We start from the raw sequence: 55,784 nt of genomic DNA, 5'->3' as shown, positions 1-55,784 counted from the left end.
CATTCGGTGGCCTCCTTCGCCGCGGACCCGCGGGACGACTGGGACAGCGATGCTGCCCTGGCCGAGATGGATGCGCCGCCGCAGGAGGTGCAGTCCTCCGGCGCGGCGCAGCTCTGGGAGCCGCCGCAGGACGGCGGCGAGCCCACGCTGCCCATGCCGCCTCCGTCGCCGGCAGCCGTGCCGGCTTCCGCCTCGCCGCCGCGGGCGCAGCAGACGGTGCATCCCGAGGCTCTTTTCGACGTGCTGCAGCAGGCGGAGTTCTTCATTTCCGTCGGCGAACACGAGCAGGCCATCGATACGCTGCAGCAGCACGTGGCCGAGCATGGCGAGGCCTCGCCCGTGGCGTATCTGGAACTGCTGCGCCTGCACCACATGCTGGGCCGCGCGGAGGGCTTCGAGCGACTGCGCGAGCGCTTCCATGCGCACTTCAATGCCCGCGTGCCGCCGTTCTCGCAGTTCCACCAGCACGGCCGTGCCCTGGAAAACTATCCCGAGGCGCTGGCGCACATCGAAAGGGTGTGGGCCTCGCCCGAGGTGATGGCGGTGCTCGATGGCTTCCTGTTCCGCCGCGAGGGGCGGACCCCGTGGAACCCTTCGACCTGGCGGCCTACGACGACCTGCTGCTGCTCCTGTCCATCGTGCAGACCGTGCCCGCCCACCTGCGCGGCGCGTCTTCGCCGCGCCAGCGCACCACGCCGTGGGAGGCGCCCACCCTGCCGCCTGGGGCCGCGCCGCGTTCGCTCGATTCGCTGGCGGGAGATCTGTCGCTGCAGGAGTCGGGGTATGCGCCGCTGGCGCAGCGGCCGATCTCGGAAGCCATGCTGGACGTGGACCTGACCGACCCGCCACCCATCACCATCAGCGACCTGCCGCCCGTGCCCGCCACGGCCGCGCCCGCGCCGGGCCAGCCCGTGGGCTTCGGCATGGAGGACGACAAGATGGAGATCCGCTTCGAGCTGGAACGCAAGGACCTGCGGGGCTAGGGCGTGTCATCCATCAAATCCCCCACGCGAGGGGCATGCGGGCGGTGCAGTGCTATGGCAGCGGTGAGTGCCGTGTACCTTTGCTACACAAGCGAGCCGCAACGACGCAATGCGCCGCCCGCATGCCCCTCCTTCGGGCTGGCCCCGCAATGGGGCGTCTGCTTTGTCGCACGGCTTGCCAATAGCTGCGGCTATTGGCTGCGCCGCGCTTCGCGCATCCATCCCCATTGCGGGGCCAGCGCGTAGGGGATTTGATGGATGACACGCCCTAGGCCCTGTCCATCGCCGCCATCAGCTGCGCGGCGGCGGCCTCGGGCTGTTCGGCGTTGACGATGGCGCGCACCACGGCGATCGAGCCCACGCCGGTGGCCAGCAGCTCGGGGAACTGCGCCAGGCCGATGCCGCCGATGGCCACCTGCGGGTAGCCGCGCATCAGCCGTGCATAGCCCTGCAGGCGCGCCACGCCCTGGGGCACCGTGGCCATTTTCTTCAGCGTGGTGGGGAACACGGCGCCCATGGCGACGTAGCTGGGGCAGGCGGCATCGGCGCGCACCATCTCGGCGTAGCCGTGGGTGCTGACGCCCAGGCGCAGGCCGGCATCGCGCAGGGTGCGCAGGTCGTCGGGGTGCAGCGCGTCCAGGTCTTCCTGGCCCAGGTGCACGCCATAGGCGCCGGCGGCGATGGCCTCGCGCCAGTGGTCGTTGATGAACAGCAGGGCGCCGGTGCCCTGTACGGCCTGCACGGCCGCGCGCACCTCGCGCGCAATGGCGTCGGCATCCGTGCTCTTGAAGCGCAGTTGCACCGTGGGCACGCCGGCGCGCGCCATGCGGCCCACCCAGGCGGCATCGGGCAGCACTGCGTACAGGCTCAGCCGCTGCGGGCAGGAGGCGAAGGGCAGGGCGTGCGGGCGCGGCTGCAGGCCGAAATCCTGCGGCGCATCGGGCCAGAGGGCCGCGTCGAAATGGCCCAGGCGCAGCGCCTGGGCGCTCCAGGCACGGGCCAGGCAGTCGGCGTCGTGCGCGATGAAGCCGAGCTGGCTGCACGCGGCCAGTGCGGCGCGGTAGACCGGGTCGCCGGACGTGGACTCCGGCATGGGCTGCGCGGGAAAGCCCGCGAAGCGTGGCGCGTGGTGGCGCAGGATGGCCTGCTGCAGGTCGTCGCTCATGGGTCAGCCCTGCGTGTGGTGCCAGAACGGCGTGCCCAGCACGGGGGTGCTGGGCTGGGCCGCCTCCTGCGGCGCCATCGCGCCCGCCTGGCGCGCGGCGCGGCCGGCGGACACGGCGTCGGCGAAGGCACCGGCCATGGCCACGGGGTCGGTCGCCAGCGCCACGGCGGTGTTGAGCAGCACGCCGTCGTAGCCCCATTCCATGACCTGGCAGGCATGCGAGGGCAGGCCCAGGCCCGCGTCCACCAGCATGGGCACGGCCAGGCGCTCGCGCAGCAGTTGCAGCGCATAGGGGTTGACCGGGCCGCGCCCGGTGCCGATGGGCGCGGCCCAGGGCATGACGGCCTGGCAGCCCACGTCCACGAGACGCTGGCAGAGCACGAGGTCTTCGGTGCAATAAGGCAGCACGTGGAAGCCGTCCTTCACCAGCCGCTCGGCCGCCTGCACGAGGTTCAGCGTGTCGGGCTGCAGCGTGTAGTCGTCGCCGATCAGCTCCAGCTTGATCCAGGGCGTGTCGAACACCTCGCGCGCCATGTGGGCGGTGGTGATGGCTTCCTGCAGGCTGTGGCAGCCGGCGGTGTTGGGCAGCACGGGCACGTCCAGTTGCCTGAGCAGTTCCCAGAAGCTGCTGCCGGTCTCGGCCGCGTTGCTGCCCTGGCGGCGCAGCGACGCGGTGACCATGGCCGGGCGGGCGCGCCGCACGGCGGCCTCCAGCACGGCGGGAGAGGGGTAGCGCGCCGTGCCCAGCAGCAGGCGGCTCTGGAAGCGCTGGCCGTAGAGCACGAGCGCGTCGTCGGTGGTGTGGGTCATGGTGTTCTCAGCCTCCGGTGACGGGAGCGATGATTTCGATGCTGTCGCCCGCCTGCAGCGCGTGCGCGGCATAGCCGGCGCGGGGCACGAACTGCAGGTTCACGGCCACGGCGAAAGGGGGCTTGGGATTCAGGTGGGCCACGGCGTCGGCCACGGTGGCGCCGACGGGCAACTCGGTGGCGGTCTGGTTGATGAGGACGTTCATGAGGGCAGTGAAAGCGAAAGCGCGAAATCGGAGGCCAGCGCGGATTGTCCCGTGTTCAGCACCTGCAGCACCACGTCGAGCAGCGCGGGGGCGATCATGAAGCCGTGGCGGTACAGCCCGTTGACCTCCAGCACGCGCTGCCGCACCACGCGCACGGCGGGCAGGTTGTCGGGCAGGGTGGGGCGGCACTGGGTGGCGATCTCCAGGATGCGCGCCTCGGCGAAGCCCGGGTGCACCGCATAGGCGGCACTGAGCAGCTCCAGCGCGCTGCGCACGCTGGCGGGCGAGAGGTCGTCGGACTCGATCTCCGTCGCGCCGATCACGAACACGTGCTCCTGCTTGGGCGCGATGTAGATCGGGTAGCGCGGGTGCACCACGCGCGTGGGGCGCTGCAGCGTGACGTCCGGCGCGTGCAGGCGCACCACCTCGCCGCGCACGCCGCGCAGCGCCTGCCACTGGGTGCGTGCGCCCAGGCCGCGGCAGTCGATGACCCAGTCCGGCTGCCCCGCGCCGCCGGGCTGGAAGTCGCCCGGCGCGCGTGTGCTGTGCCAGTGCGTGCGCACGCCCAGCTGTTCCATGGTGGCGGCCAGCGCGGCCAGCAGCTGGCGGTTGTCGAGCTGGCCTTCGCCGGGCAGGTACAGCCCCTGGTGGAATCGGCCCGCCACGGCGCCCTCGCGCTGCGCCACGCCGGCCGCGTCCAGCACCTGCAGCGCGGGCAGGCCGGGCACGGTGGCCTGCGTCTGCTCCAGCTTGTGGCGCAGGCGTGCGGCCTCGGGCGCGTCCTGCCGGTGCCAGAGAATGAGGGTGCCCTCCTGCTGGAAGAAGACGGGCCCGGCCAGTTGCGCCAGCAGCGCGGGCCAGCGTCCCAGCGCATGCTGGCCCATGCGCACCACGCCGGGCTCGGTCACGGCCGATTCGGCGAGTGGCGCCAGCATGGCGGCTGCCACGCGCGCCGCGGAGCCTTCGGCGCTGGGGCCGCCGGCCTCGTGCACCTCGACCCTGTGGCCCTGGCGCGCGAGCTCCACGGCCAGCAGCCGGCCCATGAGACCGGCGCCGAGGAGGGTGATGGAAGCGGGGGAGCGAAGAAGAGGGTGCGCAGGCATCGTTGTTCCAAGGACGGGACAAGACAGAGCGTGGCACCGAGGCCTGAAACTTCCCACGCCAGCATGATCTGGATCGGGTGTGAGGGTCTTTCTCAGCCGCCTGCCCCAATGGCAGGGACACCCCTGTTTCGTCCGTGCTGGGAATTACAGCACAGGGGCAGTGTCCTTACGGTTGATAATTTTTGTCATGACGCAAGAAACACCGACTCCGGCCCGGCGCTATGCGCGCGTGCTGTCCATCGCCGGCTCCGACAGCGGCGGCGGCGCGGGCATCCAGGCCGACCTCAAGACCTTCAGCGCCCTGGGCTGCTACGGCATGACGGCCATCACCGCGCTGACTGCGCAGAACACGCAGGGCGTGTGCGGCATCCATGGCGTGCCGCCCGCGTTCCTGGCCGCGCAGATCGATGCAGTGGTGGAGGACATCGGCGTGGATGCGGTGAAGATCGGCATGCTGCATGCGCCCGAGGTGGTGCGCGTGGTGGCCGACGCCATCCGCCGCCACCGCCTGCCCCACGTAGTGCTCGACCCCGTGATGGTCGCCACCAGCGGAGACCGCCTGATCGCCCAGGAGACGGTGGGCGTGCTGGTGCGCGAGCTGTTCCCGCTGGCTTCCGTGGTCACGCCCAACCTGGACGAGGCGGGCCTGCTGCTGGGCCGCACGCTCGCCGCCGAGGACCAGCTGGACGCTGCCGCCACCGGCCTGCTGGACCTGGGCGCGCGCGCCGCGCTGCTCAAGGGCGGCCACCTGCCGGGCGAGCGCGTGGTGGACGTGCTGGCGTTGCCCGGCGGCGGGCTCCACCGCCTGGCCTCCCCGCGCATCGCCACGCACAACGGCCATGGCACGGGCTGCACGCTGTCGTCGGCCATCACCGCGCACCTGGCGCTGGGCCATGCGCTGCCGCAAGCCGTGGAGCTCGCGCGCGTCTACATCCTGGGCGCCATCGCCGCGGGGGCCGACGTGCGCACGGGCCATGGCCATGGCCCGCTCAACCACGGCTATGCGCCCGTGGCGCAGCGCATCGTCACCAGCCCCAGGTGAGCCGCTGGGCCACCCAGCCCTTCTGGCCGCTGGCGCGCTGCACCTGCGCCCAGGTGCCCGAGCGGCCCAGCGTGCGCATCACCTCGTGCTGCTCCAGCTGGCCCACGCGCTTGTGCTGGGTGCCCGGGCCGGCGCGCAGGTTGGCGGTGCGCGCGGTCACCACGCGGTGGGGCGTCTTGGCCGTGAGCGGTGCGAAGACCCAGCCCAGCGTCTCCTCATGGTCGCGTACCTTGAGCCACTGGCCCTTGCGCTGCTCGACCTGCAGCGGGTAGCCGCGCCCCAGCTCCCACGCCGTGGCGGAGCGCGTCGTGGGCTGCGTGCGGACATTGACCGTATTGCCGTGGATGCTGACGAACTCGCGCGCCTGTGCGATGGCGGGCAGGCACAGCGCGGCGGCGAAAGCGGCGCAGGAGAGGGTGCGGGCGAGGCGGGCCGGTGTGGAAGACACGGGGCGGTTACTCCTTGTGAAAATGGGTTGCAACACAAGGTGGAGGGGGCCACGCGATCGAAGTTCCGCGGTCGCTATATTTAAATGAGCGGCTCGCGCTTGCCGTTCGCCATGTTCAGCCGAAAAACAGGTGAAAGTCCTTGATCGACAAGCGCAAGCAGCTATCTATTCCGTAGCGTTGCGCGGGCGCGTGGCAAAGGCCAGTACGAAGCACACCGCCAGCGTGGGCAGCGCTGCGCCCATGCCCGGCAGCACGCGCGGCAGCAGGTGGTAGCAGGCGATGCCCGCCAGCCAGAGCACCACGGGCAGCCCGTGCACGCCGCGTGCGTTGCGCAGCAGCGCGCCGGCATGCGCGCCGAATGCCAGGCGCCCCAGGATTACGCCGAACAGCGGCACGAACACCGAACTGAGCAGCAGCAGAAACGGCTCCAGGCTGTGCATGGGCAGCACCAGCGCGAACGCCGTGCAGGCCAGCGCGACCATGAAGCCCCAGCGCCGCACGCTCCAGCGCGGCCACAGGCTGTGCGCCGACACCGAGCCTGAGTAGGTATCGCCATAGGCGTTGTCCACCTCGTCGATCAGGATCAGCGACAGCGCGATCAGCCCGCCCTGCGCCAGCAGCAGCGCCGTTACCAGGTCCTGGCTGGGCAGCACCAGCGCCACCAGCACGCCCAGCGCATAGCACCACATGTTGGCCACGGCATAGCCCAGCCAGGTGCCGCGCAGCGCGGCGCGCCCCTCGTGGCCGTGGCGCGCGTAGTCGGCCACCAGCGGCAGCCACGAGATCGGCATGGCGATCACCAGGTCCAGCGCGGGCAGCACGCCCATGCCGCCCGCGCCCTGGCGCGTCCACAGGGCCTCGATGCCTTGCGCATGCGCCAGCGCCAGGAACTGCCACGACAGCCACAGCAGCGACAGCACCACCAGCGGCAGCGCCACGCGCGCGATCAGCCGGCGCACCAGCCGCACCATGGAGCCGCCGATCAGCAGCATCACCACGCCGCCCCACAGCAGCGTGGCCAGCACCGGCCAGTAGCCCGCCGCCATCGCGCCCGCCTGGCGGCCGATGGCCACCGTGGCGTCGCGCATCACCACCAGCTCGAACGCGCCCCAGCCCAGCAGCTGCACGATGTTCAGCACGATGGGCAGTCCCGCGAAGCGCCGCCCGTAGACCGCGTGCATCAGCCCCGCGCTGGCCAAGCCGCTGTCGCAGCCGATTTTGGCCACCCAGCCCAGCAGCCCCGCGCCCACGAGGGAGCCTGCGACGATGGCGATGAGCGCTTCCTGCGTGCCCAGCGCGGGCATCAGGTAGGCGCCCACCTGCATCACCAGCAGGCCCACGCCCAGGCTGAACCACAGCGAGGCATGGTCGCTCCAGCGGAAGGCGCGCTGCTGCGGCGGCAGCGGGGTCAGGGATTCGTTGGCGGCGGTGGACATGCGTGCTCCGTTCGTAGGCAGAGCAGGGGCCGGGGCATGGCGGCCCGGCAAGGGGCGCGGCAAGACAGCTTCCCTGCGCGAGGATTAACTCAACAGGTTCACAGGGTGTGATCTCAGCCCCGGCGGCTTGCGCCGGAGCACCCCTAGCGAGGCGCGCAGTATACGGGCGCAGGCCGGCTCAGCCGGCGGCCACGCCTTGGCCGGCCGCGCCCAGCCGCTCGTGCAGCCGTGTGCTGGTGGTGGTGTATTGCAGCGCCACGGGCGCGCCGGTGAGCAGCTCGGCCGCGCCGAAGGCGGCGAGCGTGGCTTCGTGGAAGCCGCAGAGGATGAGCTTGCGCTTGCCAGGGTAGGTGTTGATGTCGCCCACGGCGTAGATGCCGCGTTCGCTGGTCTGGAACTGCGCGGTGTCCACCGCGAGCTGCTTGCGGTCGAGCGCGAGGCCCCAGTCGGCGATGGGGCCCAGGCGCGGGGAGATGCCCAGGCAGACGATCAGCTGGTCCAGCGGCAGGCGCTGTGGCTGGCCTTCAGGGTCCAGCAGTTGCAGGGCCACCAGGCGCTGGGACGCGGTTTCCTGGCCGGTGATCTGCGCGGCCACCACGCGGATGCTGCCTGCGTCGCGCCGGGCCTGCAGGCGCTCCAGCAGCGCGGGCTCGGCCTGGAAGGCGTCGCGCCGGTGCAGCAGCACCACGCTGGCGGCGCCGGCATCGGCGCAGGCCAGCGCGGCGGCCACGGCGGGCTCGTCGCCGCCGTGCACGACGACGTGCTGTCCTTCGGCGTGCGCGGGCAGCGTTGCCGGATCGGGGTGGTAGTGCAGTTGCCGGCCCAGGTGCGCTTCCAGCCCTTCGAGCTTGAGCGCGCGCGGCACGAAGGCGCCTACGCCCGCGGCGATGAAGACGCTGCGCGCGTGCAGCGCCAGGCCCGCGGAGGTGCCCACGGCGAAGCCACCCTCGGGCATGCGCTGCAGCGTGGCGACCTGCTGGCCCAGGTGCAGCGCGGGGGCGAACGGGGCGATCTGCTGGCGCAACTGCTGCACCAGCGAGCGGCCCGTGCAGTGCGGCACGCCGGGGATGTCGTAGATGGGCTTGTCGGGGTACAGCTCGGCGCACTGGCCGCCCACGTGGGGCAGGGCGTCGATCACATGGGCCGCGATGCCGTGCAGCCCGAGCTGGAAGACCTGGAACAGGCCGACCGGGCCGGCGCCGATGACGACGGCATCCACGCTCTGGGGCGGCAGGCTGGCCATGGAAGGATCAACGCTCCAGGTACTGGAGCTTGTCGGGCTTGCCGTTCCAGTCGTCGGCGTCGGGCAGTGCGGCCTTGCGCTTGGTGATGCTCTTGAACTGCGGGGTGAGTTCGGCGTTGAGCTTGATGTAGGCAAGCTGGTCGGCCGGCAGGTCTTCCTCGGCGAAGATGGCATTGGCCGGGCATTCGGGGACGCACACGGCGCAGTCGATGCACTCGTCGGGATCGATCACGAGGAAGTTCGGGCCTTCGCGGAAGCAGTCCACGGGGCACACGTCCACGCAATCGGTGTATTTGCACTTGATGCAGTTCTCAGAGACGACGTGAGTCATGGGGGAAGAAGTGATGGGATGGTATGTAAGGCCAACCCGGGATTTTAGGACGGCGGCCGGCGTCCGCAGGCCGCCGACCCTGGCTGCCTCGCGGACACTTAACGCAGGTCAAGCGCCGTGGACCAGCGCGGCGCCCGCCGTGCGGTGGCTGGCGGTGTCCACCAGGATGACGGAGCCGAGCACCCGCGCCTGCGCGAAGGGCGCGGCGGGCAGGGGCTCCTGCAGCAGCAGTTCCACGTGGCCGATGGCATTGGGTTCGAGCTGGGCGGCGTCTTCCTCGGCCAGCGTGTGGATGTCGAGGCGGTGCACCACGCGGCGCGCCTTGGCCTTGACCCAGCGGTGGCCGTGCAGCGCCCAGTAGACGCGGCCGGCGACGAGCGGCTCTTCGTCCATCCAGGCGACGGTGGCGCGCAGCTCGCGCTGGCCGGGCCAGGCGGGGGCGGGTGCGTCGAAGCCGTCGCCGCCGTCGTCGGCTGGCGCGGCCAGCAGCCAGTCGCCGCGCGAGACGTCCACCTCGCGGTCGAGCACGATGCCGGCGCTGGTGCCGGCGGGCACGCCGGTGGGGCGGCGCGCGTGGTCCAGCACCTGGGCCACGGTGGCGCGCTGGCCGCTGGGGAACACCTGCACCTCGGTGCCCGGCGCCACGTGGCCCGCGGCCACGCGGCCCCAGAACACGCGGCGGCCCTGGCGGGTGTCGGACGAGGCGGAGAATTTCTCCACCCACTGCACGGGAAAGGCCAGCGGCAGGTGCGTGTCGGCGGGTGTGTGCGGCAGCCGCTCCAGGATCTGCAGCAGGCTGGGGCCTTCGTAGCCGCACCAGCCGGCGTGGGGCTGGGCCACGTTCCAGCCCTTGAGGGCGGACACGGGCACGGTGGCGGCCACCTGGATGCCGGCGGCCTGGGCGAAGGCGGCGAGCTGCTGGCGGATGTGGGCGAAGGCGTGCTGCGGGTCTTCCACCGCGTCGAGCTTGTTCACCGCGAACACGAGCGAAGGCACGCGCAGCAGGTTTACCAGCAGCGCGTGGCGGCGCGTCTGCGGCAGCAGGGCGAGTTGCGGGTTGCGCCAGTCGAGCTTGGTGGCGTCCACCAGCACCACGGCGGCGTCGGCCTGCGAGGCGGCGGTGACCATGTTGCGCGTGTACTGCTCGTGGCCCGGCGCGTCGCCGATGATGAACTTGCGCGCTTCGGTGGCGAAGTAGCGGTAGGCCACGTCGATGGTGATGCCCTGCTCGCGCTCGGCGGACAGGCCGTCGGTCAGCAGCGCCAGGTCGGTCTCGCCGCTCCTGGTCACGCCCGCCAGGTGGTCCTGCAGCACCGCGCGGCTGTCCACCAGCAGGCGGCCGATCAGCGTGCTCTTGCCGTCGTCCACGCTGCCGCAGGTGATGAAGCGCAGCGCGGGCGCCTGGGCCGATTGCAGGTCATTTTGGCCTTCAGCGCTTGCTGGGTAAGCGCTGCCAGCTATGGTATCGATAGTGCTCATCAGAAATACCCGTCTTTCTTGCGCTTTTCCATGGAGGCTTCGGAGGTCTGGTCGTCCATGCGCGTGGCGCCGCGCTCGCTGACCTCGGCGGCCAGCGTCTCGATCACGATGTCGGAGGCCGTGGCGGCCGTGCTTTCCACGGGGCAGGTGCAGGTGATGTCGCCCACGGTGCGAAAGCGTACGTCGCGCGTGACCACCGTCTCGCCTTCGCGCGGCGGGGTGAGTTCGGTCACCGGCACCAGCAGGCCCCGGCGCTCGACCACCTGGCGCGGGTGGGTGTAGTAGAGGGCAGGCAGCTGCACGGCCTCGCGGTCGATGTACTGCCACACGTCCAGCTCGGTCCAGTTGCTGATGGGGAACACGCGGAAGTGCTCGCCGGGCGCCAGGCGTGTGTTGAACAGCGTCCACAGCTCGGGGCGCTGGGCCTTCGGTGCCCATTGGCCGAAGCTGTCGCGGTGGGAGAAGATGCGCTCCTTGGCGCGGGCCTTCTCCTCGTCGCGGCGCGCGCCGCCGATCAGCGCGTCGAAGCGGAATTCCTCGATGGCCTCCAGCAGCGTGACCGACTGGTGCGCGTTGCGCGATTCGTCCGGGTGCGCCAGGCGCACGGTGCCGCGCGCCATGGAGTCTTCCACGCTGCGCACGATCAGCTCGGCACCCAGTTCCTTCGCGCGCTGGTCGCGGAAGGCCGTCACCTCGGGGAAGTTGTGGCCGGTGTCGATCATCAGCAGCGGGTAGGGGATGCGGCCTGCGCCGAAAGCCTTCTCGGCGCACCGGAGCATGACCAGCGAGTCCTTGCCGCCCGAGAACAGCAGCGCGGGGCGCTCGAAGGTGGCGGCCACCTCGCGCAGGATGAAGATGGTCTCTTCCTCCAGCGCGTCGAGGTGGCGGTTGCTGAGCTGGTGGGCCAGCACGGAGGTGTCCACGCGGGCGTTCATGCGGCCTCCCGTGCGAAGTGAGGGCGCGGCTCCAGCACGTCGCCCTGGTAGAAGCCCTGGAAGCGGGCGAACTGGCGCTCGGCCGCGGCAGGGTCCACGCCCTCGGCCAGCACGGCGCTGCTGAAACCGCTGCGGTGCATGTGCACGAGCTGGTCGATCAGCACGTCGCCCGTGGCGCGGATGTCGCCGGCGAATTGGTAGCGCCGGCGCAGCAGCAGCGCCTGGCTGTAGGCGCGTCCGTCGGTGAACTTGGGGAACTGCAGCTCGATGCGCTGCACGCCTTGCAGCGCGCCGCTGGCAGCCAGCGCGGCCAGGTCGGCGTCGTTGGCGATCTGCAGGGTGTTTTCGGTCTCAGCGCTCGCGGGGGCAGCGCTGGCAGCTATTATTTTCATAGTCCTTATTCCTGGGCAACGGCTTCTTCGGCCTTGGGGTGGCGTGCGGCGTTGGCGGCGGCCTTGAACGGGTCGTGGCCCACGCGGCGCAGGGTGTCGATGAAGAACTCGCCGCTCTTGCGCTCGGCGCGGTAGGTGTTCAGCACGGCCTCGATCACGTCGGGCACCTCGGCCGCGGAGAACGAGGGGCCGACCACCTTGCCGCCGATGGCGGGGCCGGAAAGCGTGGTGCCGTCGGCACCGCCCAGCGTGATCTGGTACCACTCCTTGCCGTCCTTGTCGACGCCCAGGATGCCGATGTGCCCGCTGTGGTGGTGGCCGCAGGAGTTGATGCAGCCGCTCATGTGCAGGTCGATGGGGCCCAGGTCGAACAGCTCGTCCAGGTCCTGGTAGCGCTCGGTGATGGCCGCCGCGATGGGCAGCGAGCGCGCGTTGGCCAGCGAGCAGTAGTCGCCGCCGGGGCAGGCGATCATGTCCGTCAGCAGGCCGATGTTGGGCTGCGCCAGGCCCAGGGCCCGGGCGGCCTCGTAGAGCGCGGGCAGGTCGCCCTCGTGCACCCAGGGCAGCAGCAGGTTCTGCTCGTGCGTGAGGCGCGCCTCGCCGGCGGAGAACTGGTCGGCCAGCTGCGCGAGGGCCTCCATGGTGTCGGCGTCGGCGTCGCCGGGCGCGAAGCCCACGCGCTTGAACGACAGGGTGACGGCGCGCAGGCCCTGCAGGCGGTGGCCGCGCACGTTCTGCTGCAGCCAGCGCTGGTAGAGCTGGCCGTCGGCCTTGACGCTGGAGGGCAGGTTGGCGGGCCGCAGCGGCGGCACGACAAAGTGGGCGGTCACGCGGTCGAGCTCGGCCTGGGTAATGGTGTGCGGCGCGCCGTCCTGCTCCAGGATGGCCTTGTATTCCGCCTCCACCGCGTCGATGAACTTCTGGCCTTCGGACTTCACCAGGATCTTGATGCGCGCCTTCCACTTGTTGTCGCGCCGGCCGTAGCCGTTGTAGACCCGGATCACGGCCTCGATGTAGTTCAGCAACTGGTCCCAGGGCAGGAACTCACGCACCACGGTGCCGATCACGGGCGTGCGGCCCATGCCGCCGCCCACCTTGACGGTGAAGCCCACTTCGCCCGCGTCGTTGCGCAGCGCCTGCAGGCCGATGTCGTACCAGCCGGTGGCGGCGCGGTCTTCCTCGGCGCCGTTGAAGGCGATCTTGAACTTGCGCGGCAGGAAGGTGAACTCGGGGTGCAGCGAACTCCACTGGCGCGCGATCTCGGCGAACGGGCGCGTGTCCACGATCTCGTCCTCGGCGATGCCCGCATAGGCCTCGCAGGTGATGTTGCGGATGTCGTTGCCGCTGGTCTGGATGCCGTGCATGCACACGCTGGCCAGCAGCTCCATCACCTCGGCGGCCTGGGTGATGGGGATCCAGTTGAACTGCACGTTGGTGCGCGTGGTGAAGTGGCCGTAGCCGTATTGGAGCGGCGGTGCCGCCAGCGTCAGGCCCGGCTGGGCGGCCTGCAGCTGGTCCTGCGTGGCCTGTGCGTGGGCCAGCAGCTCAGGCGCGGGCTTGTCGTAGTCGCGCGCGATGCGGGCCAGCATGCGCAGCTGCGTGCTGCTGATCTCGCCGTAGGGCACGGCGATGCGGGCCATGGGCGCGTAGCGCTGGATGTACCAGCCGTTTTGCAGGCGCAGGGGCAGCAGTTGCTCGTCGGTCAACTCGCCGCGCTGCCAGCGTTCGAGCTGGTCGCGGAACTGCTCGGCGCGCAGCTGGACGAATTGGCGGTCGAAATCGGTGTATTGGTACATGAGGGGCTAGTCAACGGTTCATCGCGAGGTGTCTTGCCACGCGGGCAGGCACGCATGGGACGTGACTGTAGAAGGGTGTCTTATAAAAACAAACTAATCTTTAATGCTTCATATATATCGTCATTGGCATATAAAAAGGTGTTGGCCTGCGCTTGATGCGCGTCAACACCCATGGCGGCGCAGCGCGCCACCATGGCAAGGTCTCAACCATGGTCGAACAGGAGCTCTTATGCGATTGAAAGGCAAGAACATGGTCGTCACCGGCGGCGCCAGCGGCATCGGGCTGGCCACGGTGGTGCGCAGCCTGGAAGAAGGCGCCCACGTGGTGATCGCCGACGTGGCGGGCAGCGACGGCGCGGCCCAGGCGGCGCGGCTGGACGGGCGGCACGGCGGGCGCTGCCTGTTCGTGGCCACCGACGTGACCGACACCGCGCAGGTGGACGCGCTGATGCAGCGCACGGCGCAGGAGCTGGGCGGCGTGCACGCCGTCTTCAACAACGCGGGCATCGGCGGCCTGTGCCCCGCGCAGGACTACACGGACGAGGCCTTCCTGCGCATCATCGACATCAACCTGAACGGCGTGTTCCGCGTGGCGCGCGCAGCGCTGCGCCACATGCTGGGGCAGGGCGGCGGGGGCAGCATCGTCAACTGCGCGTCCATCCTCGGTGTGATGGGGCAGACGCAGACGGCGGCGTATTCGGCCGCCAAGGGCGGCGTGGTCAACCTCACGCGCACCCTGGCGCTGGAAGGCGCATCCCATGGCGTGCGCGTGAACGCGGTGGGGCCGGGCTACATCGACACGCCGCTGCTCAAGGACCTGCCGCCCGAGATGCGCCAGGCGCTCATCCGCCTGCACCCGCTGGGCCGCTTGGGCGCCGACACCGAGGTGGCCAACGCGGTGGTGTTCCTGGCGAGCGACGAGGCCAGCTTCATCACCGGCGCGCACTTGATGGTGGACGGCGGATACACCGCAGGAAAAAGCTGAGCCTTTTCAGGCTATAGCCTAGGCCCACCAAGCGCAGGCAGCTATCGATTCGATAGTCTTTCGGTGCTGAGCGCCTGGGCCAGCTTCGCCTCCAGGGGCAGCGGCTCGGCATGCAGGCGCGCGGCCAGCAGCTCGGCGCAGAGCAGGGACAGGGTGAGGCCGCGCGCGCCCATGCCTGTGCAGACCCACAGGCTCGGCTGGCCGACCGCGTCTTGGCCGACCGCGTCTTGGCTGACCGCATCCACCGGGCCGGTGATGGGCAGGCGGCCGGGGGCCGTGCAGCGCACCGCCGCCCAGGTGCGTGCCCCGTCGAACACGGGTGCCAGCGCCTGGCCCAGCGCGGGGGTGAGGGCCTGCATCTTGGCGAGGTTGGCGGCATGACCCGCGGCGGCCTCGTGCGGGGCGGGCGGCAGGTCGGCGCGGTCGCGCTCGAAGGTGGAGCCGGCCACCCAGCCCAGGCCCTGGTCCAGCGGCACCCGCGACACGAGGTTGCCGTGGCCGTTGAGCGGCTGGGGCGGCCAGGGCAGGCCGGCGTCTTCCGGCGCATGCACCCCCAGGCGACCTGGCCGCGCAACGGCTGCAGCGGCCAGGGGCTGCCGATCAGCGGCGCGCTGTGGAAGCCGGCACAGACCACGGCCAGCTCGGCCTCGGCCAGCACGGTGCCGTGCGCGTCGAGCGCCTGCCATGCGGTGGCCGTGCGCTGCAGGCGCGTGACGGTGCGGCCGCCGTGCCAGTGGATGCCGGGCTGCTCCAGCAGGCGCTGCACCAGCCGGGGCGGGCGCACCCAGCCGCCGCGCGCGTGCCAGCAGGCTGCCGCGTCGGGCGGCAGGTGGCTGGCGGCCAGCTGGCCGGGCGTGGCGGGGCGGCTCCAGTCCAGGCCCGGCCCCTGCGACCAGGCGAGGGGCAGGGCACCGTCCACGCCGTGTTCGAGCACGCCGCAGTCGCTCCAGTCCACCCCCTGCGCATCGCCCAGGGCGGCGGCCAGTGTCTGCAGCGTGGTGCGCACGCCGGCGCGCGACAGGCGCGAAAGCACGCTGTCGTCCGGCGAGACGTGCGGCGCGAACACACCCGCGGGCAGGCCCGAGGCGCCCGCCGCGGGCGTCTGGCCCTCTTCGAGCACGTGCACCTGCCAGCCGCGCCGTGCCAGGCTGGCGGCCACGGCGCTGCCAGCCAGGCCGGCGCCGACCACGAGGCAGCGGGCCGCGCGGGGCGCGGCCACATCCGGCAGCACGGGCTGGCTGGCGCGCGGCTCCCAGTGCGGCTCGAAGGTGGCCTGCAGGTTGTCGCGCTTGGGCGGGAGGCCGGGCACCTTGCGCACCGCGAAGCCGCCTTGCGCCAGCGCGTCGCGCACCGCGCGGGCGATGGTCCAGGTGGCCAGGCGCGTGCCGCGGCGGCAGCAGCGGGCCACGGCCCTGAGGGTGTGCGGACTCCACAGATCGGGGTTGCGCTCGGGGCTGAAGCCGTCCAGGTAGACGGAGTCGGCCACGGGCTGCTGCTGGCGCAGCATCGCCTGCGCGTCGCCGATGTAGAGCGTGAGCAGCACGCGTCCGTCCTCGAAGGCCAGGCGGTGCACGCCGGGCAGCAGGCCCCAGAACTGTGCGGCGAGCTGTGTGGCCAGCGGTAGCAGATCCGGGTCTTGCGGCGCGGCGCGCAGCAGGTCGTCCGCACTTACGGGCCAAGCCTCGCAGGCGGTGAAATGCAGGATGCGCGGGCGCGCAGGATCGGCGCGCCAGGCGGCCCAGGTGACAAGGAAGTTCAGCCCCAGGCCGAAGCCCGTCTCCAGCACGCGCCACTGCGGCTGCCCGGCCCAGGCGGCGGGCAGGCCGCAGCCGTGCAGGAACACGTTGCGGGCCTGGGCTGGGCCGCTTTCGCTGTGGTAGCGGTCGGAGAAGCGGGGGCTGTAGGGCGTGCCGTCGGGGAGCCAGTCGACAGGCTCGGACACGGCGCCTTAGCTGCTGGTGGGAGGCACGTAGCCTGCGGCGGCCTCGGCGCCGCCGCCGAAGAAATGGTTCTCCATCTGCCGGGCGAGGTACTGGCGGGCGCGGGCGTCGGCCAGGTTCAGGCGGTTCTCGTTGACCAGCATGGTCTGGTGCTTGAGCCAGTCGGCCCAGGCCTGCTTGCTGACGTTTTCGTAGATGCGCTTACCGAGTTCGCCGGGGTAGGGGGAAAGTCGAGGCCCTCGGCGTCCTGGCCGAGCTTGATGCAATGGACGGTGCGTGCCATGGTGGGATTCCTGTTTCAGATGTTTTTGCTATAACAAACTGAAATCTTATTTGTTCCAGTTTTGAAGAGCGACTTCCAGAATGCGTTGCATCGACATTCAACGCAACGGAAGCACCCATGAAAAATCGCCGCCACTTTATCAAGTTTCCCCTCGCGGCCGCCCTTGCCGCCACCCTCGGGTGGGGACTTTCCCTGCCCGCATCCGCGCAGCAACCGGTGCAGTTCCTGAACGTCTCCTACGACCCGACGCGCGAACTGTACGCCGAATACAACCAGGCATTCGCCAAATACTGGAAGGCCAAGACGGGGCAGGACGTGCAGCTCAAGCAGTCGCACGGCGGTTCGGGCAAGCAGGCGCGCTCGATCATCGACGGCATCGACGCCGACGTGGCCACGCTGGCCCTGGGCGGCGACGTGGACGCGCTGGCCAAGCACGGCCTGCTGGCCGCCGACTGGCAAAAGCGCCTGCCGCACAACTCGGCGCCCTACAGCTCGACCATCGTGTTCCTGGTGAAGAAGGGCAACCCCAAGGGCTTGAAGGACTGGGACGACCTGGTCAAGCCCGGCGTGCAGGTCATCACCCCCAACCCCAAGACCAGCGGCGGCGCGCGCTGGAACTACCTGGCGGCTTGGGAGTTCGCCAAGCGCAAGTACGGCGGCCAAAACGGTGGTGATAGCCAGGCCAAGGACTTCGTGGGCAAGCTCTTCAAGAACGTGCCCGTGCTCGACACCGGCGCGCGCGGCTCCACCATCACCTTCGTGCAGCGCGGCGTGGGCGATGTGCTGCTGGCCTGGGAGAACGAGGCCTTCCTGGCACTGAAGGAATTCGGCAAGGACAAGTTCGAGATCGTCGTGCCCTCGCTGTCCATCCTGGCCGAGCCCACGGTGGCCGTGGTGGACAAGGTGGTGGACAAGAAGGGCACGCGCGCCCTGGCCGAGGAATACCTCAAGCACCTGTATTCCGACGAGGGCCAGGAGATCGCGGGCAAGAACTACTACCGCCCCACGAGCGAGAAGGCCAAGGCCAAGTTCGACGCGCAGTTCCCCAAGCTCACGCTGGTGACCATCGATCAGGCGTTCGGCGGCTGGGCCAAGGCGGACAAAGAGCACTTCGCCGATGGCGCGAGCTTCGACCAGATCTACACCAAGAAGTAAGAGCCAAATCGGCCTGCAGCGCTTGTCCGAGAAGCGCTGGAAGCTATGAAAAGGAAAGCACTACCATGACCGCCTTGCTGATTGCCGGCAGCCCCTCGCAGCGTTCGCGCTCTGCCGCGCTGCTCGACGCCGTGGGCCTGCGCCTGGCGCGGCGCGGCGCGCCGCCCGAGCACCTGCACATCCGCGATCTGAACCCGCAGGCGCTGCTGCTGGCCGACACCGGCCACCGCAGCGTGGCCCATGCCGTGGAGCGGGTCCTGGACGCGCGCGTGCTCGTCATCGCCACGCCGGTCTACAAGGCCGCCTACAGCGGCGTGCTCAAGGTCTTCCTGGACCTGCTGCCGCAGACGGCGCTCAAGGGCAAGACCGTGCTGCCCCTGGCCACGGGCGGCAGCCCGCACCACATGCTGGCGCTGGACTATGCGCTGCGGCCTGTGCTGCAGTCGCTGGGCGCCAAGCACATCCTGCCGGGCATCTATGCCACCGACGCCCAGGTGGTGGTCACGCCCGAGGGCTCGCACGAGGTGGCCGGCGACGTGGCCGGCCGCATCGACGACGCGGTGAACCTGCTCGTCACCGAAACCCTGCGGCCCGCCTTGTCCGCGCCCGCGCCGGCCACCTATTTCGCGCCGGTGCCGTTCTCGCAGGTGCGATGTAGCGTCTGACGGCGCCGCGCCGTCGCCCTCTCCGCCCCTTCCCCGTTTCCCCCGGCCATTCCGCCTCCGCGCGCGGAAGGGATGGCCTTCGCCCGGCGCCGAGCGCGGGGCACCGCTACCCGAGGAACTGCATCGTGTTGTCATTGAACTGGTTCTTTTCCCCCACGCGCCGGGCGGCGCTCGCATCGCTGCTGGGCCTGAGCGCCCTCGCGGAGGCCGGCCACGCCTGGGCGCAGCAGCCGGTGCTGCGCATCGGCTACCAGAAGGCCGCCAGCCTGTTCGTGCTGCAGAAGGCCCAGGGCACGCTGGAGAAGAAGCTCCAGCCGCTGGGCTTCGGCGTGAAGTGGGTGGAATTTCCCGCCGGGCCGCAGCTGCTGGAGGGCCTGAACGTCGGCGCCGTGGACGTGGGCTATGTAGGCGAGGCCCCGCCCATCTTCGCCCAGGCCGCGGGCGCGCGCTTCGTCTACATCGGCCACGACCCGGCCGCGCCGCGCGCCGAGGCCATCCTGGTGCCCAAGGACTCGCCCCTGCGCTCGGTGGCGGACCTCAAGGGCCGCAAGGTCGCGCTCAACAAGGGCAGCAACGTGCACTACCTGCTGGTCAAGCAGCTCGAAAAGCACGGCCTTGCGCTCTCCGACATCCAGCCCGTGTACCTGGCGCCGGCCGACGGCCGCGCCGCGTTCGAGAGCAAGAGCGTCGATGCCTGGGTGGTGTGGGACCCGTTCCAGGCCGCGGCCGAGAAGAGCATCGGCGCGCGCGTGCTGGCCGACGGCACGGGCGCGCCCGGCACGCCCGACGTGGTGAACAACTACCAGTACTACCTGGGTGAGCGCGGCTTCGTGGCGCGCCACCCGCAGGTGATCGAGGCCGTGTTCGCCGACGCGGTGGAGCGCGGCATCTGGCTCAAGAAGAACCTGCGGCAGGCGGCCGAGCTGATCGCGCCGCTGCAGGGCCTGCCGGTGGACGTGGTGGAGCTGGCGCTGCGCCGCTACGAGTTCAACGTGAAGCCCATCACGCGCGAGGTGGCGGCCGACCAGCAGCGCATCGCCGACACCTTCCACGCGCTCAAGCTGATTCCCAAACCCATCCAGGTCAGCGATGCCGTCGTCATCGCCCGGCCCTGAACCGCAGGAGCACCGCCATGAACCCTTCCCTCGACCCCCGCCACCAGATCCAGCGCCTGGTCGTCACCACGGCCGCCGCCTGGGGCCTGCGCTGGCCCGGCCTGCCCTTCGCCATTTCGTACTGAGGCCCCCATGCAGATCTTCTGGTTCATCCCCACCCATGGCGACAGCCGCTACCTGGGCACCGCCCGGGGCGGCCGCCCGGTCCACCACGACTACGTCAAGCAGGTCGCCATCGCCGCCGACAGCCTGGGCTACGAGGGCGTGCTCATCCCCACGGGCCGCTCGTGCGAAGACCCGTGGGTGGTCGCGTCCAGCCTCATCGGCTTCACCCGGCGCCTGAAATTCCTGGTGGCCGTGCGCCCCGGCCTGCACCAGCCCAGCCTGGCCGCGCGCATGGCCGCGAGCTTCGACCGCCTCTCCGAAGGGCGCCTGCTCGTCAACCTGGTGACCGGCGGCGACCGCGGCGAGCTGGAGGGCGACGGCGTGTTCCTGGACCACGGGCAGCGCTACGAACAGTCCGCCGAGTTCATCCGCATCTGGCGCGAGATCCTGGCGCGCAGCCATGACGGCGCCGGCCTCGACTACGAGGGCGAGCACCTCCAGGTAAAGGGCGCCCGGCTGCTCTTTCCGCCCGTGCAGAAGCCCTACCCGCCGGTGTATTTCGGCGGCTCGTCCGAGGCCGCGCACGAGCTGGCCGCAAGCCAAGTCGATGCCTACCTCACCTGGGGCGAGCCGCCCGCCGAGGTGGCCAGGAAGATCGCCGACGTGCGCGAGAGGGCCGCGCGCCACGGCCGCACGCTGAAGTTCGGCATTCGCCTGCACGTGATCGTGCGCGAAACGGACGAGGCCGCCTGGGCCGCCGCCGAGGAACTGATCAGCCACGTCACGGACGAGACCGTGGTGCAGGCCCAGGCCGCGTTCGCGCGCATGGACTCGGAAGGCCAGCGCCGCATGGCCGCGCTGCATGCGGGAGGCGCCAGACGCAGCCGCGCCGATCTGGAGATCAGCCCCAACCTCTGGGCCGGCGTGGGCCTGGTGCGCGGCGGCGCGGGCACGGCGCTGGTGGGCGACCCGCAGACGGTGGCCGCGCGCATCGAGGAATACGCGCAGCTTGGCATCGACACCTTCGTGCTCTCGGGCTACCCGCACCTGGAGGAGGCCTACCGTTTCGCGGAGCTGGTGTTCCCGCTGCTGCCGCTGCGCACGCAGCAAAAGCTCGCGGGCGGCGCGCCCTTTGGCCCGTTCGGCCAGCCGGCGGGCGAGGCCGTGGCCAACCTGTTCGTGCCCCGTGCGGCGCAGAGCTGAAGGAGGGCGGCCATGACACACGCCCTTCGCGAACTCGACACCGGCGCGGCCGCCGCCGTCGCGGCGCCGCAGGAGCCGGGCGCGCTCGTGGGCCTTGCCGCGTTTGCCGCCGGCGTGGGCTGGCGCCTCGTGCCCTGGCTCGTGCCGCTGGCGCTCGTCGCCGCGTGGCAGGCGGCATCCACGCTTGGCTGGCTGTCCACGCGCGTGCTGCCCGCGCCCTCGGCCGTGGTGCGCGCCGCGTGGGAGCTCACCGCCTCGGGCGAGCTGTGGACGCACGTGAAGGTGAGCGCGGGCCGGGCCCTGGCGGGCCTGGCGATCGGCGGCGGGCTCGGGCTGCTGATGGGCCTGCTCACGGGCTCGCTGCGCTGGGCCGAGACGCTGCTGGACTCCTCCATCCAGATGGTGCGCAACATCCCGGCGCTCGCGCTGATCCCGCTGGTGATCCTGTGGTTCGGCATCGACGAATCGGCCAAGCTGTTCCTGATCGCCGTCTCGGTGTTCTTCCCCGTGTACCTGAACACCTTCCACGGCATCCGCAACGTGGACCCGGCGCTGATCGAGATGGGCCGCACCTACGGCCTCACGCGCTGGCAGCTCTACCGCGACGTCGTCCTGCCCGGCGCGCTCTCGTCCATCCTCGTGGGCCTGCGCTTCTCGCTGGGCCTGATGTGGGTGATCCTGATCGTGGCCGAGACCATCTCCGCGCAGTCGGGCATCGGCTACCTGACCATGAACGCGCGCGAGTTCCTGCAGACCGACATCGTGCTCGTGGGCATCCTGCTCTATGCGCTGCTCGGCAAGCTGGCCGACGTGTTCGCGCGCGCCCTCGAACAGTGGTGGCTGCGCTGGCATCCCGGCTATCAGAAGAAGTGACCCCCTCCACATTCCAAAGGCTCATTCCATGACCACCACCGCTTTCTCGCGCCGCCATGCGCTGGCGGGCCTCGCGGCGCTCGCCGCGGGCGGCCTCGCGCATGCCCAAGGCGCCGCCACCGTGCGCATCGGCTACCAGAAGTCGTCCACCCTCATCGCCGTGCTCAAGGCACAGGGCACGCTGGAAAAGCAGCTCGCCCCGCTGGGCGTGCAGCCCGCGTGGCACGAGTTCACGAGCGGCCTGCCGCTCCTGGAGGCGCTCAACCTCGACAACCTGGACTTCAGCGCAGACGTGGCCGACACCGTGCCCGTGTTCGCGCAGGCCGCGGGCGCCAGGCTGACCTTCGTCGCGCAGGAAGCGCCGTCGCCCTCGGCGCAGGCCATCCTGGTCAAGCCCGACTCCCCGCTCAGGAGCGTCGCCGACCTCAAGGGCCGGAAGGTGGGCTTCGCCAAGGCCGCCGGCGCGCACTACCTGCTGATCGCCGCGCTGGACAAGGCCGGCCTGTCGTTCGCCGACATCCAGCCCGCCTACCTGACGCCCGTCGACGGCCGCGCCGCTTTCGAGCGCGGCGCCATCGACGCCTGGGTGGTGTGGGACCCGTTCCTCTCCGCCGCGCAGCGCCAGGCCGGCGCGCGCGTGCTGGCCGACGGCACGGGCATCGCCTCGTACCAGCGCTACTACCTTGCCAGCACGCGCTACGCCCAGGCGCGGCCCGACGTGCTGCGCACCCTCTACGCCGAGCTGGAGAAGACCGGCCGCTGGGTCAAGCAGCACCCGCGCGAGGCCGCGCAGCTGCTCGCGCCCGTGTGGGGCCTGGACGCCGCCACCATCGAGCAGGCCAACGGCCGGCGCAGCTACGCCGTGCGCCCCGTGGTGCCCGAGGTCCTGGGCGAGCAGCAGAAGATCGCCGACGCCTTCCTGGCCGAGAAGCTGCTGCCGCGGCGCGTCGATGCGCTCGACGCACCCCTGTTCAGGCCGGGAGCGTGAGATGGCGCAGGACACCACCGGCGGTGTGCGGCTCGAGATCCGCCAGCTCACCAAGCGCTACGGCGCGCGCGAGGTGCTGCGCCATGCGCAGCTTGCCATCGAACCCGGCGAGTTCATCGCCATCGTGGGCCGCAGCGGCTGCGGCAAGAGCACGCTGCTGCGCCTCGTCGCGGGCCTGGAGGAGGCGAGCGAGGGCAGCCTCGCCGTCGACGGCCGGCCCGTGCACGGCCTGCACGGCGACACCCGCATCATGTTCCAGGACGCGCGCCTGCTGCCCTGGCGCCGCGTGCTGGACAACGTGACGCTGGGCCTGCCCAGGGACCAGCGCGCGCGTGCCCTGGAGGTGCTGGCCCAGGTGGGGCTGGCCGACCGCGCCGGCGAATGGCCCGCGCGCCTGTCGGGCGGCCAGCGCCAGCGCGTGGCTCTGGCGCGCGCGCTGGTGCACCAGCCGCGCCTGCTGCTGCTCGACGAGCCGCTGGGCGCGCTGGATGCGCTCACGCGCATCGAGATGCACCGCCTCATCGAAGGGCTGTGGCAGCAGCGCCGCTTCACCGCGCTGCTGGTCACGCACGACGTGCAGGAGGCCGTGGCCCTGGCCGACCGCGTGGTGCTCATCGAGGACGGGCGCATCGCGCTGGACGAGCGCATCGCCCTCGCGCGCCCGCGTTCGCAGGGCGATGCGCAGTTCGCCGCCATCGAGAAACGCATCCTCGACCGCGTGCTGCAAAAGCCGGGCGCCGAGGAAGCGCAGGACGACGGCGGCTGGCGCGGCCTGCCCGCATTGGCCCTGCGCTGGGCCATCTGATTTCTTTCACCCCTCCCCCCGGACTTTTCACAGGAGAAAACCATGTCCATCCAAGCCATCAACGTGCGCAACCAGTTCAAGGGCCAGGTGCGCGAAATCATCCGCGGCGACGTCGTCTCCGAGGTCGACGTGGAGACGCCCTGGGGCATCGTCACCTCGGTCATCACCACGCGCTCGGTGGACGACCTTGGCCTGGCCGTGGGCTCCGACGTCGTGGCGCTCGTCAAGTCCACCGAAGTCTCCATCGCCAAGCTCTGAGCGCCATTCAACAGAAAAACGGCTCCAGCGCTTGCGGGGCAAGCGCCAGGAGCTATCGAACCCATAGCAATTCATGAATTTCCAGCAACTGCGCTCGGTGCGCGAGACGGCGCGGCGCGGCTTCAACCTGACCGAGGTGGCGACCATGCTCTACACCTCGCAGCCCGGCGTCAGCCGCCAGATCCGCGAGCTGGAGGACGAGCTGGGCGTGGAGATCTTCATGCGCGCGGGCAAGCGCCTCACCGGGCTCACGCCGCCGGGCGAGGCGCTGCTGCCCATCGTCGAGCGCCTGCTGCTGGAGGCCGAGAACCTGCGCCGCGCGGGCGCGGACTTCACCGCCAGCGAGCGCGGGCGCCTGTCCGTGGCGGCCACGCACTCGCAGGCGCGCTACGCGCTGCCGCAGGTGGTGCGCGACTTCCGCGCGCTGTACCCGCAGGTCTCGCTGCACCTGCACCAGGGCTCGCCGCGCCAGGTGGCCGAGATGCTGCTGTCGGGCGAGGCCGACATCGGCGTGGCCACCGAGGCGCTGGCCGGCTACGAGCGGCTCGTCACGCTGCCGTGCTACCGCTGGTCGCACAGCGTCGTGGTGCCGCCGGGCCACCCGCTGCTGCAGGAAAGCGGGCCGGTGACGCTGCAGGCGCTGGCGCGCCACCCCGTCATCACCTACGACACCGGCTACACCGGACGCGCGCACATCGACGATGCCTTCGCCGGCGCGGGCCTGGCGCCCGACATCGTGCTCACCGCCATGGACGCCGACGTCATCAAGACCTACGTGGAGCTGGGCATGGGCGTGGGCGTGATCGCCTCCATCGCCTTCGACGCCGAGCGCGACCGGCACCTGCGCGCCATCGACGCGCGGCACCTGTTCGAGGTCAACCTCACGCGCCTGGCGCTGCGGCGCGGTGCATGGCTGCGCGGCTATGCCTACGCCTTCATCGAGAGCTTCGTGCCCACGCTCACCGCCGACGCGGTGCGCCAGGCGCTGCAGGAGCGGGCGTGAGCCGCGCCCTTCCTCGTTTCGCGCATAAGCAAGCTCTTTCGTATTCGTTCGCGCGCGCGCCGGGCCGGCGCACCATGGCGCATCGCCACCGTTGACCGATGCACCAGCCATGACCGATCTTTCGCTTCTCCCCGTGCTGCAGCAGGCCGCAGCCCGCGCCACCGCCGACGGCGGCACCTTCCCGCCGCGCCAGGCGTGGCAGCTCGTGCGCGAAGGGCGGGCGCTGCTCGTGGACGTGCGCACCGCGGAGGAGCGCAAGTTCGTCGGCCACGTGCCCGGCAGCGCCCACGTGCCCTGGGCCACCGGCACGGCGCTGGCGCGCAACCCGCGCTTCGTGCGCGAGCTGGGCGCGCTCATCGCCAAGCAGCCGCAGCCCGTCACCGTGCTGCTGATCTGCCGCAGCGGCAAGCGCTCGGCCCTGGCCGCGCAGGAGGCGGCCAAGGCGGGCCTGGCCAACGTGCTCAACGTGGGCGAGGGCTTCGAGGGCGACCTGGACGACGCGCAGCAGCGCGGGCGCTTCAACGGCTGGCGCTTCCATGGCCTGCCGTGGATTCAAGACTGAACTGACTTCAAAAAACGATAGCTGCCAGCGCTTGTCCAGCAAGCGCTGCGGGCTGATTCGACCTTAAAAAACCATGAGCGACTTTCCCATCCCCCACATCGTGGCTGCGCTGCGCGAGGTGCGCGAACAGTGGCGCACCCAGCAGGGCCGCACCGACACCACGCACCGCGAATTCCCCTCGCGCGACGCGGTGGCGCGCGCCGTCGATGCGCTCAAGGGCGTGCTGTACCCGCTGCGCCTGGGGCCGCCCGACCTGCGGCAGGCGGGCGAGGATTTCTACATCGCCCACACGCTGGATGCCGCCTTGCAGGCGCTGCTGGCGCAGGCGCGCATCGAACTGCGCTACCGCCGCAATGGCGGCGAGGTGGACGAGCGCGCAGCAAAGGCCGTGCGCGCGTTCAGCGAGGCACTGCCCGCCCTGCGCCAGCAACTCGACGAGGACGTGCTGGCCGCCTTCCACGGCGACCCCGCCGCACAGAGCGTGGACGAGGTGGTCTTGAGCTACCCCGGCGTGCTCGCGCTGATCCACCACCGCATCGCCCACACGCTCTACGCGCTGGAGCTGCCGTTGCTCGCGCGCATCGCCGCCGAGCTGGCGCACGGCCAGACGGGCATCGACATCCACCCCGGCGCGCGCATCGGCGAAGGCTGCTTCATCGACCACGGCACCGGCGTCGTGATCGGCGAAACGGCCGTGCTGGGCCGCAACGTGCGCATCTACCAGGCCGTGACGCTGGGCGCCAAGCGCTTTCCGCGCGACGCCCAGGGCCACCTGCAAAAAGGCTGGCCGCGCCACCCCATCGTGCAGGACGACGTGGTCATCTACGCGGGCGCCACCATCCTCGGCCGCGTGACCATCGGCCGCGGCGCGGTCATCGGCGGCAACGTCTGGGTGACGGAGGACGTGCCGCCCGGCGCCCACGTCACCCAGGCCACGGTGCAGCAGGCCACCCATTCCCCCACTTTCCCTCAACCCCAGCCAGAAGCTGCATTGCAATGACGAATCTCCACACCCTGGGCGACAACGCCGCCCGCCAGTTGGCCAACGCCACCAAGACCGCGCCCCAGCTATCGACCATCACGCCGCGCTGGCTCACCCATTTGCTGCAATGGGTGCCGGTGGAGGCGGGCATCTACCGCGTCAACCAGGTCAAGAACCCCGAGGACATCAAGGTCACGTGCACGTCCAAGCAGTACGACAACCAGCTGCCGCGCACCTTCGTCGATTACGACGAGGCGCCGCGCGAGTACTTCCTGAACGCAGTCTCGACGGTGCTGGACGTGCACACGCGCATCTCCGACCTCTACAGCAGTCCGCACGACCAGATCAAGGAACAACTGCGCCTGACCATCGAGACCATCAAGGAGAACCAGGAGAGCGAACTCATCAACAACGCGGGCTACGGCCTGCTGGCCCAGGTGGCCGATGAGCAGCGCATCCTGCCGTTGAACGACAGCGGCGCCCCCACGCCCGACGACCTGGACGAACTGCTGACCAAGGTGTGGAAGGAGCCCGCCTTCTTCCTGGCCCACCCGCTCACCATTGCCGCCTTCGGCCGCGAGGCCACGCGCCGGGGCACGCCCCCGCCCACGGTGAGCCTGTTCGGCTCGCAGTTCATCACCTGGCGCGGCGTGCCGCTGATCCCCTCGGACAAGATCCCCGTGGCCGACGGCAAGAGCAGCATCCTCCTGCTGCGCGTGGGCGACCGGCGCCAGGGCGTCGTCGGCCTGTTCCAGCCGGGGCTGCCGGGCGAGCAGAGCCCTGGGCTGTCGGTGCGCTTCATGGGCATCAACGACCAGGCGATCAGCTCGTACCTGATCTCGCTGTACTGCTCGCTGGCCGTGCTCACGCCCGATGCGCTGGCGGTGCTGGAGGACGTGCGCATCGACCGGTACCACGACTACTCGGCGCTCGATACCTACAAGTAAAGGGGAAGCGTCTTGAGCGTCACCACACCCATTCCAGCCTCGCCGCTGGACACCGCCGCACTCGCGCAGCTCGCCACCAGCTTGTTGCGCAGCCTGCCCGGCGATGCGCCCGCGCTGCCCATCCACGGCGCGCAGCCGCCCGCCACCTGGGCACCGGGCGGCTCGCCGCTGGTCGCGCCCTCGGGCCTGTCGCCCAACGTGCCGGGCACGCCGATCCCGCTGGGGCAGGTGCCCGGCAGCAACCTGCTGCCATCCAGCCCCGGCACATCGCTGTCGCTCGTCAACCGCGCGGGCGTGGTGCTGCCGCACGCGCAAGCGGGCAACGGCGTGCCGGACAACGCCTTCGCCGTGCTGCCCGGCTACGAGCCGCGCTTGGCGAGCCTGACCGATGGCGTGCCCCATCTGCCCACGCCATCCGCACCGCAAGCGCCCGAGATAAGCACCGCGCCGCAGTTTTATTTCGTCGATGCCGTGCGCCTGCCCAGCGGCTACGTCACCCCGGCCAAGCCGCACCCTTATCTGCACTCCGGCGAGGCGCAGCAAAGCCCGCTCATCCAGTCCCCGGCAGCCTTCGACGTGCACGCCGTACGCCGCGACTTCCCCATCCTGCGAGAGCGCGTGAACGGCAAGCCGCTGATCTGGCTCGACAACGCAGCCACCACGCACAAGCCCCGCCAGGTCATCGAACGCATCGCGCATTTCTACGAGCACGAGAACTCCAACATCCACCGCGCGGCCCACGTGCTCGCGGCCCGCGCGACGGACGCCTACGAGCATGCACGCGAAGTGGTGCGCCGCTTCATCAACGCGCCCGATGTGAACGAGGTGATCTTCGTACGCGGCACCACCGAGGCCATCAACCTCGTCGCCCAAAGCTGGGGCGGCCAGAACGTGGGCGAGGGCGACGAGATCATCGTCAGCCACCTGGAGCACCACGCCAACATCGTCCCCTGGCAGCAGCTCGCGCAAGCCAAGGGCGCGAAGCTGCGCGTGATCCCCGTCGATGACCAGGGCCAGATCCGCCTGGACGAATACGAAACGCTCTTGAACGACCGCACGAAGATCGTTGCCGTAGGCCACGTCTCCAACGTGCTCGGCACCGTCGTCCCCGTCAAGGAAGTCGTGGCCCGCGCCAAGGCGCGCGGCATCACCACGCTGATCGACGGCGCCCAATCCATCGCCCACACGCCCGTGGACGTGCAAGACATCGGCGCCGACTTCTTCGTCTTCTCCGGCCACAAGATCTTCGCCCCCACCGGCATCGGCGCCCTCTGGGGCCACCGCGCGGTGCTCGAAGCCATGCCCCCGTGGCAAGGCGGCGGCAACATGATCGCCGACGTGACCTTCGAGAAAACCCGGTACCAGCCCATCCCCAACAAGTTCGAGGCCGGCACCGGCAACATCGCCGACGCCGTGGGCCTGGGCGCGGCGCTGGAATACGTGGAGCGTATCGGCATCCACGCCATCAGCCGCTACGAGCACGCGCTGGTCGATTACGGCATGCAGCAGCTGGCACAAATCCCCGGCCTGCGCCTGATCGGCACCGTGCCGGGCAAGGCCAGCGTGCTCTCGTTCGTGCTGCAAGACCGCACTACCGACGAGGTGGGGCAGGCACTCAACAGCGAAGGCATCGCGGTGCGCACCGGCCACCACTGCGCCCAGCCCATCCTGCGCCGCTTCGGCGTGGAGACGGCGGTGCGGCCCTCGCTGGCGTTCTACAACACGTTCGATGAAATCGACCGGCTGGTGGAAGTGGTGCGCAGACTGGCGCCGCCAACGGCATTCGGCGCATAAGCAAGCGCGTTTTCATTCGTTCTCCGCAGCAGTCCCGGCCCGTAGATTCACCTGCGGCAACTGCTGTTTCAATGAAAGAAAGGAAAACCATGTTCTCCCGCACCCTCCACATCGCCGCCTGGGCCGTGCTCGCCGCCGGCGCCGCGCACGCGGCCGGGGCCGTTCCCGCCGGGCCGCTCGTCACCACCGAATGGCTGGCGCAGAACCTGCACCATCCCCAGGTGCGCCTCATCGAGGTCAGCGTGAACCCCGGCCTGTACGAGCGCGCGCACATCCCCGGCGCGGTCAACTTCTCGTGGCACGCCGACCTGAACGACAAGGTGCGCCGCGACATCGTCGGCCCGCAGGATTTCGAGAAGCTGCTGTCCAAGGCCGGCGTGGGGCCGGATACCACGGTGGTGCTCTACGGCGACACCAACAACTGGTTCGCCGCCTGGGGCGCATGGGTGTTCGACATCTACGGCGTCAAGGACGTGAAGCTGCTCGACGGCGGGCGCAAGAAGTGGGAGGCCGAGAACCGCCCGCAGGACAGCCGCGTGCCGTCCTTCGCGCCCACGGCCTACAAGGTGGGCAAGGTGAACGTGGAGCTGCGCGCGCGTCTGGCCGACGTGCTGGCCGCTGCGCAGGGCAATGGCGGCGGCGCGAAGCTGGTGGACATCCGCTCGGCCGACGAATACACCGGAAAGGTCTTCGCCCCGGCCGGCGTGCCCGAGCTGGCGGTGCGCGCGGGCCACGTGCCCACGGCGGTGAACGTGCCGTGGGGCCAGGCCGTGCAGGCCGACGGTACCTTCAAGAGCGCGGACGAGTTGCGCAAGGTCTACGGCGCCGTGGGCGTCGATGGCAGCAAGCCCGTCATCACCTACTGCCGCATCGGCGAGCGTTCCAGCCACACGTGGTTCGCGCTCAAGAAGATCCTGGGCTACGAGGTGCGTAACTACGACGGCTCGTGGACCGAATACGGCAACGCGGTCGGCGTGCCGATCAGCAACCCCAGCGGCACCGTCTGGGCCTCCAAGTAACCCATTCCCGTTTGTCTCCCTCGGATTCGCCCGCCAGCCATCCGGCTGTGCGGGCTTTTTTATGACGATTCCACCTCTCTTTGCCGTGCTGCCCCTGGCCGCGCTGGCCGTGGCGGCGCATTTCGCACGGATGCAAAGCGGCGGGCCCACGCTGGTGTTCGCGCTTGCCGCGGGCGCCGTACTCGGGCTGGTGCTGCAGCGCACGCGCTTTTGCTTCTATTGCCACGCGCGCGACTGGTTCGAGCGGCGCGACCCGCGCGGTCTGCTCGCCATCGTGCTGGCGCTGGCCGTGGGATTGGCGGGCTACACCGTGGTGCTGGGCGGCTGGCTGCCCGATCCCACGGGCGGGGCCCTGCCGCCCGATGCGCACATCGGGCCCGTGGGCTGGGTGCTGGTGGCGGCCGGGCTGGCCTTCGGGGCGGGCATGGTCGTTTCCGGTTCGTGCATCAGCGCGCACTGGTACCGGCTGGCCGAAGGCTCGGCCGCGTCGCCGTTCGCGCTGCTCGGCTCGGCCCTGGGCTTCGTGCTGGGCTTCATCACCTGGAACCCGCTCTACAGCCTGAGCATTGCCGAGGCGCCCGTGGTCTGGCTGCCGCGCCACCTGGGCTATGGCGGCGCGCTGGTGCTGCAATGGGGCGTGCTGGCCGCCATCGCCGCATGGCTGTGGCGCGGGCTGGCGGCGCACGCGCAGCCGCCAGCCGCGCCGGCGCCCACGCTGGGCGCCGCGTGGCGGCGGCTCTGGACGGGGCGCTGGCCGTACTGGACGGGCGGCCTGGGCGTAGGCCTCATCGGTGCGTTCGCCATCGTGCGCATGAAGCCGCTGGGCGTGACCGCCACGCTGGGCAGCGCCGCGCGCACGGTGGGCGAGCGGCAGGGCTGGATTCCTGCACGGCTCGACGGGCTGGACGGCTTCGCCGGCTGCGCCACCGCCGTGCAAAGCCAATGGTGGACGCCCAACGCCATGCTGCTGCTGGGCCTGGTGGCCGGGGCGTTCGCCGCGTCGCTCGCCAGCGGCCAGTTCACGCCGCGCCGGCCCGGCGCGCGCGATGCAGCGCGCGGCCTGCTGGGCGGCGTGCTGCTGGGCTGGGGCGCGATGACGGGGCTGGGCTGCACCATCGGCACGCTGCTGTCGGGCGTGATGGCCGGTGCGCTGTCGGGCTGGGTGTTCGGCGCGGCGATGTTCCTGGCCGTGTGGGCGGGGCTGCGCATCCAGCGCGGGTTGAGATAGAAAATGGACTCCAGCGCTTATCCATCAAGCGCTGGCAGCTATCGAAAGCAGAGCGGATGGCGAGCCGTCAGATCACGCGGAAGCCGTGCGTGCCGTCGCGCCGCAACTGCTCCACCAGCCCGAACTCCCAGTCGAGGTACGCCTGCATGGCGCTGCGTGGCGCGTCCGTGCCTTCGTAGGGGCGGCGGTAGCGGTCGATGCGCGGGCTGGCCAGGCGCGTCTCGCCGTGCTCCAGCGGCAGGCCCGCGGCAATCCAGGCCTGCGTGCCGCCGTCGAGCGCGAACACCTCGGCCCCCGTGGCCTGGGCCACGGCCTGGGCGGCGTAGCGCGCGAGCAGGCTGGTGCCGCAGGTGACCACGTAGCGCCGTGCGCGCGGCACGGCCGCCAGCGCCTGGGGCAACTGCGAGCGCAGCAGCCACCACGCGCCGGGGATGTGGCGCTGCACGTAGCTGGCGCTGGCGGTGAAGTCCAGCACGGCGGTGCCTTGCGCATCGCCCTGCAGCCATTGCGCCAGCATGGCGGGGGACACGCCGGCCACCGGCGCGGGCAGGGCAGGGTGGTCGGGCGCGGGCTCGCCGGTCTCGGTGAAGCCGGGGGCATCGTCCAGCACCCAGGCCTCCCAGCCCATCTGGGCGAGCCAGGATGCACTCATGTTGGCGCGCACGCCGTCGTCGTCGGCCAGCACGATGCGCGCGCCGCGCACGGGCGCGGCGTGGTCCGTCTCCTGCACGAGCTGGCCGCCCGCGTAGTGGCGAAAGCCCGGCAGGTGGCCGGCGGCGTATTCCTCGGGCGTGCGCACGTCGAAGCGGTAGGTGGTGCGCTGGCCTTCGGCCGCGAAGCGCTGCAGGTCGGCCGCGCTGGCGCGGCGCACGCCCGCCCGGTCGGCCACGGCGCGGGCGCGCCCGGCGGCCTGGGCGCGCTGGGCGGGCGTCACCTCGGGCGCGCGGCGGCTGGCGCCGTGGTCGAGCCGCTGGCCCGCCAGCAGCCAGCCGATGGTGCCGTTGCGCAGCGCGGTGATGCGGTGGGGCAGGCCCGCGTTCACGAGCGACTGCGTGCCGACGATGCTGCGCGTGCGGCCCGCGCAGTTGACCACGATGTGCGTGGACGGGCTGGGCGCCAGCGCCTGCGCGCGCAGCACCAGCTCGGCGCCGGGCACGCTCACGCCGGTGGGGATGCTCATGGTCTGGTATTCGTCCCAGCGGCGCGCGTCCAGCACCACCATGTCGGCGCCGCCGTCGATCAGCGCCTGCACCTCCTCGGCAGGCAGCGAGGGCGTGTGGCGCTCGGCCTCCAGCCATTCGCCGAAGGACTTGCTGGGCACATTCACGTCGATGAACAGCTCCAGCCCCGCGTCCTTCCAGCTCTGCAGGCCGCCGGCCAGCAGGTGCACGCGGGTGTAGCCCAGCGCCTGCAGCGCGCGTGCGGCCGGCTCGGCCAGGCCCTCGCCGTTGTCGTAGACGGCGATCACGGTGTCGCGGCGCGGGATGCGGCGCCAAGCGTCCAGCTCGATGCGCCCGGTGGGCAGGTTGGCGGCCCACAGCGGGTGGCCTTCGGCGAAGGGCGCTTCCTCGCGCACGTCGAGCAGGGCGATTTCGCGGCCTTCGAGCAGAGACTGGCGGACTTGGGAAGGGGTGAGAGTGTCGGTGGTCATGTCGGGGAAACGGGGTTGGCGTAGCCGGAGACGAAGGGCTTGGTGGCGCCCTCTTCGGTGAACACGTGGCGCTGGACGCGGCCGATGTCCGCACCATACACGTGAATGCTGATCGAGACGCCGTCCGGCAGTGCGTTGCGCACGCGGTGCACGTCGCCGATGGCGGGCGATACGGCTTCCACCTCACCCGGCCGCAGCAGCCGCGCGGGGCCGTGCGGCCGCCAGCGGCCCTGCGCATCCTGCGCATAGGGCTGCGACTCCTCGGCGCCGCGCAGCATGCCGATCAGGCCCCAGACGGTGTGGTCGTGGATGGGCGTGCCCTGGCCCGGCCCCCAGACGAAGCTCACCACCGAGAAGCGCTGCGTCGCGTCGGCGTGCAGCAGGTACTGCTGGTAGTACTGGGGATGGGGGCGGGCGAAGGCCTCGGGCAGCCAGTCGTCGTGCGCGACGAGGGCCTGCAGCAGCGTGCGGCCCCGGGCCAGCAGCGGGGCTTCGGCGGGCGCGCCGTCCACGGCCTGCTCCAAGTGGTGCACGAAGTCCCGCAGGCGCGGGGGAAGGGTGTAAGTGTCCATGCCCCGCATTGGACCGCAGGGGCGCGCGCCTGCGAACCCTGGTTTGCGCATATGCATCCCTGTTTTTGTTCGTTCCCGGCGCGCGGCGTTTTCGGTGCAATGGCGTCCATCCATCACGTATGACGAAAGGACGGGCAGAGATGCCAATCAAGAACGACGAACGCCGCCGCTGGCTGCGCGTTGCGGGCAGCGCGGCCGTGCTGGGCGCCGTGGGCGCGGGCCGGGGCTGGGCGGCAGCGCCGCTCAAGCCGGTGAAGCTGGCCTGGAACGCCAACGCGATCTGCCTGTCGGCCGCGCCCGTGGCGCTGGAGCGGGGCATTTTCGAGAAGCACGGTTTGAAGGTGGAGCTGGTGAACTTCGCCGGTTCCACCGACCAACTGCTGGAGACCATCGCCACCTCCAAGGCCGACGCGGGGGTGGGCATGATCCACCGCTGGATCAAGCCGCTGGAGTCGGGCTTCGACGTGAAGCTGGTGGGCAGCTCGCACGGCGGCTGCTCGCGGCTGGTGGGCTACGCACCCGCGGGCGTGACCGACCTGAAGCACCTCAAGGGCAAGACCATCGCCGTGTCGGACCTGAACGCGCCGGGCAAGAATTTCTTCTCGGTGCTGCTGGCCAAGGCCGGCATCGACCCCGAGCGCGAGGTGGCCTGGCGCCAGTTCCCCGGGGACATGCTGGGCCTGGCCGTCGAGAAGGGCGAGGCCCAGGCGATCGCCGACGGCGACCCCAACCTGCTGCTCATCCAGCGCCGCACCCAGGGCCTGGTGGACCTGGCCACCAACCTCACGGGCGAATACGCGGCCAAGACCTGCTGCGTGCTGGGCGTGAGCGGCGCGCTGGTGCGCAATGACCGCGCCACGGCCGCCGCGCTCACGCGCGCCATCGTCGAGGCCTCGGACTTCGTGGCCGACAACCCGGCCGAGACGGCGCGCATCTACAGCCCGTACTCCAAGGTGCCGCAGTCGGAGCTGCGCGCCGTGCTGGGCACGCTCACGCACCGCAGCCACCCGGTGGGCCGCGCGCTGCGCGAGGAGATCGAGTTCTACGCGCGCGACTTCAAGCTCGTGAAGGTGCTCAAACCCAGCACCGATCCCGCGCGCTTCGCCGCGCACGTGTTCGCGGACGTGCTGTCATGAGCGCCGTTGCCGACCGCCTGCTCGCCCCGCCGCCCGCGTTGCGCCAGGCGCAAGCCCGGGCGCCCCTGTGGTGGACGGGCGCGCTGGCCGCGCTGGCCTGGGCGCTGCTCGCGGCGCTCACCCAGGTGTGGCCCAACAAGCCCGCGGGCTTCACCGAATGGGCCTACACCGCCGAGTTCGCGGCCGGCGCCGCCGCCGTGGCGCTGCTGCTGGCGGTGCTGGTGCTCGCGCCGCGCGCGGCGCGCCCGCTGGCCGCGCTGCGCGAGCGGCTGCGGCCCGCGGGGCCCTGGCTGGTGGCGCTGGCGGCGGGGCTGGCGCTGTGGGAGGTGCTGACGGCCAAGCTCGGCGTGCTGCCGCCGCCGTTCTTCGCGCCGCCGCAGGCGCTGGTGGAGGTCTACGCGGGCGATGCGCCGCGCCTGGCCGAGAGCGCCGCCAATTCGCTGCGGCTGCTGGCCATCGGCATCGCCATCGGCGCGGCGGCGGGCTTCGCCACGGGCGTGCTCATCGGCTGGTCGCGCGCGGCCAGCTACTGGGTGCACCCGGTGCTGCGCATCCTCGGGCCCGTGCCCACCACGGCGCTGCTGCCGATCAGCTTCTACTTCTTCCCGTCGAGCTGGTCCACGGCCGTGTTCCTGATCGCGCTGGGCATGGCCTTCCCGGTGGCCATCCTCACCTGGTCGGGCGTGGCGGGCGTGCACAAGAACTACTACGACGTGGCCCGCACCATGGGCGCGTCGCCGTGGTTCCTGGTGCTGCGCGTGGCCATTCCGGCGGCGCTGCCGCAGGTGTTCGTGGGGCTGTTCATGGGCCTGGGCGCCGCGTTCTCCACGCTGGTGGTGGCCGAGATGCTGGGCGTGAAGTCGGGCCTGGGCTGGTACCTCACCTGGGCGCAGGGCTGGGCGGCGTACCCCAACATGTATGCCGCGCTGATCCTCATGGCGCTGCTGTTTTCGGGCGTCATCACGCTGCTGTTCACGGTGCGCGACCGCGTGCTGTCGTGGCAGAAGGGGGTGGTGAAATGGTGAGCATCGCTACCCCGGAGCCGCAGCAGCGCGGCGCCCGTGTGCACGGCGCCCGTGTGCACGGCGCCCGTGTGCACGGCGCCCGCATCGACGTGGAGCAGGTCAGCCACTGGTTCGCGCAGCGCGCCGCCCAGGGCAGCAAGGCCGGGCAGGCGCTGCAGGTGATCGACGGTCTGGACCTCTCCATCGCCCCCGGCGAGTTCGTGGCGCTGCTCGGCCCCAGCGGCTGCGGAAAGAGCACGCTGCTGCGCCTGGTGGCCGGGCTGGAGCCCGCCAGCCGGGGCACGCTGCGCCAGGACGGCGCGGCCATCACGGAGCCCGACCCGTCGCGCATCGTCGTCTTCCAGGACCCCACGCTCTACCCCTGGCGCACCGTGTGGGACAACGTGGCCCTGGGCCTGCAGGCGCGCGGCCTGCTGCGCCGCGAGCGCCAGCGCGTGGATGAGGCGCTGGCGCTGGTGGGCCTGGCGCCTTTCGAGCGCGCGTTCCCGCACGAGCTGTCGGGCGGCATGGCCCAGCGCGTGGCGCTGGCGCGCGCGCTGGTCAACGACCCGCGCCTGCTGGTGCTCGACGAGCCCCTCGGCAAGCTCGACTCGCTCACGCGCCTGGCCATGCAGACCGAGCTGGTGCAGCTGTGGCAGCGCGCGGGCTTCTCGGCGCTGCTGGTCACGCACGATGTGGAGGAGGCGCTGTTCATGGCCCAGCGCGTGGTGGTGTTCACCGAGCGGCCCGCGCGCGTGCGCGAGGTGCTGGTCAACGACCTGCCGTACCCGCGCCACCGGGGCGATCCGCGCCTGGCCGAGCTGCGCCGCCGCGCGCTCGCGCTGCTGGGTCTGGGCGACAGCTGGTGAGCCGTTGACGCTGCCGCCCGACGCCCTCGACGCCCTGCTGGAGGCGATGCTCGCCGCGCAGCTCGCGCTGCGTGACGCGCTGCACGCGCTGGGACTCACGGGCGAGGCCGCCGGCCAGCCCGCATGGCCCTTCGCGCACCGGCTGGCGGCGGAGATGCTGGCGATCGACGGCGGCCATGCCCGCCGCGTGGCACTCACGCTGGGCTGCGTGCTGCTGGCCCTGGTGCTGGTGCTCGCGGCGCTGGCGTGGCGCGCTCGGCGCGCACGCTGGGGGTTGTCCGCCGCGGCTCTGGCGCTGGTGCTGCTGGCGCCCTGGCCGTCGCCGCAGTTGCTGCTGGCCCCCGCGGTGCCCACCAGCCTGCACCGCTCGCCCACCGATTTTGCGGCCGCGGGCATCGTGCGCGGACAGGCGGTCTACGCTGCGCACTGCGTGCGCTGCCATGGCGCGGATGCGCGCGGCGAAGGCCCCGACGCGGCGCGCCTGCCCATGTGGCCGCCCATGCTCACCGGCGGCCTGCTGTGGAAGCGGCTGGAAGGCGAGCTGTTCTGGCGCATCCGCCACGGCATGCATGGCCGGGCCGGGCTGCAGACCATGCCGGGCTTCGGCCCGGGGCAGCTCGGCGACACGGAGATCTGGCAGGTGCTCGACTACCTGCAGGCCCACGCCGCGGGCCGCATGCTGCGCGAGTCCGGTGCGTGGGAGCGTCCTGTGCGCATGCCCTCCGCCGCGCTGCGCTGCCGCCACGGCGGCCTGCGCGACGCGCGCAGCCTGCAGGGCCAGCGCCTGCAGGTGGTGCTGACCGCGCCCGGCGCGGCACTGCCGCCCGAAGACCCGCGCATGGTGGGCGTGGTGGTGGGTGGTGCGCCTGCCGTCCCCGAATGCGAAGCGGCCGATGCGCACCTGCTGCCCGCGCTGGCCTTGCTGCTGGGCGTGGATGCCGCCGCCGCGCCGGGCCACACGCTGCTCGTGGACCGCGCGGGCTGGCTGCGGGCGCGGGCGCAGCCGGGGCAGGGCGGCTGGTCGGAAGACGATCTCGTCTGCCGCTCCGCGCCGGGTGCGTCCACCCCGCCGCGTGCGCCGGCGGACGGGCAGGGGCTGGATGCCCTGCTGCGGCGCATGGATGCCGACGCGGTGCGGCTGGTGCGCGGCGGCTTCCCCCATTGATGCACTCCGCTTCTTAATTGATAGCTGCTTGCGCTTTCCAGTAAAGCGCTTGAGGCCGATTTGGCTATGAATGCCTGGCGGCTGCCCGAGGCCCGCACAAAGCGCACAAGCAAACGCGTTTTCCTTCGTTGGCGCGGAGCACTCGCGTGCCGATCATGGCGGCACGCGGGCGCATGGCATGCCTTGCCGGCGCTTTGTTTGTCCACCCTCCCGGAGAGTTTCTTCCTATGCCCATCCAGCTCATCGGCATGATCCAGCCGCACGAAGTGTCAGAAACCCTTGCGCGCCGCGGCCCCGCGGTGGACCCGGCCTACGTGCGCGCATTCGCCCAGGCACATGAATACGCGGGCTTCGACCGCATCCTGGTGCCCGCCAGCTCCACCAGCCCCGACACGCTGCTCACCGTGGCCTACGCGGCGGCGGCCACGCAGCGCATCCGCTTCCTGCTCGCGCACCGTCCCGGCTTCGTGGCGCCCACGCTGGCCGCGCGCCAGCTCGCCACGCTGGACCACTACACGGGCGGGCGCCTGGCGGTGCACTACATCAGCGGCGGCTCCGATGCGGACCAGCAGCGCGACGGTGACTTCCTCTCCCACGACGAGCGCTACGCGCGCACCGACGAATACCTCACGCTGCTGCGCCGCGTGTGGACGGAGAGCCAACCCTTCGACCACGAGGGCACGTACTACCGCGTGAAGGGCGCGGCCTCGGAGGTCAAGCCGCTGCAGCAGCCCTACGTGCCCATCTACTTCGGCGGCGCGTCGGAGCCCGCGCTGCGGGTGGCGGGCCGGCACGCCGACGTGTACGCGCTGTGGGGCGAGTCGCTCGCGCAGGCGGGCGACCTCGTGCGGCGCGTGCGCGCCGAGGCGGCGGCGCACGGGCGCGGCATCGGGTTCAGCGTCTCGTTCCGCCCCATCGTCGCGTCCACCGAAGACGAGGCCTGGGCCAAGGCCGGGCGCATCCTGGAAGCCACGCGCGCCCAGCAGGTGCAGATCGCCCACGCGCGCGGCGCCGGCCCGCAGCAGAGCGAGGGCGCACGCCGCCTGCTGGCCGACGCCGCCAAGGGCGACCGCGTGGACGAGCGCCTGTGGACCGCCATCGCGCGCGAGACGGGCGGGCGCAGCAACTCCACCGCGCTCGTAGGCACGCCCGAACAGGTGGCCGACGCGCTGCTCGCGTACTACGACCTGGGCATCGAGACTTTCCTGCTGCGCGGCTTCGACCCGCTGGTGGACGCCGTCGAATACGGCCGCGAGCTGCTGCCGCTGGTACGCGCCAAGGTGGCCGAGCGCGACGCGCAGCGCGCACTGGAACGCAAGGCGGCCTGAGCATGAATGCACCGACCGGCTGGGGCGAGACGGCGCGCGTGCTCGCGGCCGGCTTCGCGCAACGCGCTGCCGCGCACGACCGCGACGGCAGCTTTCCCCACGAGAACTTCGCCGAGCTGCACGCCGCCGGCCTGCTGGCCCTGGCCGCGCCGCGCACGCTGGGCGGGCAGGGCGCGCCGCTGGCGCAACTGGCCGACGTGATCGGCGCCATCGGCCACGGCTGCCCGGCGACGGCGCTGGTACTCACCATGCAGTACATGCAGCAGCGCGGCATGGGGCGGGCGGATTCGCCCTGGCCCGAGGCACTGGCGCGCCGCGTGGTGCGCGAGGCGGTGGAGGGCGTGTCGCTCATCAACGCGCTGCGCGTGGAGCCGGAGCTGGGCTCGCCCGCGCGCGGCGGCCTGCCCGCCACCGTGGCGCGGCGCACGCCCGAGGGCTGGCGCCTGAGCGGGCGCAAGATCTATTCCACCGGCGCGCCCATCCTGCGCTGGTACGCCGTATGGGCGCGCACCGACGAGGCCGCACCGCGCGTGGGCACCTTCCTCGTGCGCGCGGACAGCCCGGGCGTGCGCATCGATCCCACCTGGGACCACCTGGGCCTGCGCGCCAGCGGCAGCCACGATGTGGTGCTGCAGGACGTGCCCACGCCGCCGGACCATGTGCTGGACCTGCAGCCCGCCGGCACGCGCGCGCTGGCGGAAGGGGCCTTCCAGGCCGAGATGACGCTGCTGCTCGGCGCGCTCTACACCGGCGTGGCCCGTGCCGCGCGAGACTGGCTGCTGCGCTTCCTGCGCGAACGCGTGCCCTCCAACCTGGGCACACCCCTGGCCACGCTGGCGCGCGTGCAGGAGGCGGTCGGCCGCATCGAGGCGCTGCTGCTGTCCAGCCAGCGCCTGCTGGACGGCCTGGCGCATGACCTGGACGGCGGCACGCCGGTCGGCGCGGTGCAGGCGGGCCTGCTCAAGACCGTGGTGATGCGCAACGCGGCGGATGCCGTGCAGGAGGCGCTAGCGCTCACCAGCAACCACGGGCTGTCGCGCAGCAACCCCCTGGAGAGGCACCTGCGCGACGTGCTCTGCGGGCGGGTGCATACGCCGCAGGACGACAGCGTGCTCATCGCGGCGGGGCGGGCGGCGCTGGGTGGTTGAAAGCCTTCTCTTCGAAAGAGGCCGTAGTTGATCATTCCCCTTGCGAACCCCGACGCGCCCAGCCCGTGGTGTGCTTTTCCACATAGCTGAACAGCTCGTACATCGCCATCGCCATCGCGCCCACGGCCAGCAGGCCGGCGAAGGCCAGGCCCATCTGCATCGAGGAGCCCGCGCTGATGAGCAGGTAGCCGATGCCCTCGTTGGCGGCGGTCATCTCGCTGACCGTGGTGCCGACGAAGGCCAGCGTGATCGCCACCTTCAGCGAGCCGTAGAAGTAGGGCAGCGAGCGCGGCAGGCCGACCTTGACCAGCACGTCCCAGCGCTTGGCGCCCAGCACGCGCAGCACGTCTTCCAGTTCGGGCTCCAGCGTGGCCAGGCCCGTGGCGATGTTCACCATGATGGGAAAGAAGCTGATGAGAAACGCCGTGAGGATGGCCGGCCCTACGCCGATACCGAACCACACCACGAGGATGGGCACGAACGCGGCCTTGGGCAGCGCGTTGAACGCCGTCATCAGCGGATAGACCGCCGCGTAGGCGATGCGCGAGCTGCCGATGAGGAAGCCCAACAGCACGCCCACGACGATGGCGATGCCGAAGCCCGCCATCGTCACCCAGAAGGTGCGCCAGGCGTGGCCCGCGATCACGGCCTTGTATTCGACGAACTGTGTCCAGATGGCCCAGGGGCTGGGGAAGATGAATTCCGAGACGTTGAAGGCCGAGCAGATGATCTGCCACAGGATGACGACGGCCAGCAGCAGCACCCAGGGCGACCAGCGTTCGGCGTATTTGCGTTGGCGTGCGTTCATTGCGTGATCTCCCCGCCGGTTTTTCTCAAGGCACCGATGTGGCCGCGCAGCTCCAGCACGATGTCGGTGAATTCCTTGGTGTAGGTCAGCTCCAGGTCGCGCGGGCGCGGCAGCGCGATCTCGCGGCGCACGATGAAGCGGCCGGGGCTCTTGCTCATCACGTAGACCGTGTCGGCCAGGAACACGCTCTCGCGCAGGTCGTGCGTGACGAGGATCACGTTGAACCGTTGCTCGGCCTGCAGGTCGCGCAGGATGCACCAGAGTTCCTCGCGCGTGAACGCATCCAGCGCGCCGAAGGGTTCGTCCAGCAGCAGCATCTTGGGTTCGTGGATCAGCGCGCGGCAGATGCTGGCACGCTGCTGCATGCCGCCCGAGAGTTGCCAGGGGTACTTGTCCTCGTAGCCGCCCAGGCCCACTTTCTGGAGCAGCGCGCGGGCGCGCGCCTCGTATTCCTTGCGGCGGGCCTTGAACTGGCTGCGGTGCGGCTCGACGATCTCCAGCGGCAGCAGCACGTTGTCCACCGTGCTGCGCCAGGGCAGCAGCGATGGCGCCTGGAAGGCCATGCCGGAGATTTTCAAAGGCCCGGTGACGGGCTGCCCGTCGATGCGGATGCGGCCCATCGAGGGCATGCGCAGCCCTGTGGCGAGCTTCATGAAGGTGGATTTGCCGCAGCCCGAGGGGCCGACGATGGCGATGAATTCGCCTTGCCGCACCTGCAGGTCGATCGCCTCCACGGCGAACTGGTTGGCTGCGCGCAGTTCGTCGTTGTAGGCGAGCCAGACGTCGCGGAAGTCCACGAAGGGAGTGTCTTCGGTGGTGAGGGTCATTTGTGGTCGAATCGGGATCCAGCGCTTGTCTGACAAGCGCTGGCAGCTATCAAAGGGAGAGCGTCACTTCTTGGGCAGCACCGCGTCCAGCGCGGCGGCGGGTGGCAGGAAGCTGCCGTTCCACACCGCGTTCGCATCCACGCGGGTCTTGGTGCCGTAGGCGTCGGAGACTTCCGAGGCCATGAGTGCCAGGCGCGAGGCATCGAGCCGGCCGAAGCCCTCGCGGCGCGCGTCGGGGCTGTTGACCACGGTGTCGATGGCGAGTTGCAGGCGGCGCGTTTCGAGCTGCGTGTTGGCGATGCCATCGCGCGCCTTCACGTACTGGATGGCGTCGGCGGGCCTGGCCACGACCTCCCTGGCCCCCTGGGTGAAGGCGGCGAGGAATTTCCTGACTGCCTCGGGGTTCTCCTTGAGGAGTTTCGGTGCCGCGATGATCACGTTGCCGTAGTGCTTCACGCCATGGTCGGCGTACTGCATCACCACCACGTCGCTGGCCTTGGCGCCGCGCGCCTCCAGGTTCAGCAGGCTGGTGAAGGTGAAGCCGGTGATGGCGTCGATGTCGCCGCGCACCAGCATGGTCTCGCGCAGGGGCGGGTCCATGGCGGTCCAGGTCGCGTTCTCGATCTTGTTGGCCTTGGCGAAGATGGGGAAGGCCTTGCGGCCCGCATCGAAGACGGGCGCGCCCATCTTCCTGCCGCTCAGGTCGGAGGGGGACTTGATGCCGCTTTTCTTCAGCGCCATCACCGCCGCGGGCGTGTTGTTGTAGACCACCATCACGGCCACGGGCTTGGTGGGCGCGGTGGGGTTGTTGGCGTGGAATTCCATGAGCGCGGCCATGTCGGCGAAGCCCATGTCGTAGGCGCCCGAGGCCACGCGCTGCACCGCGCCGCCCGAGCCGTTGCCCGCGTCCACCGTCACATCCAGCCCCTGCTGCTTGAAATAGCCCTTGGCGGCGGGCTGCACGAACAGGGCCGAGGGGCCCTCGAAGCGCCAGTCGAGCTGGAACTTGAGCGGCGTGTCGGCGGCCTGGGCGCTCGTGGCCGCGAGCAGCAGCGCGGCGGTGGTCAGGAGGGTGCGTCGGGTGTGCATGGATCGTTCTCGCTTCAGGGATATGACGCAGTGAGTTGCGCAAGAACGATGCCAGCCCGGAACAGAGCAGGGTGCACCAAGACGGTGCGGGTGCGGAATGAAAAAAGCCCATGCACCCGGGCGGGTACATGGGCTAGGCAGCGCGAGGCGCGCGGCTTCAGCGGTTGCGGCGCGCGGCGCTGCTGGCCACCGCCAGCGCCGTCATGTTGAGCACGCGGCGCACGGTGGCGGCGGGCGTGAGGATGTAGGCCGCGGCGGCGGTGCCCATGAGGATGGGGCCCACGGTCACGCCGCCGCTGGTCGTGGTCTTGAGCACGTTGTAGAGGATGTTGGCCGAATCGATGTTCGGGCAGATCAGCAGGTTGGCCGAGCCGGTGAGCGTCGAATCCTGCAGGTAGGTGTTGCGGATCTTGGGCTCCAGCGCGGCGTCGCCGTGCAGCTCGCCGTCGCATTCGATCTCGGGGTGGCGGGCCACGAACAGGTCGCGCGCCGCGCGCATCTTCCTGGCAGAGGCGCGCTTGGACGAGCCGTAGCTGGAGTGCGAGAGAAAAGCCACCTTGGGCGGGATGCCGAAGCGCTGCACCTCCTGCGCGGACATCCAGGCGATGTCGGCGAGCTGCTCGGCCGTGGGGTCTTCGTTGACGTAGGTGTCGGCGATGAACAGCGGGCCGTTGTTGGTCATGAGCGCGTTCAGCGCGGCGTAGTGCGGCGCGTCGGGCGCATGGCCCAGGATGTTGTGGATGCGCTCCAGGTGCGTCTCGTAGGTGCCCACCAGGCCGCAGATCATGCCGTCGGCGTCGCCGAGCTGGACCATCAGCGCGGCGATGATGGTATTGGAGCGGCGCACGGCGGCCTTGGCCACCTCGGGCGTGACGCCGTCGCGCTTCATGAGCTGGTGGTAGTGCTCCCAGTACTGGCGGAAGCGCGGGTCGTCGGCAGGGTCGCAGATCTCCACGTCCTTGCCCGGCTGCATGCGCAGGCCGGCCTTGGCGATGCGGGCGGCGATCACCGCCGGGCGGCCGATGAGGATGGGCTTTGCAATGCGGTCGTCGATGGCGAACTGCGCGGCGCGCAGCGCGCGCTCGTCCTCGCCGTCGGCGTAGGCCACGCGCTTGTGCTCGTCGGGCACGGCCTTGGCCGCGCCCATCACGGGGCGCATGAGGATGCCGGTCTGGAACACGAAGCGCGAGAGCTGCTCCTTGTACGCCTCCATGTCCTCGATGGGGCGCGTGGCCACGCCCGACTCGACGGCAGCCTGGGCCACGGCGGGCGCGATCTTGAGGATCAGGCGCGAGTCGAACGGCGTGGGGATCAGGTAGTCGGGGCCGAAGGTGAGTTCCTTGCCCGCGTAGGCGTTGGCCACCTCTTCGCTCACGTTCTCCTTGGCGAGCGCGGCGATCTGGCGCACGCAGGCGAGCTTCATGGCCTCGGTGATCTTGGTGGCGCCGCAGTCCAGCGCGCCGCGGAAGATGTAGGGGAAGCACAGGACGTTGTTGACCTGGTTCGGGTAGTCCGAGCGGCCGGTGGCGATGATGCAGTCGGGCCGCACGGCCTGGGCCAGTTCGGGGCGGATCTCGGGCTCGGGGTTGGCCAGCGCCAGGATGATGGGCTTGTCCGCCATCGTCTTGACCATCTCGGCCGTGAGCACGCCGGGGGCGGAGCAGCCCAGGAACACGTCGGCGCCCGCCACCACGTCGGCCAGCGTGCGCGCGTCGGTCTTCTGGGCGTAGCGGGCCTTGGATTCGTCGAGGTTGTCGCGGCCGGTGTGGATCACGCCCTTGGAGTCGACCATGAAGATGTGCTCGCGCTTGACTCCCAGCCCCACCATCACGTCCACGCAGGCGATGGCCGCCGCGCCCGCGCCCGAGACGGCGATCTTGACGTTGGCGATGTCCTTGCCCACGAGCTCCAGGCCGTTGATGAGCGCGGCGCTGGAGATGATGGCCGTGCCGTGCTGGTCGTCATGGAACACGGGGATGTTCATGCGCTTGGACAGCTCGCGCTCGATGTAGAAGCACTCGGGCGCCTTGATGTCCTCGAGGTTGATGCCGCCCAGCGTGGGCTCCAGCGCGGCGACGATCTCGATGATCTTGTCGGGGTCGCGCGCGTCGAGTTCGATGTCGAACACGTCCACGCCCGCGAATTTCTTGAAGAGGCACCCCTTGCCTTCCATCACCGGCTTGCCGGCCAGCGGGCCGATGTCGCCCAGGCCGAGCACGGCCGTGCCGTTGGTGATGACGCCCACGAGGTTGCCGCGCGAGGTGTAGTCGGCGGCGAGCTGCGGGTTGGCCTGGATGTCCAGGCAGGGGTAGGCCACGCCGGGGGAGTAGGCCAGGGAGAGATCGCGCTGGTTCGACAGGGGCTTGGTCGGAGTGACGGAGATCTTGCCCTTGCTCGGGTTGCGGTGGTATTCAAGCGCGGCTTCGCGCAGCGCGGCTTCGGCGGCGGACAGGTTCTGGGTCATGGGAGTTGCGATCGAAGGAAGTAAGGCGAAAACAAGCTTACTGCATGCTGACGGCGATGGGCGCCGCCGGGATCTACGGATTTACGAGGACAAAAACGCCCCGGTGCCAGGTGGACACGCGGGGCGCGTGGGCCTTCGGGTGGAAGGCCTGGGCAGGGCCGGCGATCAGTGGGCGTCGGCCTGCCGGGCGGCGTTCACGGCCGCAGAGGTGTCGCGGCTGGCGCCATTGAAGAAGATGTTCAGGACCACGGCGGTGATCGAGGCCAGCAGGATACCGGATTCGATCAGCGGATGGATGGAATGGGGCATCCACTGGCGGAAGTTGGGCGCGATCAGCGGGATCATGCCCACGCCGATGGAAACGGCCACGATCATCGCGTTGTTGCGGTTCTTCTGGAAGTCCACGTTCGACAGGATGCGGATGCCCGTGGCAGCCACCATGCCGAACATCACCAGCCCCGCGCCGCCCAGCACCACGGTGGGCAGCGACTCGATCAGCGCCGCCATCTTGGGCAACACGCCCAGGATGACAAGGATGAAGCCGCCCGCCACGCACACCCAGCGGCTCTTGACGCCGGTGACGGCCACCAGGCCCACGTTCTGCGAGAAGCTGGTGTAGGGGAAGGTGTTGAAGATGCCGCCGATCAGCGTGCCCAGCCCGTCGGTGCGCAGCCCGCGCGTGAGGTCGTCGCGGGAGATCTCGCGGTCGGTCATCTCGCCCAGCGCGAGGAACATGCCGGTCGATTCGATCATCACCACGATCATCACCAGCGTCATGGTCAGGATCAGGATGGGGTCGAACACCGGGTAGGCGATCTCGAAGGGCAGCACCACGTCGAACCACTGGGCCTGCGCCACCTTGTGGAAGTCCATGAGGCCCATGGCCGCCGTGACCACGCCGCCCACGATGATGCCCAGCAGCACCGAGATGTTGGCCCAGAAGCCCTTGCCGAAGCGCGCCACCATCAGGATGGTGAGCAGCACCACGCCCGAGATGCCCACGCCGGTCAGGTCGGCGTACTTGGGGTTGGGCATGGTGGGCACCACCGCGAGGCCCTTGGGCACCGGCGGCAGCGACGAGCCCGGCGCGCCGGCGGCGGACTGGGCCTCGGCCAGCCACTTCAGGTGTTCCGGGTTGGGCACGGCCGGGGCCGTGGGGCCCACGGGGTTGCCGAAGATCCAGTTGATGCCCACGCGCATCAGGCTGATGCCGATCACCGCGATGATGGTGCCCGTGACCACCGGCGGGAAGAAGCGCAGCAGGCCGCTGATGACCGGGGCGATGAGCATCGATATCACGCCCGCCCCGATCACCGCGCCGAAGATCATCCCCGCGCCCGCCTGCCCGCCCGTGGCCTGGGCCATGGAGATCATCGGCGCCACGGCGGCGAAGGTCACGCCCATCATCACCGGCAGCTTGATGCCGAACCACTTCGTGGCGCCCCAGGCCTGGATCAGCGTGACCAGGCCGCAGACGAACAGGTCGGCCGAGATCAGGTGCGCCACCTGGTCGGGCGGCAGGTTCAGCGCCCGCCCCACGATGAGGGGCACGGCCACCGCGCCCGCATACATGACCAGCACATGCTGCAGCCCCAGCGTGGTGGCACGCGCCCAGGGCAGTTTCTCGTCGACGGGATGAACATTCGCGGTCATGGGTCTTCCTTTATTGCGCACAACGATCCATACAAAAAGTGTATACAAACCAGGGAAAAGACTGCTAGGGACGAACCCTTGGTGGGATTGCCGGGATATGAAAAACCCGGCGCCAGGCCGGGTTCGCAAAGGGGATGGGAGCGCGGCGCGCCGTCAGGCCAGCAGGTCCGCCAGGCTGCGCGCCACCACCTTGGTCGCGCGGCGCAGGTCTTCCAGGTCGAGCCGCTCGTCGGCGCGCTTGGCGTGCGATTCGAGCACCGTGCGCGGGCCCGCGCCATAGATCACGCCGGGAATGCCGCGCTCCACGTACAGGCGCACGTCGGTGTAGAGCGGCGTGCCCATGGCGGGCACGGGTTGGCCGAACAGCGCTTCGCCGTGCTTTTGCAGGGCCGTGACCAGCGGTGCGTTGCCGGGCAGCGGCTTCATGCTGTTGGCGAGCAGCAGGCGCTTGATCTCCACCGTGATGCCCGGGCAGGCGGCCGCGGCCTCGGCGATCACGCGGCGGATGTCGGCCTCCACCTCGGCGGGGTTCTCCTCGGGGATCATGCGGCGGTCGAGCTTGAGCACCACCTTGCCGGGCACCACGTTGGTATTGGTGCCGCCCTCGATGCGGCCCACGTTGAGGTAGGGGTGCTTGATGCCCGCGACCTTGGACGTGACCTGCTTGTAGAGCGTGTTCTGCGCATAGAGCGCACCCAGGATCTTCACCGCGCCTTGCAGCGCGTCCACGCCCGTGTCGGGCACGGCGGCGTGGGCCATCTTGCCGTGCACGGTCACTTCCATTTGCAGGCAGCCGTTGTGGGCCGTGACCACCTCGTAGCTGAAGCCCGCGGCGATCATCAGGTCGGGCTTCGTCAGGCCGTTCTTCAGCAGCCAGCCGGGGCCGAGTTCGCCGCCGAATTCCTCGTCGTAGGTGAAGTGCAGTTCCACCGCGCCCTTGGCGGGCCGGGCCACGGCTTCGAGCGCGCGCACGGCGAAGGTGAAGGAGGCGAAATCGCTCTTGCTCACCGCGGCGGCGCGGCCGTAGAGCTGGCCGCTCTCGATCTCGGCGCCGTAGGGGTCCTTGCTCCAGCCCTCGCCGGGCGGCACCACGTCGCCGTGGGCGTTGAGGGCGATGGTGCGGCCGCCGTCGCCATACGGGCGGCGCACGATCAGGTTGGTGATGGACTCCATGCCGTAGTCCTTCACCTCCTGGGCGGGCACGGGGTGCTTCTCGGCCTCGAAGCCGAAGGCGCCGATCAGCTCGGCCGTGCGCTCGGCATGCGGCGCGTTGTTGCCCGGCGGCGTGTCGGTGGGCACGCGCACCAGGGCTTGCAGGAACCGCACCTCTTCGTCGAAGTGCTGGTCGATCCAGGCGTCGAGTTGTTCGTAGGGGGTGCTGCTCATACGGTTTCCGTGGCGAGTTGGTGGAGGACGTGGGAGAACGCATCGACGGCCAGCTGCATGTCGTCGGCGGTGGTGGATTCCAGCGGGTTGTGGCTGATGCCGGCGTTGAGGCCGCGCACGAACAGCATGGCCTGGGGCATGACCTCGTGCAGCTTCATCGCGTCGTGGCCGGCGCCGCTGGGCATGCGGTAGAGCGGCACGCCCAGCGCGTCGACGGCGGCTTCCCAGCGCTTTTGCCACGCGGGTGCGCTGGGCGCGGCGGCAGCCTTCATCGCCAGCTCGGTCTTGTACTGCAGGCCGCGGCGCTGGGCGATTTCATCGAGCTTGGCGAGCACGTCGGCCACCATGGCGTCGCGCTGCGGGTCGGTGGGCGCGCGCATGTCCATGCTGAACAGGCATTTGCCCGGCACCACGTTGATGGAGCCATTGGGCACCTGCAGCATGCCGATGGTGGCCACGCTGTCGCCGTCGCGTGCGGCGCGCTGCTCCATGAACAGCGCCAGCTCGGCCACGCCCAGGGCGGCGTCGCGGCGGCGGTCCATGGGCGTGGTGCCGGCGTGGCTGGCCATGCCGGTCATCTCGCACACGTAGCGCACGCCGCCGTTGATGGAGGTGACCACGCCCAGCGGGATGTCCAGCTCGTTGAGCACCGGCCCCTGCTCGATGTGCACCTCGATGAAGCCGAGGTAGCGGGCCGCGTCGCGCCGCAGCTTGGGAATGTCGGCGATGCACAGGCCCGCATGCTCCATGGCCTCGCGCATGGTGATGCCGTCCTGGTCCTTCTGGTCCAGCCATGCGGTCTTGAAGTCGCCGATGAGGGCGCCCGAGCCGAGGAAGGTGGCCTTGTAGCGCTGGCCTTCCTCCTCCGCGAACGCGATGACCTCGATGCCGAAGGGCAGGCGCCTGCCCTGGCGGTGCAGCTCGCGCACGCAGGCCATGGGCACGAAGATGCCCAGGCGCCCGTCGTACTTGCCGCCGTTGCGCACGGTGTCGTAGTGGCTGCCGGTCATCAGGTACTTGCCGCCCCCAGCCGCGGGCTTGTAGCGGCCCACCACGTTGCCCACCGCGTCGATCTCCACCTCGTCGAAGCCGCAGTCGCGCATCCAGTGGCTGATGCGCTGGGCGCAGGCGCGGTGCGCGTCGGTGAGGTAGGTGACGGTGAGCTGGCCCAGCTCGGCGTAGCCGGGATCGGTGTGTGCGCTGAGCTTCTCCTGCCAGTCCCACACGTCGTTGCCCAGTGCGGGCTCGTAGCCGAACTTGTCGTTCAGGCGGATCTCCGCGATGCGGTGGATGTTGCGCAGCGCCTCGGCGCGCTCGAAGTCGGGATGGTTCTGCAGGCGCCGCGCGAAGGTGTCGATGATTTCCTGCTTGGCGAGCCCCGTGCCGCGCGGGCCGCGCACCGCGAGGATGAAGGGAAAGCCGAAGCGCGCGTTGTACTCCTGGTTGAGCTGCTGGATGCGCGCGAACTCCTCGGGCGTGCACTGCGTCAGGCCGGCCTTGTTCTGCTCGTTGGTGGATTCGGCCGTGAGCGTCTTCGCCACCATGGCCTTGCCCGCCAGTTCCGGGTGGGCGCGGATCAGGCCCAGCTGCCGCGCCGTAGGCGCCTCGGCCAGCACCTGCACCATCGCGTGCTTGAGGTGGGCGAGCGAGCGGAACGGGCGCTGCGCCAGCGCGGCCTCGGCGATCCAGGGCGAATGCTCGTAGAGGCCGTCCAGCAGTTGCATGGCGGCGGCGGTGTCCGCCGCATTGAGTTGTTCCAGGGTCCGTGCCATGGTGTCTCCTATCAAAAAGTGAGCTACCCGCGCTTGCCAAATAAGCGCTGGAGGCCGATTTGGCTTATGGGGCCGGTGCAGGGAAGCGCTGCGCCCAGTGGCGCGCGATGTCGATGCGCCGCGCCACCCACACGCGGTCGTGCCGCTGGATGTGGTCCAGGAAGCGCTGCAGCGCCGTGATGCGCCCCGGGCGGCCGAGCAGGCGGCAGTGCATGCCGATGCTCATCATCTTGGGCGCGTCCTCGCCCTCGGCATAGAGCGCGTCGAACGTGTCCTTCATGTACTGGAAGAACGGGTCTGCGTGCGAGTAGCCCTGGGGCAGGGCGAAGCGCATGTCGTTCACGTCCAGCGTGTAGGGCACGATGAGCTGCTGGTGCTTGCCGCCGCCGGTCTTGCCCACCGTCATCCAGAAGGGCAGGTCGTCGCCGTAGTAGTCGCTGTCGTAGGCGAAGCGGCCGTCGTCGGCCACCAGGCGGTGGGTGTTGGGGCTATCGCGGCCCGTGTACCACCCCAGGCCGTGGTCGCCCCCGTGCCCGTACAGCTCGCCGAAGATCTGTATGCACTGCGCCATGTGGGCGCGCTCCACGTCCTCGGGCACGTTCTGGTAGTGGATCCACTTCAGGCCGTGGCACGCCACCTCGTGCCCCAGCTCGGCGAATGCCTGGGCCAGCTCGCGGTGCCTTTGCAGGGCCGTCGCCACGCCGAACACGGTGAGCGGCAGCCCGCGCCGCTCGAACTCGCGCAGGATGCGCCACACGCCCGCGCGCGAGCCGTATTCGTAGATGCCCTCCATGCTCATGTGGCGCTCGGGGTAGGCAGCCGGGTTGAACATCTCGGAGAGGAACTGCTCGCTGGCCGCGTCGCCGTGCAGCACGCAGTTCTCGCCGCCTTCCTCGTAGTTCAGCACGAACTGCACGGCCACGCGGGCGTTGCCGGGCCAGTGCGGATGCGGGGGCGTACGGCCGTAGCCGATCAGGTCGCGGGGGTAGGGTGCCGTCGTGTCGTAAGTCATGGCGATACGGAGGAAAGGGCCATCGAAAGGTCGTTGGAAGGCAGGTCGCGGTCGAAGGTCAGGCCCGCCTCCACGTGGTCCAGGTGCTGCTTCATGAGCAGCACGGCGGCCGCCTCGTTGCCGCTGGCGAGGGCGGCCACGATGTCCTCGTGCTCCTCGTGCGAATGCTCGGCGGCCGTGGTGGACTGGTACATCAGCGTGATCAGCGCACAGCGCGAGATCAGCTCGCCCAGCAGCTGCGCGAGCACCTCGTTGCCCATCAGCTCGGCCATGCGCACGTGGAAGTCGCCCAGCAGCTCGGTGCGCTGGCCCACGTCCTCGCGCTCCATCGCCTTCTTCTCGGCGGCCACGTGGGCCTTGAGCGCGCGGATCTTGGCGGGTGTGCTCTGCGCCAGGAAGGCGCGCACCATCTCGGCCTCTAGCATGCGGCGCACGGCGAACACCTGCCGCGCCTCGTCCACCGAAGGCGTGGCCACGAACGCGCCGCGCGCAGGCTCCAGCCGGATCAGCCGGTTCTGCGAGAGCTGGAACAGCGCCTGGCGCACCAGCGTGCGCGACACGCCGAAGTGGTCGGCCAGCTTCTGCTCGGCCAGCTTGGTGCCGGGCAGCAGCCGGTGCTCGACGATGGCGCGGGTCAGGCTCTCGACGATGAAACTGGTGGTGGAAGTCTCCATGGGCCGATCATAGACCTGGAAGACAGTTTTTGTATACAGTTTCTGTGAACTAGATCAGAACTTCGGCACTGCGCCGCCCGCACGGCGCGATGGCCGCCGCGGCCGTTGGCAAAGCTCACTGGTCCGACATGCCGGGCGCCCTCGCGTCCGCGACCACGTGCAGCTCGCGGGGGAGGGCGGAATGAAGATGTGCTGGTAGTAGATCGGGTCGTCGCCCGGAAAGTGGCCGATCGCCCGGATGCCCGTGCACACGGTTCCGGCCGCGACCGCGATGGCCTCGCAGACAGCCGGCGGCGGGGCTTCCTGCCGCATCATGAGGTCGATTGTCGTCACGGCCTGGCCGCAGGCCTTGAAGATGGTGTCCTTGAAGTTGGAGTGCGACAGGTCTTGCAGCGCAATGCGCGCGAAGACCGGCACCCGCTGCGGATCGATGAAGAACGAGGTGTGGACGTAGAACTCGTCGGCGATGCGGATGCGCCGCGTGATCTCCACGGCGCTGGCCGACTTCAACGCCTGCTGCCAAGGCCCGGGGAGGGGCTGCAGGTTTCTCGCCAGCACCTCCGGATAGACCGGCAGATAGCCCGTCCCGTCGTCGCCGAGAAAGCGGCAGTGGAAGGGATGGGCCATTTCTCCCTGCGCCAGGCCGCCTTTCACGAACGAGCCGTGGCCGGGCCGGCGGGCGATCACTCCCGTGTCGACCAATTCTCGCAGCGCGCGCTGGATGGTGCCGAGGCTCATGGGCAGCGTGGCGGCCAGCTCCTGTTCGTTGGGCACCTTGTCGCCGGACTGCAGGCTTCCGGAGGCGATGGCCTCGACAAAGGCGTCCTTGAGCGCGAGGTACTTCGGCACCCCGGGGCGAAGGTGGCGTTTCAGATGCGTGGAGAGTTGTGCCAGATCCATAGGTGGCGCAATTGTGCGCCGCGCTCTTGCAGAGCTGTTGAAATCTAATTACTATATAGTTTTATAGCTATGGAGAATTTGATGGAAAATGCAGGCCGCAACGTCATCGTGATCATGTCGGACGAGCACAACCCGAAGGTGATGGGCTGCGCCGGGCATCCCGTCATCTCGACGCCGCACCTGGACGGTCTCGCGGCGCGGGGCACGCGATTCAGTTCTGCCTACACCACCAGCCCGGTCTGCGTGCCGGCGCGCGCCGCGTTCGCGCTGGGCAAGTACATCTACCAGATCGGTTTCTGGGACAACGCCGACGCCTACGACGGCTCGCAGCCGAGCTGGCACCACCTCCTGCGCGATGCCGGGCACGACGTGGTGTCGATCGGCAAGCTGCATTTCAACAAGAAGGACGAGGACCACGGCTTCAGCGAAGAGCAGATCCCCATGCACATCCTGGAGGGCAAGGGCGATCTCATGGGACTGGTGCGGGACGACCTGCCGCGCCGCGGCGGCGCCAAGAAGATGATCGGCATGGCGGGGCCGGGAGAGTCCTCCTACACCCTCTACGACCGGGAAATCTGCGCGCGCGCCCAGACATGGCTGCGCACCCGGGGGCAGCAGAAGAGCGCAAAGCCCTGGGCGCTGTTCGTCTCGTTCGTCGCGCCGCACTTCCCGCTGACGGCGCCGCCCGAGCACTACTACCGGTACTTCAACCAGAAACTGCCGATGCCCAAGCTGTACGCACGGGAGGAGCGGACGCAGCACCCCTACCTGCAGGACTACCGCGGCAGCTTCTGCTACGACGACTACTTCGAGTCGGAGGCGGACGTCCACCGCGCGCTCTCCGGCTACTTCGGGCTGGTGAGCTTCCTGGACGAGCAGGTCGGCAAGATCGTCTCGGTGTTCGACGAGCTCGGCATGGGTGCGAACACCGACATCATCTACACCAGCGACCACGGCGATAACCTCGGCTCGCGCGGCCTCTGGGGCAAGTCGACGATGTACGAGGAGATCGCAGGGGTGCCGCTGATCTGCGTGGGCCAGGAGTTTCCCAAGGGCGCGGTGGTCGGCACACCGACCAGCCACGTGGACGTCTTTCCCACGGTGCTCAACATCCAGGGCGAGCCTTTCTCGCGGCACAAGGACACCCATCCGGGCACGGACCTCTCCGAGATCGCGAAGGGGCTCGTGCCGCAGCGCTGCGTGCTGAGCGAATACCACGGCATGGGCTCCAGGAGCTCGGCATTCATGATCCGGGTGGGCCAGTACAAGTACGTCCACTACGGCAACTACGAACCCCAGCTCTTCGACCTGGTCGCCGACCCGGAAGAGCTCGACGACCTCGCGGGCAAGCCCGAGCACGCGGGCGTGCTGGCCATGTGCCGCGCCAAGCTGTTCGAAATGCTCGACCCCGCCGATGTGGACCGGCGCGCGCGCGCGCGCCAGGCCGAACTGCTCGCGCTGCATGGGGGAAAGAGGCCGTGATCGCGCGCGGCGACCTCGGCTTCACGCCTGCCCCGGGCGTGGTGGCCGACTTCCAGTGAACGGCTTCGCCAACCCATGAACAAGGCAAAGGAGACACCCATGATCAACCGACGCGCCGCGCTGTTGGCTTCGCTCGCTGCACTTGCCGCACCCGCAGGGGCGGCGTCATGGCCGGAACGCACGGTCAAGCTCGTGGTTCCCTACCCGGCCGGCGGGGGGTGGATACGGCCGCCCGCATCTACGCCGTGGCGCTGTCCGGCCTGCTGAAGCAGCAGGTCATCGTGGACAACCGGCCGGGGGCCGCGGGCGCCATCGGGGCGCAGGCCGTGGCGAAATCGCCCGCCGACGGATACACCGTGCTGATGGCGTCGCCGGCGGAGGTCATGGTCAGCCCGATTGCCGGGCAGGCCCTGCCTTATGACCCGCAGAAGGACCTGGCTCCGGTCGCCCTGGGCGGCGAAACGCCGCTGGCGATCGTCGCCTATCCGCAGGCGGCGCCGAAGGGGCTGCAGGACCTGATCGCGCGGGCCAAGGCACAGGATCTCAAGCTCAGCTACGGCACGCCGGGCAACGGCAGCTCGATGCACTTCGCCGGCGAGGCCTTCAAGTCCGCGACCGGGCTGAACTGGCAGCACGTGCCGTACAAGGGCGCAGCGCCGGCGGTCAACGACGTGCTCGGCGGCCAGATCGAATGCGTCATCTCCGGCCTGCCGCCGCTCATGCAGCACATCAAGGCAGGCAAGCTCACGGCCCTGGCGGTCACGTCTTCCAGGCGCGTGGCCTCGCTGCCGGATGTCCCGTCGATCTCCGAGTTTCCGGGGCTTGCGGACTCCCGCTTCACGAACTGGATGGGCATTTTCGTGCCGCAGGGAACGCCGCAGGACGTCATCGACCACCTTGCGCGCGCGGTCGAATCCGCGTCCGCGGACCCGGGCGTGGCGCAGCGGCTCCAGGACGCAGGATGGGACCCCACGGTGTTGCGCGGCAGCGCCTTCGTGAACTTCCTGAACGATGAGCGCGCCAGGTACACGGCGGTGGCCAAGCGAACGGGCATCAAGGTGGATTGAACGCCCGCAGCACCATGGATCCCCATGAAGACGGGGCCCCGCCGGGCCGGAGCGGCCGATCGCGCGGGCCCGGCTGGCGCCGGCTGGGCGAGGAGCCGGACTACCGGTTCACCCTCGCCAACGAGAGAACCTTCCTGGCCTGGATCAGGACGGCGCTCGCCGTGCTGGCGGCCGGTGTGCTGCTGGAGCAGTTCGCGGCGAAGCTGCAGCCCCCGCTGGCCGTTACCGCCATTGCCGCCTCGCTGTGCGTGACGGCCGCGGCGCTGTGCGCCCTGGCCTATGGGCGCTGGCGCGCCAACGAAGAGGCGATGCGGCACAAAAGGCCCCTGCCGCATTCGCGCACGCTCTCGTTGCTTGCCATCACGATCCCCGTGGCATGCCTGGCCTTGATCCTGCTGATCGTGGGGCTGCACGCCGGGCTCCTGGCATGAAGGCCGGGCCGCCGGCAGTCCGCGATGCCGGGCTGCAGCCGGAGCGGACCGCTCTGGCCTGGACGCG

General features: G+C 70.3%; 52 protein-coding genes, 3 pseudogenes and 2 riboswitches (2 of these 57 running past the window's edge). Of the genes and pseudogenes, 29 read left to right on the top strand and 26 right to left on the bottom strand.

The genetic code is table 11. The features are described from left to right. Together AAG689_RS13005 and AAG689_RS13000 are read left to right on the top strand one after the other, a co-directional pair. Nucleotides 1–837, top strand: partial view of a FimV family protein gene (locus tag AAG689_RS13005; protein WP_406622413.1) — the 3' end only. It extends 969 nt beyond the left edge of the window; the window shows 837 of its 1,806 coding nt (coding positions 970–1,806); the start codon falls outside the window, past its left edge; its stop codon occupies nt 835–837. Continuing rightward, complete coding sequence (locus AAG689_RS13000) at nt 819–983, top strand: hypothetical protein (protein ID WP_406622412.1); 165 nt, start codon at nt 819–821, stop codon at nt 981–983. The genes AAG689_RS13005 and AAG689_RS13000 overlap by 19 nt, the downstream gene beginning before the upstream one ends. 268 nt (nt 984–1,251) lie before the next feature. Here the strand turns inward: AAG689_RS13000 and AAG689_RS12995 are convergent, their stop codons facing one another. From AAG689_RS12995 to AAG689_RS12980, 4 genes are read right to left on the bottom strand one after another with little or no spacing between them, the layout of a single operon-like run. Then, nucleotides 1,252–2,148 carry a thiamine phosphate synthase gene (locus AAG689_RS12995; protein ID WP_406622411.1) on the bottom strand — a complete coding sequence of 299 codons (897 nt, stop codon included), beginning with the start codon at nt 2,146–2,148 and terminating at the stop codon, nt 1,252–1,254. A 3-nt stretch (nt 2,149–2,151) separates the two neighbouring features. Beyond that, complete coding sequence (locus tag AAG689_RS12990; protein ID WP_406622410.1) at nt 2,152–2,958, bottom strand: thiazole synthase; 807 nt, start codon at nt 2,956–2,958, stop codon at nt 2,152–2,154. A gap of 7 nt (nt 2,959–2,965) precedes the next feature. Further along, entirely contained in the window at nt 2,966–3,163 is a 198-nt protein-coding gene (gene thiS, locus AAG689_RS12985; protein WP_406622409.1) for a sulfur carrier protein ThiS, read from the bottom strand. Continuing rightward, a complete protein-coding gene (locus tag AAG689_RS12980) occupies nt 3,160–4,266 on the bottom strand; it encodes an FAD-dependent oxidoreductase (RefSeq protein ID WP_406622408.1) in 1,107 nt (368 codons plus the stop codon). Before AAG689_RS12980 ends, thiS begins: the two co-directional genes overlap by 4 nt. Before the next feature lie 33 nt (nt 4,267–4,299). Then, nucleotides 4,300–4,401: riboswitch (TPP riboswitch) on the bottom strand. Nucleotides 4,402–4,453: 52 nt separating this feature from the next. Here AAG689_RS12980 and thiD point away from each other — a divergent pair. Further along, a complete protein-coding gene (thiD, locus tag AAG689_RS12975; protein WP_406622407.1) occupies nt 4,454–5,308 on the top strand; it encodes a bifunctional hydroxymethylpyrimidine kinase/phosphomethylpyrimidine kinase in 855 nt (284 codons plus the stop codon). Here thiD and AAG689_RS12970 read toward each other — a convergent pair. The 8 genes from AAG689_RS12970 to AAG689_RS12935 form a co-directional block, all read right to left on the bottom strand. Then, nucleotides 5,292–5,756 carry an SH3 domain-containing protein gene (locus AAG689_RS12970; protein WP_406622406.1) on the bottom strand — a complete coding sequence of 155 codons (465 nt, stop codon included), beginning with the start codon at nt 5,754–5,756 and terminating at the stop codon, nt 5,292–5,294. The genes thiD and AAG689_RS12970 overlap by 17 nt on opposite strands. A 165-nt stretch (nt 5,757–5,921) precedes the next feature. Beyond that, complete coding sequence (locus AAG689_RS12965) at nt 5,922–7,193, bottom strand: purine-cytosine permease family protein (RefSeq protein WP_406622405.1); 1,272 nt, start codon at nt 7,191–7,193, stop codon at nt 5,922–5,924. A gap of 53 nt (nt 7,194–7,246) precedes the next feature. Further along, nucleotides 7,247–7,348: riboswitch (TPP riboswitch) on the bottom strand. Between the two features lie 23 nt (nt 7,349–7,371). After that, nucleotides 7,372–8,436 (bottom strand): NAD(P)/FAD-dependent oxidoreductase, encoded by a 1,065-nt coding sequence (locus AAG689_RS12960; RefSeq protein ID WP_406622404.1) that lies wholly within the window; start codon nt 8,434–8,436, stop codon nt 7,372–7,374. 7 nt (nt 8,437–8,443) lie between these two features. Further along, a complete protein-coding gene (gene fdxA / locus AAG689_RS12955; protein WP_020227690.1) occupies nt 8,444–8,767 on the bottom strand; it encodes a ferredoxin FdxA in 324 nt (107 codons plus the stop codon). Between the two features lie 108 nt (nt 8,768–8,875). After that, nucleotides 8,876–10,246 (bottom strand): sulfate adenylyltransferase subunit 1, encoded by a 1,371-nt coding sequence (locus tag AAG689_RS12950; protein ID WP_406622403.1) that lies wholly within the window; start codon nt 10,244–10,246, stop codon nt 8,876–8,878. Beyond that, nucleotides 10,246–11,181: a sulfate adenylyltransferase subunit CysD gene (gene cysD / locus AAG689_RS12945; RefSeq protein ID WP_406622402.1), complete on the bottom strand. Its 936-nt coding sequence runs from the start codon at nt 11,179–11,181 to the stop codon at nt 10,246–10,248. Before cysD ends, AAG689_RS12950 begins: the two co-directional genes overlap by 1 nt. Continuing rightward, nucleotides 11,178–11,573, bottom strand: a complete 396-nt coding sequence (locus tag AAG689_RS12940) for a DUF934 domain-containing protein (protein WP_406622401.1) — start codon at nt 11,571–11,573, stop codon at nt 11,178–11,180. Before AAG689_RS12940 ends, cysD begins: the two co-directional genes overlap by 4 nt. Nucleotides 11,574–11,578: 5 nt before the next feature. Continuing rightward, entirely contained in the window at nt 11,579–13,369 is a 1,791-nt protein-coding gene (locus tag AAG689_RS12935) for a nitrite/sulfite reductase (protein ID WP_406622400.1), read from the bottom strand. A gap of 229 nt (nt 13,370–13,598) precedes the next feature. On the opposite strand from AAG689_RS12935, the gene AAG689_RS12930 reads away from it, so the two are divergent. Further along, nucleotides 13,599–14,354 carry an SDR family NAD(P)-dependent oxidoreductase gene (locus tag AAG689_RS12930; protein ID WP_406622399.1) on the top strand — a complete coding sequence of 252 codons (756 nt, stop codon included), beginning with the start codon at nt 13,599–13,601 and terminating at the stop codon, nt 14,352–14,354. A gap of 41 nt (nt 14,355–14,395) precedes the next feature. Here the strand turns inward: AAG689_RS12930 and mnmC are convergent. Continuing rightward, nucleotides 14,396–16,296 (bottom strand): annotated as a pseudogene (mnmC, locus tag AAG689_RS12925) (FAD-dependent 5-carboxymethylaminomethyl-2-thiouridine(34) oxidoreductase MnmC). 6 nt (nt 16,297–16,302) lie between these two features. Then, nucleotides 16,303–16,577: pseudogene (locus AAG689_RS12920) on the bottom strand (oxidative damage protection protein). Between the two features lie 117 nt (nt 16,578–16,694). On the opposite strand from AAG689_RS12920, the gene AAG689_RS12915 reads away from it, so the two are divergent. From AAG689_RS12915 to AAG689_RS12845, 15 genes are all read left to right on the top strand, one after another. Continuing rightward, nucleotides 16,695–17,732 (top strand): sulfate ABC transporter substrate-binding protein, encoded by a 1,038-nt coding sequence (locus tag AAG689_RS12915; protein ID WP_406622398.1) that lies wholly within the window; start codon nt 16,695–16,697, stop codon nt 17,730–17,732. 65 nt (nt 17,733–17,797) lie between these two features. Continuing rightward, entirely contained in the window at nt 17,798–18,397 is a 600-nt protein-coding gene (ssuE, locus tag AAG689_RS12910; RefSeq protein WP_406622397.1) for an NADPH-dependent FMN reductase, read from the top strand. A gap of 134 nt (nt 18,398–18,531) precedes the next feature. Continuing rightward, nucleotides 18,532–19,512 carry a sulfonate ABC transporter substrate-binding protein gene (locus tag AAG689_RS12905; RefSeq protein ID WP_406626339.1) on the top strand — a complete coding sequence of 327 codons (981 nt, stop codon included), beginning with the start codon at nt 18,532–18,534 and terminating at the stop codon, nt 19,510–19,512. A gap of 132 nt (nt 19,513–19,644) precedes the next feature. Further along, nucleotides 19,645–20,820 (top strand): FMNH2-dependent alkanesulfonate monooxygenase, encoded by a 1,176-nt coding sequence (ssuD, locus tag AAG689_RS12900; RefSeq protein ID WP_406622396.1) that lies wholly within the window; start codon nt 19,645–19,647, stop codon nt 20,818–20,820. Between the two features lie 12 nt (nt 20,821–20,832). After that, the gene (gene ssuC / locus AAG689_RS12895; protein WP_406622395.1) at nt 20,833–21,693 is read left to right on the top strand and encodes an aliphatic sulfonate ABC transporter permease SsuC; all 861 of its coding nucleotides are present in this window, start codon (nt 20,833–20,835) and stop codon (nt 21,691–21,693) included. A gap of 28 nt (nt 21,694–21,721) precedes the next feature. Then, entirely contained in the window at nt 21,722–22,681 is a 960-nt protein-coding gene (locus AAG689_RS12890) for an aliphatic sulfonate ABC transporter substrate-binding protein (RefSeq protein WP_406622394.1), read from the top strand. A gap of 1 nt (nt 22,682) precedes the next feature. Next, the gene (locus AAG689_RS12885; RefSeq protein WP_406622393.1) at nt 22,683–23,486 is read left to right on the top strand and encodes an ATP-binding cassette domain-containing protein; all 804 of its coding nucleotides are present in this window, start codon (nt 22,683–22,685) and stop codon (nt 23,484–23,486) included. Between the two features lie 42 nt (nt 23,487–23,528). After that, a complete protein-coding gene (locus AAG689_RS12880) occupies nt 23,529–23,744 on the top strand; it encodes a molybdopterin-binding protein (RefSeq protein WP_020227674.1) in 216 nt (71 codons plus the stop codon). Nucleotides 23,745–23,817: 73 nt separating this feature from the next. Then, entirely contained in the window at nt 23,818–24,747 is a 930-nt protein-coding gene (locus AAG689_RS12875; RefSeq protein WP_406622392.1) for a CysB family HTH-type transcriptional regulator, read from the top strand. A gap of 109 nt (nt 24,748–24,856) precedes the next feature. Next, nucleotides 24,857–25,309, top strand: coding sequence for a rhodanese-like domain-containing protein (locus tag AAG689_RS12870; protein ID WP_406622391.1), 453 nt, complete (start codon nt 24,857–24,859; stop codon nt 25,307–25,309). Nucleotides 25,310–25,382: 73 nt separating this feature from the next. Continuing rightward, nucleotides 25,383–26,309 carry a serine O-acetyltransferase EpsC gene (epsC, locus tag AAG689_RS12865; RefSeq protein ID WP_406622390.1) on the top strand — a complete coding sequence of 309 codons (927 nt, stop codon included), beginning with the start codon at nt 25,383–25,385 and terminating at the stop codon, nt 26,307–26,309. Then, nucleotides 26,306–27,238, top strand: a complete 933-nt coding sequence (locus AAG689_RS12860; RefSeq protein ID WP_406622389.1) for a family 2A encapsulin nanocompartment shell protein — start codon at nt 26,306–26,308, stop codon at nt 27,236–27,238. The genes epsC and AAG689_RS12860 overlap by 4 nt, the downstream gene beginning before the upstream one ends. A 12-nt stretch (nt 27,239–27,250) precedes the next feature. After that, entirely contained in the window at nt 27,251–29,032 is a 1,782-nt protein-coding gene (locus AAG689_RS12855) for a family 2A encapsulin nanocompartment cargo protein cysteine desulfurase (RefSeq protein ID WP_406622388.1), read from the top strand. Nucleotides 29,033–29,121: 89 nt separating this feature from the next. Continuing rightward, a complete protein-coding gene (locus AAG689_RS12850) occupies nt 29,122–30,051 on the top strand; it encodes a sulfurtransferase (protein ID WP_406622387.1) in 930 nt (309 codons plus the stop codon). A gap of 61 nt (nt 30,052–30,112) precedes the next feature. Continuing rightward, nucleotides 30,113–31,279 carry a YeeE/YedE family protein gene (locus tag AAG689_RS12845; protein WP_406622386.1) on the top strand — a complete coding sequence of 389 codons (1,167 nt, stop codon included), beginning with the start codon at nt 30,113–30,115 and terminating at the stop codon, nt 31,277–31,279. Nucleotides 31,280–31,346: 67 nt separating this feature from the next. Here the strand turns inward: AAG689_RS12845 and AAG689_RS12840 are convergent, their stop codons facing one another. Continuing rightward, nucleotides 31,347–32,930 carry a rhodanese homology domain-containing protein gene (locus tag AAG689_RS12840; RefSeq protein ID WP_406622385.1) on the bottom strand — a complete coding sequence of 528 codons (1,584 nt, stop codon included), beginning with the start codon at nt 32,928–32,930 and terminating at the stop codon, nt 31,347–31,349. Then, a complete protein-coding gene (locus tag AAG689_RS12835) occupies nt 32,927–33,502 on the bottom strand; it encodes a cysteine dioxygenase (RefSeq protein WP_406622384.1) in 576 nt (191 codons plus the stop codon). Before AAG689_RS12835 ends, AAG689_RS12840 begins: the two co-directional genes overlap by 4 nt. Before the next feature lie 119 nt (nt 33,503–33,621). On the opposite strand from AAG689_RS12835, the gene AAG689_RS12830 reads away from it, so the two are divergent. The 6 genes from AAG689_RS12830 (at nt 33,622) to AAG689_RS12805 (ending at nt 40,152) form a co-directional block, all read left to right on the top strand. Further along, nucleotides 33,622–34,638, top strand: a complete 1,017-nt coding sequence (locus AAG689_RS12830; protein ID WP_406622383.1) for an ABC transporter substrate-binding protein — start codon at nt 33,622–33,624, stop codon at nt 34,636–34,638. Continuing rightward, complete coding sequence (locus AAG689_RS12825) at nt 34,635–35,663, top strand: ABC transporter permease (protein WP_406622382.1); 1,029 nt, start codon at nt 34,635–34,637, stop codon at nt 35,661–35,663. The genes AAG689_RS12830 and AAG689_RS12825 overlap by 4 nt, the downstream gene beginning before the upstream one ends. Further along, the gene (locus tag AAG689_RS12820; protein ID WP_406622381.1) at nt 35,657–36,511 is read left to right on the top strand and encodes an ABC transporter ATP-binding protein; all 855 of its coding nucleotides are present in this window, start codon (nt 35,657–35,659) and stop codon (nt 36,509–36,511) included. Before AAG689_RS12825 ends, AAG689_RS12820 begins: the two co-directional genes overlap by 7 nt. A 4-nt stretch (nt 36,512–36,515) precedes the next feature. Beyond that, nucleotides 36,516–37,676, top strand: coding sequence for a c-type cytochrome (locus AAG689_RS12815; protein ID WP_406622380.1), 1,161 nt, complete (start codon nt 36,516–36,518; stop codon nt 37,674–37,676). A 227-nt stretch (nt 37,677–37,903) separates the two neighbouring features. Continuing rightward, on the top strand, nt 37,904–39,004 hold the full coding sequence (locus tag AAG689_RS12810) for an LLM class flavin-dependent oxidoreductase (protein WP_406622379.1): 1,101 nt from the start codon (nt 37,904–37,906) through the stop codon (nt 39,002–39,004). Nucleotides 39,005–39,006: 2 nt separating this feature from the next. Next, nucleotides 39,007–40,152, top strand: coding sequence for an acyl-CoA dehydrogenase family protein (locus tag AAG689_RS12805; protein ID WP_406622378.1), 1,146 nt, complete (start codon nt 39,007–39,009; stop codon nt 40,150–40,152). A gap of 31 nt (nt 40,153–40,183) precedes the next feature. Here AAG689_RS12805 and AAG689_RS12800 read toward each other — a convergent pair whose 3' ends face one another. The 10 genes from AAG689_RS12800 to AAG689_RS12755 form a co-directional block, all read right to left on the bottom strand. Then, the gene (locus AAG689_RS12800) at nt 40,184–40,960 is read right to left on the bottom strand and encodes an ABC transporter permease (RefSeq protein ID WP_406622377.1); all 777 of its coding nucleotides are present in this window, start codon (nt 40,958–40,960) and stop codon (nt 40,184–40,186) included. Beyond that, on the bottom strand, nt 40,957–41,787 hold the full coding sequence (locus AAG689_RS12795) for an ABC transporter ATP-binding protein (RefSeq protein WP_406622376.1): 831 nt from the start codon (nt 41,785–41,787) through the stop codon (nt 40,957–40,959). Before AAG689_RS12795 ends, AAG689_RS12800 begins: the two co-directional genes overlap by 4 nt. Nucleotides 41,788–41,850: 63 nt before the next feature. Then, nucleotides 41,851–42,876, bottom strand: a complete 1,026-nt coding sequence (locus tag AAG689_RS12790) for an ABC transporter substrate-binding protein (protein ID WP_406622375.1) — start codon at nt 42,874–42,876, stop codon at nt 41,851–41,853. A gap of 157 nt (nt 42,877–43,033) precedes the next feature. Further along, nucleotides 43,034–45,340, bottom strand: a complete 2,307-nt coding sequence (locus AAG689_RS12785) for an NADP-dependent malic enzyme (RefSeq protein ID WP_020227655.1) — start codon at nt 45,338–45,340, stop codon at nt 43,034–43,036. A gap of 165 nt (nt 45,341–45,505) precedes the next feature. Then, nucleotides 45,506–46,993 carry a nucleobase:cation symporter-2 family protein gene (locus AAG689_RS12780; RefSeq protein WP_406622374.1) on the bottom strand — a complete coding sequence of 496 codons (1,488 nt, stop codon included), beginning with the start codon at nt 46,991–46,993 and terminating at the stop codon, nt 45,506–45,508. Nucleotides 46,994–47,146: 153 nt separating this feature from the next. Further along, complete coding sequence (locus AAG689_RS12775; RefSeq protein WP_406622373.1) at nt 47,147–48,379, bottom strand: M20 family metallopeptidase; 1,233 nt, start codon at nt 48,377–48,379, stop codon at nt 47,147–47,149. Further along, on the bottom strand, nt 48,376–50,151 hold the full coding sequence (gene uraD / locus AAG689_RS12770) for a 2-oxo-4-hydroxy-4-carboxy-5-ureidoimidazoline decarboxylase (protein WP_406622372.1): 1,776 nt from the start codon (nt 50,149–50,151) through the stop codon (nt 48,376–48,378). The genes AAG689_RS12775 and uraD overlap by 4 nt, the downstream gene beginning before the upstream one ends. A 64-nt stretch (nt 50,152–50,215) precedes the next feature. Beyond that, a complete protein-coding gene (gene puuE / locus AAG689_RS12765; RefSeq protein ID WP_406622371.1) occupies nt 50,216–51,163 on the bottom strand; it encodes an allantoinase PuuE in 948 nt (315 codons plus the stop codon). Next, nucleotides 51,160–51,837, bottom strand: coding sequence for a GntR family transcriptional regulator (locus AAG689_RS12760; RefSeq protein WP_406622370.1), 678 nt, complete (start codon nt 51,835–51,837; stop codon nt 51,160–51,162). Before AAG689_RS12760 ends, puuE begins: the two co-directional genes overlap by 4 nt. A gap of 54 nt (nt 51,838–51,891) precedes the next feature. Then, entirely contained in the window at nt 51,892–52,737 is an 846-nt protein-coding gene (locus tag AAG689_RS12755; protein WP_406622369.1) for a GntR family transcriptional regulator, read from the bottom strand. 81 nt (nt 52,738–52,818) lie between these two features. On the opposite strand from AAG689_RS12755, the gene AAG689_RS12750 reads away from it, so the two are divergent. The 4 genes and pseudogenes from AAG689_RS12750 to AAG689_RS12735 all read left to right on the top strand — a co-directional run. Next, nucleotides 52,819–54,219, top strand: a complete 1,401-nt coding sequence (locus AAG689_RS12750; RefSeq protein ID WP_406622368.1) for a sulfatase-like hydrolase/transferase — start codon at nt 52,819–52,821, stop codon at nt 54,217–54,219. 218 nt (nt 54,220–54,437) lie between these two features. Further along, on the top strand, nt 54,438–55,286 hold the full coding sequence (locus AAG689_RS12745; protein ID WP_406622367.1) for a Bug family tripartite tricarboxylate transporter substrate binding protein: 849 nt from the start codon (nt 54,438–54,440) through the stop codon (nt 55,284–55,286). A 14-nt stretch (nt 55,287–55,300) separates the two neighbouring features. After that, nucleotides 55,301–55,717, top strand: coding sequence for a YidH family protein (locus AAG689_RS12740; RefSeq protein WP_406622366.1), 417 nt, complete (start codon nt 55,301–55,303; stop codon nt 55,715–55,717). Then, nucleotides 55,663–55,784: pseudogene (locus AAG689_RS12735) on the top strand (DUF202 domain-containing protein) (its annotated part continues 133 nt past the right edge of the window); the annotation flags it as partial. The gene AAG689_RS12740 and the pseudogene AAG689_RS12735, both read left to right, overlap by 55 nt.

Origin of the sequence: Acidovorax sp. SDU_ACID1, assembly GCF_045291395.1 — a bacterium.
Taxonomy (GTDB): Bacteria; Pseudomonadota; Gammaproteobacteria; order Burkholderiales; family Burkholderiaceae_C; genus MR-S7.
Note: the sequence above shows the minus strand (reverse complement) of the source record. Positions and strands in the feature narration are given on the sequence as shown.

Coding starts and splice junctions, on each gene's coding strand:
- AAG689_RS13000 (WP_406622412.1), top strand. CDS start 819: ATGCTGGACGTGGACCTGACCGACCCGCCACCCATCACCATCAGCGAC.
- AAG689_RS12995 (WP_406622411.1), bottom strand. CDS start 2,148: ATGAGCGACGACCTGCAGCAGGCCATCCTGCGCCACCACGCGCCACGC.
- AAG689_RS12990 (WP_406622410.1), bottom strand. CDS start 2,958: ATGACCCACACCACCGACGACGCGCTCGTGCTCTACGGCCAGCGCTTC.
- thiS (WP_406622409.1), bottom strand. CDS start 3,163: ATGAACGTCCTCATCAACCAGACCGCCACCGAGTTGCCCGTCGGCGCC.
- AAG689_RS12980 (WP_406622408.1), bottom strand. CDS start 4,266: ATGCCTGCGCACCCTCTTCTTCGCTCCCCCGCTTCCATCACCCTCCTC.
- thiD (WP_406622407.1), top strand. CDS start 4,454: ATGACGCAAGAAACACCGACTCCGGCCCGGCGCTATGCGCGCGTGCTG.
- AAG689_RS12965 (WP_406622405.1), bottom strand. CDS start 7,193: ATGTCCACCGCCGCCAACGAATCCCTGACCCCGCTGCCGCCGCAGCAG.
- AAG689_RS12960 (WP_406622404.1), bottom strand. CDS start 8,436: ATGGCCAGCCTGCCGCCCCAGAGCGTGGATGCCGTCGTCATCGGCGCC.
- fdxA (WP_020227690.1), bottom strand. CDS start 8,767: ATGACTCACGTCGTCTCTGAGAACTGCATCAAGTGCAAATACACCGAT.
- AAG689_RS12950 (WP_406622403.1), bottom strand. CDS start 10,246: ATGAGCACTATCGATACCATAGCTGGCAGCGCTTACCCAGCAAGCGCT.
- cysD (WP_406622402.1), bottom strand. CDS start 11,181: ATGAACGCCCGCGTGGACACCTCCGTGCTGGCCCACCAGCTCAGCAAC.
- AAG689_RS12940 (WP_406622401.1), bottom strand. CDS start 11,573: ATGAAAATAATAGCTGCCAGCGCTGCCCCCGCGAGCGCTGAGACCGAA.
- AAG689_RS12935 (WP_406622400.1), bottom strand. CDS start 13,369: ATGTACCAATACACCGATTTCGACCGCCAATTCGTCCAGCTGCGCGCC.
- AAG689_RS12930 (WP_406622399.1), top strand. CDS start 13,599: ATGCGATTGAAAGGCAAGAACATGGTCGTCACCGGCGGCGCCAGCGGC.
- AAG689_RS12915 (WP_406622398.1), top strand. CDS start 16,695: ATGAAAAATCGCCGCCACTTTATCAAGTTTCCCCTCGCGGCCGCCCTT.
- ssuE (WP_406622397.1), top strand. CDS start 17,798: ATGACCGCCTTGCTGATTGCCGGCAGCCCCTCGCAGCGTTCGCGCTCT.
- ssuD (WP_406622396.1), top strand. CDS start 19,645: ATGCAGATCTTCTGGTTCATCCCCACCCATGGCGACAGCCGCTACCTG.
- ssuC (WP_406622395.1), top strand. CDS start 20,833: ATGACACACGCCCTTCGCGAACTCGACACCGGCGCGGCCGCCGCCGTC.
- AAG689_RS12890 (WP_406622394.1), top strand. CDS start 21,722: ATGACCACCACCGCTTTCTCGCGCCGCCATGCGCTGGCGGGCCTCGCG.
- AAG689_RS12885 (WP_406622393.1), top strand. CDS start 22,683: ATGGCGCAGGACACCACCGGCGGTGTGCGGCTCGAGATCCGCCAGCTC.
- AAG689_RS12880 (WP_020227674.1), top strand. CDS start 23,529: ATGTCCATCCAAGCCATCAACGTGCGCAACCAGTTCAAGGGCCAGGTG.
- AAG689_RS12875 (WP_406622392.1), top strand. CDS start 23,818: ATGAATTTCCAGCAACTGCGCTCGGTGCGCGAGACGGCGCGGCGCGGC.
- AAG689_RS12870 (WP_406622391.1), top strand. CDS start 24,857: ATGACCGATCTTTCGCTTCTCCCCGTGCTGCAGCAGGCCGCAGCCCGC.
- epsC (WP_406622390.1), top strand. CDS start 25,383: ATGAGCGACTTTCCCATCCCCCACATCGTGGCTGCGCTGCGCGAGGTG.
- AAG689_RS12860 (WP_406622389.1), top strand. CDS start 26,306: ATGACGAATCTCCACACCCTGGGCGACAACGCCGCCCGCCAGTTGGCC.
- AAG689_RS12850 (WP_406622387.1), top strand. CDS start 29,122: ATGTTCTCCCGCACCCTCCACATCGCCGCCTGGGCCGTGCTCGCCGCC.
- AAG689_RS12845 (WP_406622386.1), top strand. CDS start 30,113: ATGACGATTCCACCTCTCTTTGCCGTGCTGCCCCTGGCCGCGCTGGCC.
- AAG689_RS12840 (WP_406622385.1), bottom strand. CDS start 32,930: ATGACCACCGACACTCTCACCCCTTCCCAAGTCCGCCAGTCTCTGCTC.
- AAG689_RS12835 (WP_406622384.1), bottom strand. CDS start 33,502: ATGGACACTTACACCCTTCCCCCGCGCCTGCGGGACTTCGTGCACCAC.
- AAG689_RS12830 (WP_406622383.1), top strand. CDS start 33,622: ATGACGAAAGGACGGGCAGAGATGCCAATCAAGAACGACGAACGCCGC.
- AAG689_RS12825 (WP_406622382.1), top strand. CDS start 34,635: ATGAGCGCCGTTGCCGACCGCCTGCTCGCCCCGCCGCCCGCGTTGCGC.
- AAG689_RS12820 (WP_406622381.1), top strand. CDS start 35,657: ATGGTGAGCATCGCTACCCCGGAGCCGCAGCAGCGCGGCGCCCGTGTG.
- AAG689_RS12810 (WP_406622379.1), top strand. CDS start 37,904: ATGCCCATCCAGCTCATCGGCATGATCCAGCCGCACGAAGTGTCAGAA.
- AAG689_RS12805 (WP_406622378.1), top strand. CDS start 39,007: ATGAATGCACCGACCGGCTGGGGCGAGACGGCGCGCGTGCTCGCGGCC.
- AAG689_RS12800 (WP_406622377.1), bottom strand. CDS start 40,960: ATGAACGCACGCCAACGCAAATACGCCGAACGCTGGTCGCCCTGGGTG.
- AAG689_RS12795 (WP_406622376.1), bottom strand. CDS start 41,787: ATGACCCTCACCACCGAAGACACTCCCTTCGTGGACTTCCGCGACGTC.
- AAG689_RS12790 (WP_406622375.1), bottom strand. CDS start 42,876: ATGCACACCCGACGCACCCTCCTGACCACCGCCGCGCTGCTGCTCGCG.
- AAG689_RS12785 (WP_020227655.1), bottom strand. CDS start 45,340: ATGACCCAGAACCTGTCCGCCGCCGAAGCCGCGCTGCGCGAAGCCGCG.
- AAG689_RS12780 (WP_406622374.1), bottom strand. CDS start 46,993: ATGACCGCGAATGTTCATCCCGTCGACGAGAAACTGCCCTGGGCGCGT.
- AAG689_RS12775 (WP_406622373.1), bottom strand. CDS start 48,379: ATGAGCAGCACCCCCTACGAACAACTCGACGCCTGGATCGACCAGCAC.
- uraD (WP_406622372.1), bottom strand. CDS start 50,151: ATGGCACGGACCCTGGAACAACTCAATGCGGCGGACACCGCCGCCGCC.
- puuE (WP_406622371.1), bottom strand. CDS start 51,163: ATGACTTACGACACGACGGCACCCTACCCCCGCGACCTGATCGGCTAC.
- AAG689_RS12760 (WP_406622370.1), bottom strand. CDS start 51,837: ATGGAGACTTCCACCACCAGTTTCATCGTCGAGAGCCTGACCCGCGCC.
- AAG689_RS12755 (WP_406622369.1), bottom strand. CDS start 52,737: ATGGATCTGGCACAACTCTCCACGCATCTGAAACGCCACCTTCGCCCC.
- AAG689_RS12750 (WP_406622368.1), top strand. CDS start 52,819: ATGGAAAATGCAGGCCGCAACGTCATCGTGATCATGTCGGACGAGCAC.
- AAG689_RS12740 (WP_406622366.1), top strand. CDS start 55,301: ATGGATCCCCATGAAGACGGGGCCCCGCCGGGCCGGAGCGGCCGATCG.